At 47.3% G+C, this 57671-nt stretch carries 44 protein-coding genes, 1 pseudogene and 1 riboswitch (2 of these 46 cut by a window edge); of the genes and pseudogenes, 7 read left to right on the top strand and 38 right to left on the bottom strand.

Translation table 11 applies throughout. The annotated features are described in order from the left end of the window. A protein-coding gene (locus QP794_RS26525; RefSeq protein ID WP_285079739.1) for a hypothetical protein crosses the window boundary here: on the bottom strand, positions 1 to 364 show its 5' portion. The gene continues 77 nt to the left of window position 1, outside the view; the window shows 364 of its 441 coding nt (coding positions 1-364); it begins with the start codon at positions 362 to 364; its stop codon lies beyond the left edge, outside the window. Positions 365 to 589: 225 nt separating this feature from the next. On the opposite strand from QP794_RS26525, the gene QP794_RS26520 reads away from it, so the two are divergent. From QP794_RS26520 to QP794_RS26510, 3 genes are all read left to right on the top strand, one after another. Next, complete coding sequence (locus QP794_RS26520) at positions 590 to 1732, top strand: virulence factor (protein ID WP_285079738.1); 1143 nt, start codon at positions 590 to 592, stop codon at positions 1730 to 1732. A gap of 142 nt (positions 1733 to 1874) precedes the next feature. Next, positions 1875 to 2091: riboswitch (Lysine riboswitch) on the top strand. A 115-nt stretch (positions 2092 to 2206) separates the two neighbouring features. Beyond that, a complete protein-coding gene (locus QP794_RS26515) occupies positions 2207 to 3673 on the top strand; it encodes an amino acid permease (protein ID WP_285079736.1) in 1467 nt (488 codons plus the stop codon). A gap of 178 nt (positions 3674 to 3851) precedes the next feature. Then, positions 3852 to 4496 carry a class D sortase gene (locus QP794_RS26510; protein ID WP_285079735.1) on the top strand — a complete coding sequence of 215 codons (645 nt, stop codon included), beginning with the start codon at positions 3852 to 3854 and terminating at the stop codon, positions 4494 to 4496. A gap of 128 nt (positions 4497 to 4624) precedes the next feature. On the opposite strand, the gene QP794_RS26505 is transcribed toward QP794_RS26510, so the two are convergent. The 11 genes and pseudogenes from QP794_RS26505 to xylA all read right to left on the bottom strand — a co-directional run bounded on the left by QP794_RS26505 (position 4625) and on the right by xylA (position 21621). Beyond that, positions 4625 to 9184 (bottom strand): collagen binding domain-containing protein, encoded by a 4560-nt coding sequence (locus QP794_RS26505; RefSeq protein WP_285079734.1) that lies wholly within the window; start codon positions 9182 to 9184, stop codon positions 4625 to 4627. A gap of 177 nt (positions 9185 to 9361) precedes the next feature. Then, complete coding sequence (locus QP794_RS26500) at positions 9362 to 10489, bottom strand: transglutaminase domain-containing protein (RefSeq protein WP_285079733.1); 1128 nt, start codon at positions 10487 to 10489, stop codon at positions 9362 to 9364. A gap of 204 nt (positions 10490 to 10693) precedes the next feature. Next, positions 10694 to 13090, bottom strand: a complete 2397-nt coding sequence (locus QP794_RS26495; protein ID WP_285079732.1) for a YcdB/YcdC domain-containing protein — start codon at positions 13088 to 13090, stop codon at positions 10694 to 10696. 203 nt (positions 13091 to 13293) lie between these two features. Next, positions 13294 to 14244 carry an alpha/beta hydrolase gene (locus tag QP794_RS26490; protein WP_256984725.1) on the bottom strand — a complete coding sequence of 317 codons (951 nt, stop codon included), beginning with the start codon at positions 14242 to 14244 and terminating at the stop codon, positions 13294 to 13296. 161 nt (positions 14245 to 14405) lie between these two features. Then, the gene (locus QP794_RS26485) at positions 14406 to 15038 is read right to left on the bottom strand and encodes a bifunctional 4-hydroxy-2-oxoglutarate aldolase/2-dehydro-3-deoxy-phosphogluconate aldolase (protein ID WP_285079731.1); all 633 of its coding nucleotides are present in this window, start codon (positions 15036 to 15038) and stop codon (positions 14406 to 14408) included. Positions 15039 to 15327: 289 nt separating this feature from the next. After that, a complete protein-coding gene (locus QP794_RS33385; RefSeq protein WP_483311959.1) occupies positions 15328 to 16398 on the bottom strand; it encodes a glycosyltransferase in 1071 nt (356 codons plus the stop codon). Between the two features lie 423 nt (positions 16399 to 16821). Continuing rightward, positions 16822 to 17361, bottom strand: a pseudogene (locus tag QP794_RS33380) (hypothetical protein); the annotation flags it as partial. Then, positions 17312 to 18028, bottom strand: a complete 717-nt coding sequence (locus QP794_RS26475; protein ID WP_285079729.1) for a glycosyltransferase family 2 protein — start codon at positions 18026 to 18028, stop codon at positions 17312 to 17314. The pseudogene QP794_RS33380 and the gene QP794_RS26475, both read right to left, overlap by 50 nt. 294 nt (positions 18029 to 18322) lie before the next feature. After that, entirely contained in the window at positions 18323 to 19816 is a 1494-nt protein-coding gene (gene xylB / locus QP794_RS26470) for a xylulokinase (protein ID WP_285079728.1), read from the bottom strand. A gap of 51 nt (positions 19817 to 19867) precedes the next feature. Then, on the bottom strand, positions 19868 to 20017 hold the full coding sequence (locus QP794_RS26465; RefSeq protein ID WP_285079727.1) for a hypothetical protein: 150 nt from the start codon (positions 20015 to 20017) through the stop codon (positions 19868 to 19870). 287 nt (positions 20018 to 20304) lie between these two features. Beyond that, positions 20305 to 21621, bottom strand: coding sequence for a xylose isomerase (xylA, locus tag QP794_RS26460; protein WP_024631388.1), 1317 nt, complete (start codon positions 21619 to 21621; stop codon positions 20305 to 20307). Positions 21622 to 21821: 200 nt separating this feature from the next. Here xylA and QP794_RS26455 point away from each other — a divergent pair, with 200 nt between their 5' ends. Together QP794_RS26455 and QP794_RS26450 are read left to right on the top strand one after the other, a co-directional pair. Further along, positions 21822 to 22988 carry an ROK family protein gene (locus QP794_RS26455; RefSeq protein ID WP_285079726.1) on the top strand — a complete coding sequence of 389 codons (1167 nt, stop codon included), beginning with the start codon at positions 21822 to 21824 and terminating at the stop codon, positions 22986 to 22988. 145 nt (positions 22989 to 23133) lie between these two features. Then, the gene (locus QP794_RS26450; protein ID WP_053779005.1) at positions 23134 to 23331 is read left to right on the top strand and encodes a hypothetical protein; all 198 of its coding nucleotides are present in this window, start codon (positions 23134 to 23136) and stop codon (positions 23329 to 23331) included. A gap of 268 nt (positions 23332 to 23599) precedes the next feature. Here QP794_RS26450 and QP794_RS26445 read toward each other — a convergent pair whose 3' ends face one another. Together QP794_RS26445 and trxB are read right to left on the bottom strand one after the other, a co-directional pair. Further along, positions 23600 to 23830: a glutaredoxin family protein gene (locus tag QP794_RS26445; RefSeq protein ID WP_024631391.1), complete on the bottom strand. Its 231-nt coding sequence runs from the start codon at positions 23828 to 23830 to the stop codon at positions 23600 to 23602. Positions 23831 to 23888: 58 nt separating this feature from the next. Beyond that, the gene (trxB, locus tag QP794_RS26440; RefSeq protein WP_024631392.1) at positions 23889 to 24830 is read right to left on the bottom strand and encodes a thioredoxin-disulfide reductase; all 942 of its coding nucleotides are present in this window, start codon (positions 24828 to 24830) and stop codon (positions 23889 to 23891) included. A 252-nt stretch (positions 24831 to 25082) separates the two neighbouring features. Here trxB and QP794_RS26435 point away from each other — a divergent pair, with 252 nt between their 5' ends. After that, positions 25083 to 25814 carry a ZIP family metal transporter gene (locus tag QP794_RS26435; RefSeq protein ID WP_053779008.1) on the top strand — a complete coding sequence of 244 codons (732 nt, stop codon included), beginning with the start codon at positions 25083 to 25085 and terminating at the stop codon, positions 25812 to 25814. 147 nt (positions 25815 to 25961) lie between these two features. Here QP794_RS26435 and QP794_RS26430 read toward each other — a convergent pair whose 3' ends face one another. Further along, positions 25962 to 26777 (bottom strand): alpha/beta fold hydrolase, encoded by an 816-nt coding sequence (locus QP794_RS26430; protein ID WP_285079725.1) that lies wholly within the window; start codon positions 26775 to 26777, stop codon positions 25962 to 25964. A 242-nt stretch (positions 26778 to 27019) separates the two neighbouring features. Further along, a complete protein-coding gene (locus tag QP794_RS26425; protein ID WP_285079724.1) occupies positions 27020 to 29032 on the bottom strand; it encodes a heavy metal translocating P-type ATPase in 2013 nt (670 codons plus the stop codon). Between the two features lie 110 nt (positions 29033 to 29142). Here QP794_RS26425 and QP794_RS26420 point away from each other — a divergent pair, with 110 nt between their 5' ends. Next, positions 29143 to 29277 carry a hypothetical protein gene (locus QP794_RS26420; protein ID WP_285079723.1) on the top strand — a complete coding sequence of 45 codons (135 nt, stop codon included), beginning with the start codon at positions 29143 to 29145 and terminating at the stop codon, positions 29275 to 29277. A gap of 93 nt (positions 29278 to 29370) precedes the next feature. Here the strand turns inward: QP794_RS26420 and QP794_RS26415 are convergent, their stop codons facing one another. From QP794_RS26415 to QP794_RS26310, 22 genes are all read right to left on the bottom strand, one after another. Beyond that, positions 29371 to 30678: a homocysteine synthase gene (locus QP794_RS26415; RefSeq protein ID WP_285079722.1), complete on the bottom strand. Its 1308-nt coding sequence runs from the start codon at positions 30676 to 30678 to the stop codon at positions 29371 to 29373. A 249-nt stretch (positions 30679 to 30927) separates the two neighbouring features. Then, entirely contained in the window at positions 30928 to 31773 is an 846-nt protein-coding gene (locus QP794_RS26410; protein ID WP_285079721.1) for a sugar phosphate isomerase/epimerase family protein, read from the bottom strand. A gap of 35 nt (positions 31774 to 31808) precedes the next feature. Further along, on the bottom strand, positions 31809 to 32561 hold the full coding sequence (gene kduD / locus QP794_RS26405) for a 2-dehydro-3-deoxy-D-gluconate 5-dehydrogenase KduD (protein WP_053779016.1): 753 nt from the start codon (positions 32559 to 32561) through the stop codon (positions 31809 to 31811). An 83-nt stretch (positions 32562 to 32644) separates the two neighbouring features. After that, a complete protein-coding gene (locus tag QP794_RS26400; protein WP_285079720.1) occupies positions 32645 to 33403 on the bottom strand; it encodes a DeoR/GlpR family DNA-binding transcription regulator in 759 nt (252 codons plus the stop codon). 263 nt (positions 33404 to 33666) lie between these two features. Next, a complete protein-coding gene (gene kduI / locus QP794_RS26395) occupies positions 33667 to 34503 on the bottom strand; it encodes a 5-dehydro-4-deoxy-D-glucuronate isomerase (RefSeq protein WP_285079782.1) in 837 nt (278 codons plus the stop codon). Positions 34504 to 34674: 171 nt separating this feature from the next. After that, complete coding sequence (locus QP794_RS26390; protein ID WP_285079719.1) at positions 34675 to 35658, bottom strand: zinc-dependent alcohol dehydrogenase family protein; 984 nt, start codon at positions 35656 to 35658, stop codon at positions 34675 to 34677. 366 nt (positions 35659 to 36024) lie between these two features. Beyond that, positions 36025 to 37668: a glycoside hydrolase family 13 protein gene (locus QP794_RS26385; protein WP_285079718.1), complete on the bottom strand. Its 1644-nt coding sequence runs from the start codon at positions 37666 to 37668 to the stop codon at positions 36025 to 36027. A gap of 35 nt (positions 37669 to 37703) precedes the next feature. Continuing rightward, on the bottom strand, positions 37704 to 38402 hold the full coding sequence (gene pgmB, locus QP794_RS26380) for a beta-phosphoglucomutase (protein WP_285079717.1): 699 nt from the start codon (positions 38400 to 38402) through the stop codon (positions 37704 to 37706). A gap of 214 nt (positions 38403 to 38616) precedes the next feature. Beyond that, positions 38617 to 40812, bottom strand: a complete 2196-nt coding sequence (locus QP794_RS26375) for an alpha-L-rhamnosidase-related protein (RefSeq protein ID WP_285079716.1) — start codon at positions 40810 to 40812, stop codon at positions 38617 to 38619. Positions 40813 to 40867: 55 nt separating this feature from the next. After that, positions 40868 to 41710, bottom strand: coding sequence for a carbohydrate ABC transporter permease (locus QP794_RS26370; RefSeq protein ID WP_076291229.1), 843 nt, complete (start codon positions 41708 to 41710; stop codon positions 40868 to 40870). A gap of 14 nt (positions 41711 to 41724) precedes the next feature. Beyond that, entirely contained in the window at positions 41725 to 42621 is an 897-nt protein-coding gene (locus tag QP794_RS26365; protein ID WP_024631406.1) for a carbohydrate ABC transporter permease, read from the bottom strand. Positions 42622 to 42680: 59 nt separating this feature from the next. Beyond that, the gene (locus tag QP794_RS26360) at positions 42681 to 43967 is read right to left on the bottom strand and encodes an ABC transporter substrate-binding protein (RefSeq protein ID WP_024631407.1); all 1287 of its coding nucleotides are present in this window, start codon (positions 43965 to 43967) and stop codon (positions 42681 to 42683) included. 27 nt (positions 43968 to 43994) lie between these two features. Beyond that, the gene (locus tag QP794_RS26355) at positions 43995 to 46325 is read right to left on the bottom strand and encodes a glycoside hydrolase family 65 protein (protein WP_285079715.1); all 2331 of its coding nucleotides are present in this window, start codon (positions 46323 to 46325) and stop codon (positions 43995 to 43997) included. Positions 46326 to 46481: 156 nt separating this feature from the next. Next, entirely contained in the window at positions 46482 to 47498 is a 1017-nt protein-coding gene (locus QP794_RS26350; protein ID WP_285079714.1) for a LacI family DNA-binding transcriptional regulator, read from the bottom strand. A gap of 244 nt (positions 47499 to 47742) precedes the next feature. After that, positions 47743 to 48072: a cytochrome o ubiquinol oxidase subunit IV gene (gene cyoD, locus QP794_RS26345; RefSeq protein ID WP_064640613.1), complete on the bottom strand. Its 330-nt coding sequence runs from the start codon at positions 48070 to 48072 to the stop codon at positions 47743 to 47745. Then, positions 48073 to 48693, bottom strand: a complete 621-nt coding sequence (cyoC, locus tag QP794_RS26340) for a cytochrome o ubiquinol oxidase subunit III (RefSeq protein ID WP_079350094.1) — start codon at positions 48691 to 48693, stop codon at positions 48073 to 48075. Further along, a complete protein-coding gene (locus tag QP794_RS26335) occupies positions 48694 to 50664 on the bottom strand; it encodes a cbb3-type cytochrome c oxidase subunit I (protein ID WP_024631412.1) in 1971 nt (656 codons plus the stop codon). It abuts the gene before it with no gap. A 21-nt stretch (positions 50665 to 50685) separates the two neighbouring features. Then, the gene (gene cyoA, locus QP794_RS26330; RefSeq protein ID WP_285079713.1) at positions 50686 to 51651 is read right to left on the bottom strand and encodes a ubiquinol oxidase subunit II; all 966 of its coding nucleotides are present in this window, start codon (positions 51649 to 51651) and stop codon (positions 50686 to 50688) included. Positions 51652 to 51968: 317 nt separating this feature from the next. Further along, positions 51969 to 52232, bottom strand: a complete 264-nt coding sequence (locus QP794_RS26325; RefSeq protein ID WP_024631414.1) for a hypothetical protein — start codon at positions 52230 to 52232, stop codon at positions 51969 to 51971. A 347-nt stretch (positions 52233 to 52579) separates the two neighbouring features. Next, entirely contained in the window at positions 52580 to 53929 is a 1350-nt protein-coding gene (locus QP794_RS26320; RefSeq protein ID WP_285079712.1) for a GH1 family beta-glucosidase, read from the bottom strand. 16 nt (positions 53930 to 53945) lie between these two features. Further along, positions 53946 to 56327 (bottom strand): glycoside hydrolase family 95 protein, encoded by a 2382-nt coding sequence (locus tag QP794_RS26315; protein WP_285079711.1) that lies wholly within the window; start codon positions 56325 to 56327, stop codon positions 53946 to 53948. A gap of 269 nt (positions 56328 to 56596) precedes the next feature. After that, on the bottom strand, positions 56597 to 57671 hold the 3' portion of the coding sequence (locus QP794_RS26310; protein WP_483311955.1) for an ABC transporter substrate-binding protein. 623 nt of this gene lie beyond the right edge of the window; 1075 of the gene's 1698 nt are visible here — the last part of the coding sequence; its start codon lies beyond the right edge, outside the window; it ends in the stop codon at positions 56597 to 56599.

Raw genomic sequence — 57671 nt, 5'->3', positions numbered from 1 at the left:
CCATGATCAGTCCTTCGGGTTCTTTCTCTTGCCAGAGAATCAACTTCATCAGACCGGTGCCCGTGATAAGCTGCAAATGGCGCTTGCGAATCAGGGATTGGAAATCTGTAATCACCAGTAAAGGAATCTGAGGCACAAATGCCCGGATGGCATTCGCTGCTGAAACGGCTTGCCCGGCATCCTGATAATCCACAATACAATAACGGGCTGTTCCCCATTTCGACCCGACCATGCTTTCCACATTTTTTTCTGTCTTAATTGCTGACTCCCTCTTCTCGTCTGTTATCCATTCATTCAACAATTCAATAATATGATCATAATCAATACCACGACTTCCGTCCGAAAGTACGGTAATGGGTTCCATAGCGATTACCTCCAGTTCATTCTCTTGTCTTATTGTGCCAATCTTCATTTAAAAATGTTCGTGTTCGCACATAAAAGAAGTGTTAACTATCTTCGTACATTTTCACAAACGCCGTAAGGTTCATTACCCATTTCGCAGTTTGCAGCAATTCATGTAAAATAGGGATATGCCCGTGCCCATTGCGGGAAATTTAAGTATGAATCCGGTACAGGAGGTTATGAACCGATGAATATTGTTTCCATTGAACCAACACCCAGTCCCAATACAATGATGCTGCATCTGGATGAACGTCTGGAGGACGGGATTCGCAGAACATATACACTGGATAACGAACGGTCTGCTCCGGCGTTTATTCGCCAGATGCTACATATTCCCGGAGTAAAAAGTGTATTCCATACGACTGACTTCGTAGCGCTCGACCGCAAGGGAAATGCGGACTGGTCCGTCATTCTTGGCGAAGTTCAAAGTCGTCTGGGGCAGCAGGGAATTGATCTGGATTGGATTGAATCTGAAGATGCCTCTGGTGAGCACTTCGGTGAAGCACAGGTATTCGTTCAATTCTTCAGAGGCGTGCCGATGCAAATTCGGGTCAAAGCCGGCGCGAAGGAAGAGCGGATCTCGCTCTCGGATCGGTTCGTCAAAGCGGTTACTGAAGTCGCCAGTGCAACGCTGATCAAGGAACGGAAACTGAGTGATTATGGCGTTCGCTACGGGGAATTGCCTGAAATTGCAAGAGAAGTTGAACAGGAGCTGGAAGCAGCATATCCGCCAGAACGTCTGGAACGAGTGATCCAGCAAGCCATTGAACACGGCACCAATGCGGAAGAGTTCGTGGAACGTCGCCGCCAGCTGGATGGTGCCGAACTTGAAGAGGCTTTAAATAGTGAGGACTGGAATGTACGTTATGCTGCATTTGATGGTATGGAGCCTACAGCAGAACGACTGCCACTTGTAGCCCATGCACTCCATGACAGTAAAATGCAGATACGCCGACTGGCGGTCGTATATCTCGGTGACATCCGTACACCGGAAGCGATGGAACTGCTGTACGAAGCTCTACAGGATAGTTCGCCTGCTGTACGCCGGACTGCCGGAGATACCCTCTCCGACATCGGTGATCCCGCAGCAACGGCAGCCATGACAGCTACGTTATCCGATAAAAGCAAGCTTGTACGCTGGCGTGCAGCCCGCTTCCTGTACGAAGTGGGGACCGAGGAAGCAGAGCAAGCACTGCGGAAGGCAGCAGATGACCCTGAGTTTGAAGTTAGCCTGCAAGCCAAAATGGCACTGGAACGGATCGAATCCGGGGAACAGGCAGCCGGAACGGTATGGCAGCAGATGGCCGGGCGTAACAAAACGTCGGAATAGTCCTTTGGATTCATATCCAACAATTGTTATTGCACTGGAATACCATGGGGGTTATACTAATTGTCTGTTTACCAAACAGAACATGGAGCGTTACGTTCTGTGATTTATAACTTCATAGACAATAGATACACCTCATCCATGATGATGAGGTAGAGGTCGCGGGTGCGATCAGTACGCTGAAGGAGGCGCTAAGGAGCCGCTTATGAATTCAGCCGAAAGGTGCACCCGCCGAAGCCCGCAGGACGTTCCTTACGTTGTCCAGCGCGGCTGGGGCTGTTGCCGAAAGGTGCAGAACTGTCACAGATGAATGATACCTTTCTCGGAGGGTATGATTTCTTCTGTGTTGAGCTATCTTAAACATTCGGGACGAGGTGCGGACAATTGATATAAAGACCGCAGGCTAATGCCTGCGGTCTTTTGTGTTATTTGCCATTGTTCTGAACCCATTAGCACGCTGAAAGAAGGAGTGTTTCCATGCAAGATCGCAACAACCAAACCACAACAGGGCCCACCCTGAAAAAAGGACTACGCGCACGGCATATGACCATGATTGCACTCGGTGGCTCCATTGGTACAGGGCTGTTCCTCGCAAGTGGAACAGCCATTTCCAATGCAGGTCCCGGCGGTGCACTGATTGCTTATGCTGCCGTCGGCATCATGGTTTACTTTCTAATGACCAGTCTCGGAGAACTGGCTACCTTCATGCCTGACTCCGGTTCATTCAATACGTATGCGGCCCGCTTTGTCGATCCGGCCCTTGGGTTCGCCATGGGCTGGAACTTCTGGTACAACTGGGCAGTCACCATTGCGGCAGAGCTCGCTGCGGCAACCGTACTCATCAAATACTGGTTCCCTGACAGTTCATCCATGCTGTGGAGTCTGTTGTTTCTCGTATTAATCTTTGCCCTGAATGTGTTGTCCGTCAAAGGATATGGAGAGTCGGAATACTGGTTCGCCATTATCAAAGTCGCTACCGTCATCATCTTCCTTACCGTTGGTGTGCTCATGATCTTCGGCATTATTGGCGGAGAAGCGGTTGGATTCAGCAATTTCACAGTAGGTGACGCACCATTCCATGGCGGATTCTTCGCGGTTCTCGGTGTATTTATGGCCGCCGGGTTCTCTTTCCAGGGAACGGAGCTCATTGGCGTCGCAGCCGGTGAAAGCGAAAATCCGCGTAAAAATGTCCCTCGTGCTATTCGGCAAGTGTTCTGGCGCATTTTGATCTTCTACATTCTGGCGATTACTGTCATCAGTCTGATCATTCCTTACACACATCCGGATCTGCTCAAAGGTGATCTGAACAATATCGGAGTCAGTCCGTTTACCCTTGTCTTTGAAAAGGCAGGTCTGGCCATTGCTGCTTCTGTCATGAATGCCGTTATTCTGACCTCTGTACTGTCAGCCGGGAATTCGGGCATGTATGCTTCAAGTCGTGTCCTGTATGCTCTTGCTCGAGATGGCAAAGCACCTCGCTTTCTCGGTCGGCTGAACAAAAAGGGCATTCCAATGAATGCCCTGCTCTTGACCACAGCAGTGGGTATGCTTGCTTTTCTAGCCTCCCTTTTCGGTGATGGCATTGTATACACCTGGCTGCTTAATGCATCCGGTATGTGTGGCTTTATCACCTGGCTTGGCATTGCCATCAGCCATTATCGCTTCCGCCGTGCTTATGTGGCTCAGGGACGGGATTTGAACGATCTGCCCTACCGTGCACGCTGGTTCCCATTTGGGCCGATCTTTGCTTTTGTATTATGTATCATCGTCATTGTTGGACAGAACTATCAGGCGTTCACGGGCGATCAGATCGATTGGAGCGGAGCCCTCGTCGCTTACTTGAGCGTTCCATTGTTCTTGGTATTATGGCTGGGTTATAAATTTGTTAAGAAAACAAAAGTCGTACCGCTACAGGAATGTGATTTTACTCCATCATCAGAATGATTATACCCAAATAATGATATTAATCAGCATTGGGTTACTCTATTTTTAAATAAACAGGCAGCCTTCCTTCTTTCTACGAAAGAAAAGGCTGCCTGTTTGATTTGTCCAGGTTTTGTATATGTCCCTATGTTTACAATAGAGCAGTTAATCTATTTTTGGACAAAAGGGGTACACGTAAATGAAATTCTTTTTTTCCATGCTTGTTGTTCTGGGGATCTTACTTCTTTTCTTGCCTCTTCTGCAGGAAAAGTATTTTGACTGGCAGCAAGCCAAAGTTATGGATGAGCTGAAACAGCTACAACTCGACCTAACTAAAATCAATGAATCTTTTGAACAAGCCAGACAGGATCCTGCCTCAATCGATGATGATACCGAAGACAAAGAACAGGAAGGTTATCCTCATGCACTTGGGGTTATTACAATTGACGAGATTGATGTGCAGCTGCCCATTCTGGAGGATGCAACCGAAAGCAATATGAAGGTTGCAGCAACGCATCTTGTGGAAACAGCCCGCATCGGGACTGAAGGAAATGCAGCGATAGCCGCCCATCGTGCTCACAAAAAAGGACGCCTGTTCAACCGAATGGGAGAATTGGAGATTGGTGATTGGATTAAAGTCACTCTGGCAGATCAGACCCATATCCAATACAAAGTGGATCAGATATCCGTTGTGGAGCCTACGGACTTGTCCGTACTTGAGGACCCCCATCTGGGACAAGTGCTCACCTTGATTACCTGTGATCCATTAGTAGATCCAACGCATCGGCTGATTATAAGAGCCGTCCAAGTGACTTCAGAGATTGCTCAGCGTGACCTGCCTTAAACATGAACATGCTGTATAAACCAAAAACACCCCTGGCATGCGCGCGGTGATTCTGAATCTCCGAAGCGCTTATGCTGGGGGTATTTTGTTGTAGCTGTTAAGAAATATCCGAGGTTACATGTTCCCGTCTACGGATTCATTTGTTGTCTTCGACGGAGATACAAATATCCCATACTGCCGAAAATAATCATAAGAGTCCCTACAAGAGTGTATCCCCATGTTCTCTCTTCTCCTGTTTTAGGCAGCATGCCTAGGAAAGAACCGTCCTTCCCTTCCTCTGCTCCTGCAACATTCGTATCTGCAGGGGAGGAAGTATGATCCGCTCCTGGGCTGGCAGCATCGCCAGCATTGCCAACAGCTGAAGGATCCTCTTCGTCAACAACAGTCGAATCTCCTGGTTTGGAAGGGGACTCTCCCCTATCCGGATCCGTCCCCTGGTCGGTTCCATCCTCTGGTTCTGAAGTTTCAGGCGTTACCACCGTGCCTGGAACCGTTGTGTCCGGAGTTGATGGATCTGGCGTTGATGGATCTGGCGTTGATGGTTCTGGCGTTGATGTCCCCGGATTCGGTGTTCCTGTACTTGGCGTTCCCGGATTATAAGGCTCACTTGGCCCGCCCGGTACCGGAATGGCGATATTCGTCTTTTCCACCACTACAGTTTCCGTCTGTTTATTCGTAATCTCGAATTCAACCGGTGTTTGGTCCAGTCTATATCCTATTGGTGCTTTTATTTCAACCAGCTGATACTTATTGGGTTCCAAGTCTCTCAGAACAATCTCACCATTGGAATTGGTAGTCAGTTTGGCTTCATCAATGCCTGTAACCACTTTGAATTCCCAAACACCGTTGGCATCCATCAGAGCACTTTGAGCACGTAATTCAAAAACGGCTCCTTGCAGATGTTGCGATTTGCCTGAATTATATTTAATCAATTTAACAGAACGGTCATTTTTTTTATTTTCAATCGTTAATAGAGTTACTGGTTTCGTAATCGTTACAGCCGTTTCAGGTTGTTCAATAACGAAACCTTCTGCCTTGGTCTCTACCAATGTATAGGGGCCATACGGCAAGCTGTCAAACTCAATCACTCCGTTAAGATCCGTCACTTTTTTGTCAATCACATCCGCTTTACTGTCACGCAGTTCAAATTCAATTCCGCTTAATACGGACTGACCCTTGGCATTCACTTTTGTAACGACCAGCTTGCCACCGGAGCCCTGCACATTCGTATGAGATAGGGTGAGTATCCGGGTTTGATTCGCTGCAATTGTAAACGGAACTGGTGTTGCGTCCATTTGATAGTACGCAGGCGCTTCCGTTTCTATCAATTCATAGTCCCCTGGTTCGAGATTTCCTTTGGCGATCCTTCCATCATCACCTGTCGTTAACTCCGCAATTTTATCTCGGGACAGACCATTCTTCAAATACAATTCAAATGTTGCACCTTTCAAAGTCTTCGATGAATCCACAGAGTCCACTTTCGTTAATTCGAAGCCTTGTCGAATTTTTTCATTTTTAATTTCAAAGGGTTGATCCGGGTCTTTGAAATCAATGGTTTTCCCTGTGGAAGCTCCATACTCCGGATCAATCAAATAGCCATTCGGTGCAGATAATTCCTTTAACTTGTATGGCAGACCATTGGTTTGATCGTTAAATCTGTATTTTCTGGAGGTCTCGACCTCTCCATTGACATCTGTTGGTTTCAACGTTTCCAGAAGCGTCGTTCCGGACGCATTATAGATGGCGAATATCGCTCCCTCAAGCGGAAGACCTGTATCATCTACTTTATAGATCTTCATTTTACCGACACCTGTAGATGCTCCACCTCCAGCTCCGGCCATGGAAACTCGAATGCCTGTCTGATGATCTGACCCCGTTACCGACGAAGACTGGCCTGCGAATTCAACTTTATTTCCTATTCTTTCCCCGCTATCGGCATTAATAAAGGATTGATACTCCAATATAAAAGCGGTCTTCATCTCATTCTTAAAGGTAAAAATAAATGTATTGCCTTCCACAATCAGTTCATACTCACCAGCATCAACCAAACCAGCCTTGGTAGACACATTCCCTGAGTTGTTCGCAGGCAGATCGGTCGCATATAACTTTAACGTATCTGCAAGCAAAATCTGATTATCTGATAGCGTATCCGTTAATACGGAACCTGCGGCTATATAAGATTGGCTTGGGTTGATATTTACAGTCCAGGCAGCCTTATCACTTGAACCTAGTTGCTGTCCTGTTTTCTGTACGTAGACGCCACCGTGTTCAGGTGTAACATTCACTGATTTTTCAAAACGTACCTCTCCCCCCTCACCATCCGTCAAGACAGCATGATTGGAATAGGTACCCTCTACTGCAAAATCCCCATCCAAACTGGTTTTATACACAACCCGATAGGCAGCCTTTCCAATGTTTCCGAGGTTTAATGCAAAACCTTTACCATCCGAGTTCAATTGGAATTGCCCAGGTAACAGTGCAACTTCGTCACCAATGGCAATGACGTTATTCGCTCCCGCTAGTGTGAGCTTATTTACTTTCAAAGAGCCATCTACAAAAGATTGATTACCTGTGTACGCATCCTTGAGAATAGCGTTCTGGATATCATATAAATTATAATTCACATCAATCGTCCAGGTAATCGTTTTGTCCTTCGCGCTGTATTCGCCCTTCTTATTGCCGTTCTGTATCGTGTAATCTTGGGGTTTGACTACAGCCGATTTGGTAATCGAAGCTTGTGGTACATTCGACTCCTTCCAATTCAAAGTAGCCTGGTTACGATATTCATTGTTAGTTGGCATACCTGCCGTTGGATCAAAGCTGGTCTTATACGTAATCACATGCTCTTTATTGATCATACCGTCAGTCTTCAATCGGATAGAGAACCCATTTTCAAAGTTTATATCACTTGGATCAGCTACTGGCTCAAGTTCAAACTGATCCTTTTGATCCCCACTAATTTGAAGACTGCCCGGAATGAGCTTTAGCTTCATATGTCTTCCTGCGTAATTGTCCGTAATGACGATGTCCGTCATCTCCTTCAAATCACGGTTCAGAACAATCTTCCACTCGATCTCCTTGGTATTAAAATCTTCGCTTTGAACACTTTTCGCAAAAATAATTTCCTGAATGTCCTTTTTGCCTTCTTTTTCTGTACCGTCATACATATTGACCGTATTCGTTACCGTAGCATCTTTATAGACGCGATCCATCGTTTTGGTTTGATATTCAATTTCATAAGCATTGGTGATGTCATTTTTAAATTGTAATTTAAAGCCATCATCAAAGCCTGTGCTCACTCCTGTGAGTGTATATTCATTGGAATTCACTAAAGTAGTACCCGCTGGCTTGCCATCACCGTCGATGTCTACTTGATGTACTTTTACCGAACCATCAACCAACTCATGTTTCGTTGTGTCAAAACGATCTTCAATCCATGCGTTCGCCTGCGTAATCTCTTGTTGATTGTAATTGTATTGCACTTTCCATGTGATCGTCTGGGTCACTGGATTGTATGCACTCTCTTGTCCGGATTTTTTCAAAGGCTCATTAAAACTCACCCTCACGCTACCGATGTCAGTTTCATCATGTTCGCTCTGATCACCTGTAAGAACCACCTTATTTTCATACAAAACGTTCGTAAAAGATGCAGTTGTTGGTGCTTTGATACTCGTTGTATACTTCACACGGTATGCCTTATCAATATTCCCCAAAGCGATCGGAAACTGAGTTTCTGTTCTAACTGTACTTCCTTCTTTGACAGATCCGTCTAGTTGAATATGCAATTCACTAATCTCAATATTCCCCTTAAGTGGACCTGCCGAGAGCGTGTCATTCAGAACGGCATTGTTAATGCCCTTCTCTCCCTGGTTGAAATCGACAGTCCATTCAATCTCATCCGAGTTGAAATTGTTCTTATTTGCGATCCCCGATTTCGTGAGTTTATCTATGGCTGTATTCTGAAAATGCACATTAATGATGCCTTGTCCAACGGAACTAAAGTCTATTGGCTGTTTCAAGCCGCCATCCATCTTGCTTTCATCGAACTTGATCCAAACGTAGAAATTCCCCTCCAGCTTCTCACCTACGATACGGTCATTAAACGTAAACGTGATCTCTCCATCCGGATTGACGACATATTCCCCAACTCCACCATCCAAATCCCCTTTTAGTTGCGATCCAATTTTGAATTTGTCTGGTAAACGAAAAGTAAAAGTGGAACCATCACTATAAGTATGGGTATCGTTTGGAAGCCCCCATGTGAAGACCACAGCCACCTCATCCTTAACGCTAGGTCGTATATCTTCGATACGCTCCCCTTTTATATTCATATTTCCATTTCCATCGTACTCCGGTATTTGATTATACATTTGAACACTTGTAATTAAATTTTCCTTTATGACTTCCGCAGCATTATTGGCCAGTGCCAGAGTACTCGGATCAACTACAGCTTCTGAATTGAGATCTGATTGTTCTGCAGATTCATTAGACTCGGGAGAATCCATTGACGGACCATTATCATCATTCCCTGAGATAGGTTCAACAGAACCTTCTTCTGACGCTGTATCCATAGTTACAATTGCTGTCATATCATCCTGAGCATGCATGGTTGGTGTAAACATCCATCCTTGCATCATTTGCGTGATCAGCAACAAAGCTATGATCACCATGCTCACTTTTTTGTTCATTTTTTGCAATTCCTCCTCTTGCATAATGTTGGCATACACCAACAAAAAGAATAGCAAAGAGACATATACAAAAAATAGACAACGCCCTAATCGACGTTCTTCTAACACAAAAAAGAACGCTTCTCAACGAAGCGCCCCTGTCTTAAAACACATTTAAATTCATCATTTCAGCTGCTGTCACATGGTCCAGGTAATCTTCACACGCAGATCGACGGTATCCTGCATGTTGGACACGTAATACGATATCGACTTCATGCCAAGTTGATATAAATCCTGCAAATCCTCTACTAGTCCTGTTTCAGTACCCTTGTATCTGAAAGTCAGCGAGGTTCCGCCATCCTTAAGCACACTCTGAACTTTAGTTTTCAACGCGGAATGACCACTAATCGCATCACTTTCGTCGTATAGCGAATATTCCAGCGTATGATACAGCTTCTGATACGCGGTTGCTTTGCTGCCTCCTGCCTTCACCAACGTTTGCAAAGCTTCACGATAGGGGGCAGATGCAGCAGGATACTTGCCTTGAGCCGTCCAGACATGGTCACGTGCCATCTCATTATCACTGAGCAAATAATAACTGTGACTTACCTTCCCTTTGCGATCAGGAGTAGGATCATCCCATGTCGTGTCCATATGGTACCACTTGCCGTCCAGCTTGACGAGATTCCAGGCATGTAATTGATCACCAGCCGTTCCTTCCACAATCCGGTTATCTATACCCACCTGCTCCAGCATGCGATAAGCCAGCAAAGAATACCCTTGGCATACGGTGCTGCCGGTAACAAGTCCATCGTATGCAGTATATTTCTGCAAGGATGTATCGTAGGAAAGGTTAAGCACAATCCAGTCATGAATGGCTTTGACCTTCTCATGATTCGTCATACCCGGCACAATAATTTCTTTCAGCACATTGGTCACCTTGCGGTTCACATAATCGGTCTGTTCTTTGGTTTCCCGATATGCCAGCTTCACATGTACCTCTGCAGATACATTGGAGCCTTTATAGTTAAATGCGTAACTTTTAACGGTATATTGAATATAAGGATCACTGGTCATTGCTTCGTCAATGGAGCTCTGCAACTGTTTCTTGAGGCCTTTCACATTGCCTTTGTATGTAAAAACAAGTTCCTCCGTTCGCTGGGACATCGCGGTAAGCAACGTCTCACGCAGATCCGTATTCGTGGAAATGTCCGATGTTCCCGACGCCGCGTATAGCTGATCCAGATCAACCGCATGTGGCAGTGCCACAGCGACGAGACAGCCAGCCAATAGCAGGGTTATTACTCGTTTTCCGTGCTTGCCCATGAAAGGATACCACCTCTCTTTGCAAAGTTCTCATGCCTCATTGTATCACAAAAGGGATTGACGGCAGGCTTCTAGTTTTGTCGAAAAGCATCAAAAGAGACCCTCCGCAGAAGGTCCCTCTGTCTTCAGCAAAATAAACCTAACCTACCCGTTATTCTCATCATATGACGCTTCCGGGTATTTATGCAATAAAACAAACTCTGCTCAATATAAGCGATTGCCGCTCATAAAGGTATCCGTCTTGCCCTGAAGCTTGGCCAGACGTTCCAATACCTGCGCCGCTTCCGCAACCGTCACTTTACGTGCAGGCATAAAGCGACCTTCAATTGAAGGCAGTAATCCCAGCTTGATGCTAAGGGAGACAGCGCCCTTGTTGTTGACTGCACTGGCATCTGCCAGGTTGGGAAGGTCCGATGGCAATGTGTAGAATCCAGCTAATTTCTCATAGCGCAAAATGCGCACGAGCAATACTGCCAACTCTTCACGAGTCATCTCCTCTTCAGGATTTAGCTTCGTTTCAGGGTCGGCACCCGCTAACCATCGCTGATCGATCAATGTCCGCACAGCTTGGTAATAAGGGCTCTCCGGAGTGATGTCAGCATATAGATTGCCACTCCCGTTACCACTGTAGTACATATCCATATTCGGATTAACTGCTCTTGCCAGATAGGTAAACCAGTCTCCCTTGGTGATGACCCGATCCGGGAATACACGTCCCTGTTCATCTGCAAGAATTACGGCATGTTGGGTCATGTTCCGAAGTGCAGCCTCCGCTACATGACCGGAAATATCACTAGGTTCAACATTCGCTGCGACACTTCCTGTACCGTATAAAAACTTCCATTCTCCAGTGTTAGCATCAAGTACTTCATAGCTGGCAGTAACCGAATTTTCATTTCGTGTAGGCTGGTAAACCAGGTTTACGCCCGAGGGAACGACCTGACCGCTACTCATGGCATAACCACCGTAGCGTGAATAAGCCAGTATCAACTTAAATGCCTCCAGATATGTCGATTTTGCCTTTTCATAACTGATGGCTGGTTTGGTGTCTCTAGGCAATTGTTCAGGCGTTGCAGCAATCCTTGTATAAAATTCGTTAATGGCCCCATCCTTCAGGACCTGTACCTGTACTGTATCATCCATAACCGCAATTCCGTTCATATAGCGCTGGAACATAAATGTACGTGCATCTTCAAATTCAAGCACGCTGGACAACCGGAATTCTTCCGATGCATTGGGAACCAGTGCAATCACCTTATTGATGGCAAGCTTCTCCGCTTGTGTCCGGGTTACGGACTTAGTCTCATTCTCATCCGCTGGTTTCTCCTGCGCAGCACCCGGCTCCACCCGTTGATACAAGCTGTAACTATAAATCTGTCCAGTAAGCGCATCTACCTGTGCTGAAATATCTCGCATGAACATGTAGGATACATTCGCATTTCGATTGCTCCAGCTCAGGCTCCAGACTTGATTGTTTGGACTCCCATACTCGCCTTTGCTTAACTGACTATGCTCCAACTTGTAGCCTTTTGGAATATCGAAATTCTTTTTAATGATGTTCTCGGCCTGTTGTGCGTTTAACTTCTGGCCTTTCGCCGCGACAAAAGGAGCTATACTTCCTTTTAAAGATTTATTCAGTTGTATAGAATCGTCACCGATAGCTTTTCCAGTCATTGCGTTAATCGGCTCCAGAGTATTGGCCTCCAGCGGAACCATGCTGGAATTCTTCGGCATATAACCAAGATAGTACTGTTGTCCTTTAAGCGAAGATAGACGATCATTCGAGATATAAGCAAGCTGTACATCAAACTGCTCCTCAAATCGTTGTCTGGCCTTCTCTTCCGATGCTGCCGACTTCGATGAAGGATATTCAGCTTCAGTTGTACTTCTTGAATAGCCTGTCACTAGGCCACTTTCATCCACACTTATGTAGATCGTCTCTGCCTCAGACAACAACCCTTCGTGCTTAAGTTGGTAACCGTATCGATACTCCGTTCTGCCGAACAAAGATTGCTGTGCAGTGGATTGAAACTGATCTCCAAGAGAAGCATAATCATTTTCTTTCAATCCGGGAATGGCTTTGTACAGTAATGCTTCTGCCTGCTTCTCAGCCTCGTCTTTGGTCAATTTGACTTCAGAATCTGCTGATTGCTTATCCAGTAATTCAGACGGCAAATGTACGCTTAACACTTCCCCTGTGCCCGCATGTACCGTTGCGCTGAATCCCATCGTATGGTTTCCTTCGACAATTTGAAAACCGATATCCCACGCCTTGTAATCCGGCGGTGGGTAAGAGTTCGGTGAATCAAATCTTGCGGATGAGATCGTCGCCTTCTTTAACAATGGAAATAATTTCAGTATATTCTCGCTGGCTTGCTTGGAGGAGATTTTGGCTCCTTCAGGCACCTCGTTGTCTGTTACTCCAAGTTGTTGTTCTGTTTCCCCCGCAGCGGATTCTGTTACCCGTTCCGCTGTCGCTGCCGACGCGCTGCCTGCAAACCCTGGTGTCTGTGATGCCAGAAGCAATGTTGCCATGGCCGCTGTAGCCGCTTTGGCTGTGAACATTTTGAATCGTCCATTAAAATTCCAATCAAAACTCAAATCTGGACCTCTCCCTTCAATTTCATACAAGGATGCATGCAAAATAAACCTCGCATGAATATTGCCAGTCTATTCTATGATACCATAAGCTTCCTTTTTAATCGTCATTTTCCCAACAATTTTACAAATGTGAATTTCTGCATATTGTATAGAAAAAGCAAAAAACGCCAACCAGGTTGGCGTTTCAACGATCAGCCGGAGCATTAAATAGGCTGAATTTTCTCTATATTGACGTTCGGTAGAACCGATTCGTTGGACTGAGCCTGCACCTGTACATGATTTTTCAAAAACGGAATCACCGTATTCCAGAACGCAGGATCTTCTTCTGAACAGCTGTGCCCTCCGCTATTGACCCATAGATGCTCTACGGGCGGATCCGCTTTGGACATAAAATATTCAAGTTCGCTTGGTGGAATAAAGTTATCACCTTTGGAATGTACCATAAGCATCGGCAGCTGCATTCCCTTGCGCCGTTCATTCAGCAGCATCACGGGATCGCGCTGGCGATACGTTTTTAGAGATTCACCAAGCCGCCAGAACCAGATTCGCGGAATCAGCTGGGCCAGCGGAAACAGAGGCAGGCGTCGCCGTCTCAGCTCCGCACTGACGATAACCTCGAATTGGGATGGCATGGAGTCTGTAATCACCGCGGATACAGGAATGCCCTCCGTCACAGCAAGGATCGTCCCTAGACCGCCCAAGGAGTGTCCAAGCACACCGATCGCCGCAGAATCAATTTCCGGCCGTGACGATGTATATCGCAAGGCTGACAGAAGATCGTCGCGGAACAGGTAGGCTGAAGCCGCTTTAACCGGATCGCTGGCTCCATGGCTTCGAACATCGTACATAAAGAGAGCATAACCTGCTTCCCAAATGGGACGTGCATAACGGAGGACACGTGATCGGTTGGAGCCCCAACCATGTGCAATAATAACCAACGGCCAAGGCTTCGGGACATGAGCTCCGGCCGGAATGAACCAGCCATGAACTCTCCCGCCTCCGCTCTCGAAGGTTATATCCTCAAATGGCATGGGCGGTGTGAGCGTAATCGGAATCTTTTTGGGGGTCTGGCTATTTACGGCTGCCTTCCATAAACCACCCGCAGTTACCGCGGCAACAGCAATCATCCCGCCAATCATCGTTTTAGCTTTCACTGATGTCACTCCTCTCCGTTTTCTGGCTAACTCCATCATACGGCATCAAGATCAACAGGACGTTAATCCACATCACTTCTTATATTATCTATGGATACAGAATCTCTCCTTACATATATCCCGATGTGTCTGGTCCACTTCCGTTCGGTTGGTATTCTGTTTCAATCTTCGATTTTCGCTATGTCCACAAATGCACGTGTGCAAGCAGCAATCTGCTCATCATTCCCTGCTGCAAGAGCTTCTCGTGGCAGAAGTGCACTTCCAAGGCCCACTGCTGCGGCACCCGCAGCATAATAATCTGCAATGTTATCCAGAGTGGCTCCTCCTGTTGCAAGCAGCGGAATATGATTCAGTGGAGCCTTGATTTCACGTAGATATGGAATGCCCAGACTGGCCATTGGGAACAGCTTCACCACTTTGGCTCCTGCTTCATATGCAGCAACAATCTCCGTTGGCGTCATTGCCCCGGGCCAGATCTCCACTCCATGTTCTACAGCATATTCAATAACAGACAGATCGACATTCGGAGACACGAGAAATTGGGCACCCGCTGCAACGGCTTCTTTCGCCATCTGCACATTCATTACCGTACCTGCTCCAATATAAGCCTTACCCTCATGTCGTACGCGCCAGTCTGCAATAATATCGTGTGCACCGGCTGTGTTTAGCGTCACTTCCATCAGACGGATTCCCCCATCTGTCATCCCCTGCCCTGCTGCCTGAGCAGATTCCCTGCTAATACCACGAACAATGGCTACCAGTCTCGATTCTAATAATACTTCCGTCAGATTCATGCCAACTTCCCCTTGTTTCATAGATTCGGCAGCCGAAGACAAGTATTCGTTATCACCGCTTTTCCGTTAGTTACTATTGTAAAGCATATCGTCCCCTGGATGTAATCATTTGATCCAATTTCTTGTGAGAGAGAGTGTATCAAAAGCTCCGGTTTTACAGTGAAAAGAAAACGCAAAAACCTCTCCAAGGAACAGGGTGTAAACCACACCATCCATTCCGTTAGAGAGGTTCTATGTTCTACATATCCATTAGATCATTTTCAACTAACCTTGAATTTACATATATGCCCTAAGCCTTTTCCAGCACACTATCCTTCTCCAGATCCTTGAAATACTTATCATTGTACAACATGCTGGGATGTGTTGGATGGTACATCAAAGCAATATCATTATGCTCTTTCGCTTTTGCCCGATTGCCCATCCGGTCATAACATACACACAATTGTAGATGCGGCATCCATGTCCAAGCAGCTTCGTTCAATACGACCATCGGATCCGTCGGGCGTATGGCGCGGGTAGCCTGTTCATACCAGAATATCGCTTTGCGATAATCTTCACGGTCGGCAAAATATCCACCCAATCGGCAGCAAATCTCTGCCCTCGGTAAATCAAAGGCAAAGGATCTCAGCAATGCCGAAACTTCCTTTTCCGAATGTTCAAGTGCTGCCTCGCAATCCGCTATCTTCTGGCATGCTGCAATCTGATCCTCCACCCATCCCAACCCGGTGTCCAGGAATTTCCCGTAGTAGTTCACTGCATCCTCAAAATGCCCGTGGTCTTTCAGTTCATTGCCAAAATAATATAAGTCACGCGGGGAGAATTCCTCCCCTGCTTGTTCGCGTTTGCGATAAATCTTTAGATTGCGATCCGTGTATTCCTTATCCTTCTTATGCGTGACTGCCACATCACTATGCAGCAGATGACCGGCCACTTCCAGATATTCATGTACTGCACCAATCCAGCGATAATTCCGATCCCGGCGCACCAGTCGGTTCCGCCGCAGACTGTATGCCACCTTACCCTCCGCCGTAAAGGACAGATGATAATCCATTGTGACACTGTCCACAGCAGGGTCCAGGGAACGCTTCAGTTCAATAAGCTTCACCCGGTCGTCCGGTTCAAACACATCATCTGCATCCAGCCATAATATATATTCACTTGTTGCCTGTTCAAAGGCAAAGTTCCTTGCTGCCGCAAAATCATCCACCCATTCAAAATCGATGATACGTTCCGTATAACGAGCTGCAATCTGGCGTGTCTGGTCCGTGGAACCTGTATCCACGATCACAATCTCGTCAGCGATTCCGTTAACCGAGTCCAAACATCTGGCGAGGGAAGCCTCTTCATTTTTGACAATCATACACAGCGAAATACTGATCGATTCCTCTCCGCGTATAGCTCTGCGATTAAAAGCAGCTACTCCCTGCAATTCCGACAGTCGGTAGATGTGGTAGGCCGGAAAATGGGTATCCACGTATAATCGAAAGCCCAGTGCCTGAGCACGAATGCAAAAATGGCGATCTTCCCCCCAGAAAGATACGTTGGGAATCTTGTCATAGGTAACCCCGGCCTCCAGAACGTTCCTGCGAATAAGGGTACACGCGCCAAGTCCCCCCACTTCATAACAACCCGGTGTACGTAATTGCCTTAGAAACGTATCCGTTTGTGTACTCTCGTCCTCCGCTTCCGCCCCTGTAACGGGTTTGCCTCTCTTGCGGAATAGCGCGTACTCGTCCTGCAGCCAGACTTGCGGCATTTCCCTTGTGCCCGGCTGCCATCGTGTCCAAAAGATATTGGAGACAATCTCCTTCCCGCTGGATACGAGCTGTTCCAATGCCCGAGGGTGCAGAACAAGATCGGAATCAATCAGAAATACAGCATCATACTGCTGATCACGGGCATAGGCCAATATACGATTTTTCAAACCTGCTACCCGCCAGATCTGTTCGTCCCGCCAATAATGCCCACCCTCGTCCTTGTTGTATATTCCTTTCCCCTGATTGGCATCCGCTTCATTCACATCTGCATCGATAAGGATCCCTTCATGCTGGAGTACAAACTCACGGAGCATATTGGATGCCGCTTCCTCTTCATTGTCGTTCACAAACAGATAGTCTGTCGTTACCGTTGTTCGCTCAAGCGATTCCAGGGACTGAAGAAATTCACGGAGTACCGCAGCCGTCTGCCGAACAGGACTTGCGATAAGAATCTTTTCCTTTGGCTCTTCTTTATCTTTTTCTTTTTCCTTCTTCAAATGGATGGTCCTCCTTCCCTTATTCCGACCATTGCAGGAGTCTTGGCTCTGTATCCAAAATGGATTCATACTGCTCCTTCCAGCCATATCTCGCATCCGGGTCCAATGCCTGATAACGCTCGTATTTACGAATTCGGTCCTCTGCACGTGCCCAGCCATAATGCTTCACCCGAGGGGAGTGGCATCCATAGGCAAAATGCTGAATAGTTAGTGGAAAACGGCCGCAGTGCTGCGGGGTTTCCTTCCATTCATAGCTCCATTCCGGGCGATATCGGACCAGAAACGGCCGATAATACGCATGCGCCTGCCAATATTGGTCATCCCGGTAATGCGTCTCGCTCCACATATCAAACAACCTAAAATAAATGGCGTCCTCCGTCCCACCCAATAGTTGATTCCGAACAATGCCAAAATCGGTCGTCAGAATTTCATCCGCGTCCAGGTTCAAAATCCATTCCGGTCCGGTAGCCACCGTGGTCTCCCACTGCTGCTTGCGTAAACTCACCTCATCTGCAAACAGGGAGGCCGGGTTCACAATCAACGTAAGGGGAATACCCGCTAGCATTTCCTGGCATAAAGCAACGGTATGGTCCGTACTGCCGTCGTCAATAATCACCGCACGATCAATCCACGGCCGGTGAGTCTCTAACGCCTGTCTGAGATACCTGTGTTCCTCATTGCGGACAATCATGGACAAGGTGACATGCGGCCTTGTGGTTCCTTCACAATCTTCCAAATCCCCACCTCCAGGCTGAGTCTGTCACGCGTTATAACTGATGTGATATGGCTGTTTAATTTAGCCGAACCCCTGTTAACCTCAATATCTAATCTATGCGCGTCTGGAAGAGGGTTATGTCTGGCATGGAGACCTTTCATGACGTTTAAGAAACTTGAGCATATGATATGTGCCTCTTTCATGAACAACGACAAAAAAGGCACCTGCTTCGGCAGGTGCCTCCCTAATAAACTATTTCATTGGTTTAATATTTAATGACCTATTGAGATGTCGATCTGGAAAAAGTCTGAATAATCAACGATATGCTGCCAGTCGATCATTCAGGCTGCGTGTTTGCCCATATACATCCTGATACAATGCAAACAGTCCATCATATACGGCAACCGTTTCCGGATTTGGGGCATAGGATTTGGCTGGACGAATGAACGCCGCCGCACATTCCTGCAAGGATGGGAACCAGCCACAGCCATAAGCCGCCAGCATCGCCGCGCCCATCGCAGGACCCTGCTCACTTTCCAATTTCACAATAGTTGCATTGAACACATCGGCCTGCATTTGCAGCCAAGCTTCATTTTTGGCGCCTCCACCAATGGAGATCACTTCATTGACCGTTTTGCCAGCATTACGCAAAATATCGATGGACTCACGCAGCGAGAACGTAATGCCCTCCATCACAGCACGTCCAAAGTGCTCCAGCTTATGTCCGGCATCCATGCCGATAAAGCTGCCGCGAATGTTTGCATCTGGATGCGGCGTACGCTCACCAACGATATAAGGCGTGAACAGCAATCCGTTGCTTCCAGCAGGAATCGCATCAATGCCCTGCAAGAGTACATCAAATGATTTGTCCGCAGCAAATGTATCTTTGAACCAGGACAGGCTGTATCCAGCCGCAAGGGTTACGCCCATAATATAGAAGGCATCTTTCTCGCCGTGGTTAAAAAAGTGCACTTTGCCTTCGAAATCGAGATCCTTGCGCTCTTCATAGGAAAGCACAACCCCGGACGTTCCGATGCTGCACATCGTCTGTCCTTCATTCAGAATGCCTGCGCCAATGGCTCCACATGCATTGTCCGCACCACCTGCAAATACTTTGGTTGCTGCTGCAAGTCCTGTTTGATCCGCAATCTCAGACAGCAATGTGCCCACTTCCTCAAATGACTCTACAAGACGTGGGCACAAGGATACCGGCAGTTCAAAAGCTTCCGCGATCTCTGTGCTCCACTGCTTGCCTGCAACGTCCAGCAGCAATGTGCCCGCTGCATCCGAATAATCCATGGCATAATCACCTGTCAGGCGATATCGCACATAGTCCTTCGGCAGCAGGAACAGGGCCGCTTGTTGCAGCAATTCCGGCTCGTTCTCCTGTACCCAAAGGATTTTCGGCAAGGTGAATCCTTCCAGCGCACGGTTACGAGCGATGCTCAGCAGTTTGCCATCCAGTACTTTCTCGATGCGGCGGCACTGAGCCGTTGTCCGCGTATCGTTCCACAGAATGGCATTGCGCAGCGGTTTGCCCTCGGCATCCACCAGCACCAATCCATGCATCTGCCCGGAGAAGCTCAGTCCTTCGATTTCCGAAGGATGTACACCGGACACTTCCAGCAATTTGCGCAGCGAAACAATCGTCTGCTCTACCCAATCCTCGGGATTTTGTTCACTGTATCCAGCCTTGGGCTGGTACAGCGGATAAGCCTCCGATGCTTCAAACGCTACTTTCCCTTCACGGTTAACCAGCACAGTTTTAACTGCGCTTGTTCCCAGATCGACACCAATTACGTAACTCATGGGTTAACTCCTCTCGTTTGTAACAGGATTGTATAAATGAAACCTTGATGCTCATGTGGCCACTCCGTGATCAGAAAACCCTCGGATCGCCGTTACCCCCGGATTTCCTTTATACCCTTTTCCAAGGGTGAAATCCGGGGATAAATGCGCACGCTCCGCTTCCTCGGGTCCTTTCTGCTCACTCCGTTCTGCATGCAACATCTTAGACAAACATTTATATCAAAGTAAAAACGTACTCGTTCTTATAGCGAAAAGATTGATCCATTGACCTTGATTCGTCATTGGTTATAAATGAAACCTTGATACGAATGTAGGTCACTCGTGTATCAAGGACTCAGGTATCAAAAAACCGCCCCCGCCTTCCCAGGGGAAAGTCGGGAACGGTCTGAATGTCATGCTTGTTCAGGCGTTCCGTGGTACAAGCTTATACTTATACAGGGCAGGCATGGTTACACATCATGTCTGCCTTGCACAGGTGAATTCTGATATTAGTCAGCCAGGATGTATTGGTTGAGTTTCGCTCTCAGCAATTCCTGACGTCCGGATTGGTTTTTGCGTGGGCTTTCGTTGTTCAGCGCGTACTCTGCAAGGGAAGCCAGTGTTGCTTTACCCGCAACCACATCTGCACCGATACCTTCGCTGAAGCTGCTGTAACGTTTTTCGATGAAGTCATCGAACACGCGATCTTCAATCAATTTCGCTGCTACTTTCAGACCTTTAGCATACGTATCCATGCCTGCGATGTGTGCCAGGAACAGATCGTCTGCTTCGAAGGAACCACGACGTACTTTGGCGTCGAAGTTCACACCACCACGGCCGATACCGCCGTTTTTCAATACTTCGTACATCGTCAATGTAGCATCGTACATATCAACCGGGAACTCATCCGTATCCCAACCGATCAGCATGTCGCCTTGGTTGGCATCGAGCGAACCGAGCATGCCGTTTGTACGGGCAACGCGGATCTCGTGATCGAAGGTGTGACCAGCCAGTGTAGCATGGTTAGCTTCCAGGTTCAGTTTGAAATGTTTGTCCAAACCGTATTTTTGCAGGAATGCAATGGAAGTTGCTGCATCATAGTCATATTGGTGCTTGGTTGGCTCTTTCGGTTTAGGCTCGATCAGGAATTGTGCATCAAAGCCAATTTCTTTCGCGTAATCTACTGCCATGTGGAACATGCGGGCAATGTTGTCTTGCTCCAGCTGCATGTCTGTGTTGAGCAATGTGTCATAACCTTCACGACCGCCCCAGAACACATAGTTTTCTGCGCCCAGACGTTTACCCACTTCCAGACCTTTCTTGATTTGCGCTGCAGCATGAGCGTACACGTCTGCGTTGCAAGTGGAAGCTGCACCAAACATAAAGCGCGGGTTGGAGAACATGTTCGCTGTGTTCCAAAGCAGTTTTTTGCCGCTGGATTTCATGTGACCTTCAATCAGGTCTACGATCGTATCGATGTTGCTGTAGAACTCACGCAGGCTGTTGCCTTCTGGTGCGATGTCTACATCGTGGAAACAGAAGAACGGGAGATTCATTTTTTCCAAAAATTCAAATGCCGCTTCCACGCGTACTTTCGCGAGGTCCAGACCGGAGTATTTATCCCAAGAACGAACAGCAGTTTCCGCACCAAACGGGTCACTACCACCCGCTGTTAATGTATGCCAGTAAGCCATGCCGAAACGGAAGTGCTCTTCCATTGATTTCCCAGCGACAACTTCTTCCGGATTATAATGTTTAAAAGCAAATGGATTCGTGGAATCTTTACCTTCAAATGCAATTTTATTAACGGATTCAAAATAGGCCATGTATAATGCCTCCTCAATAGTTTTAAAAGTAATCGTTTACAACGTTATCCTATCACATCGGTTATACTTTGTCTATTGGTTAAACAAAGTAAAAATAAAAATGTTTTTTGCTCGTTTGTTTACGCTATAATAGTCGAATAGCTTGTTTACGGAAAGCGGGTCTGAACCCTTTTATAGAAGAATAGGAGTGCCTAATGGATATGAAAATTACCGGAGACCAGATGCTGGTCAAAAAAATAAACAAGTCGATCGTCCTGGATACGATTCGTCGTTATGCCCCCCTCTCCCGTGCTCGGGTATCCGAGATTACAGGACTGAATAAAGCCACGGTATCCAATCTGGTTGCCGATCTGATCAATGATGAGCTCTTGCAGGAGATTGGGCCTGGGGAATCCAGCGGTGGACGCAAACCTCTGATGCTGCTATTTCGGGGTACAGCGGGATATGCCGTAGGTTTGGAGCTCAGCGTGACCCACTTAAAGGGTGTGCTTACCGATCTGGAAGGTCATATTATGACAGAGTACGCCGTTAAGCTGGAACATCATGATGTGTCCTCTGTATTTGAACAGTTGAAGCTTGCCGCAGAAAATCTGATACATGCGGCCCCTCCCTCCCCTCACGGAGTAATTGGCATTGGTATCGGGGTGCCGGGCATGGTGGACGAGGAAGGAACGGTACTGTTTGCACCCAACCTGGGGTGGGAGAAAGTCCCCCTGCGTGCCATGCTGGAAGAAGCATTCGAGCTGCCAGTAACGATCGATAATGAAGCCAATGCAGGTGCGCATGGAGAATTAAATTTTGGTGCAGGCATCGGAGTACGTCATCTGATCTATATCAGCGCAGGCATCGGGATTGGTTCAGGCATTATGGTGGATGGCGAGTTGTACAAAGGAGCCTGGGGATATGCGGGAGAAACAGGCCATATGTCCATTGAAGCAGAGGGCAGACCTTGCTCCTGTGGCAATCGTGGTTGCTGGGAGTTATATGCTTCGGAGAAAGCTTATGAGCACCCCGATCATCAGTTGATTTTGCCAGCACATACCACACGGGAATTAATTGATTATGCACAGCAAGGCGATGAAGATGTATTGAAGCTGTACCAAGAAATCGGCCGTAAACTAGGCGTGGGCATCACCAATATTGTCAACAGCTTCAACCCGGAGCGTATCATTATCGGTGGCCCTCTTTCTGAAGCAGGACCATGGATTGAAACGACGCTCAAACAAGTGGTGGAGGAGCGCACTTTGCCCTATCATCGCCGCAGTTTGCAGATTGAATGGGCAGCCCTGGGTAGTCGGTCCACACGTGTTGGTGCCGCTTACTCAGCAATTTCCCAATTTTTAGGAAAAATAAGAGTTTCCGTCTAATAATCGATGAAAATTGACATCATTTTGCCCCATTTCCTCCCTTTTTGTTAAAGAAATCCAGAGGTATAATAGGGTTATGTGATTTTTGTCATCGCGGCATGAATGTCGCTGTGTTAATTCCGATAACGAAACGGAGTGAAAATTCGTGACCTACGTGGATACTTCAGATATCTCGGCGCAAATGTTTGTCACCGTACTCCTGTTCCTGATCGTGCTTGCGCCGCTGTTCAGCCTTGGCATACTTCGATTGTTTCAGAGCAAAAAGAAGGCTGGTTTCATGTACATGCTGTCAGGCGTACTGGTGTATGTTGTATTTCAGACCTTTATGAGTATCTTTTTTTAGATAAAATAGGTATGGTTTTAATGTCAAATCCCCTTTTACACCCACAAAAGAGTTCATGAAACATGTGCTCTGTTGTAGCTGTGAAAGGGGATTTTTCATCATGCAGACGGGTTGAATTTCACTAGACCATTCAGTGTGATGAACTACCTAATTCAAATAAAAGAAGCCTTAGTCCAGTTCTGGACCAAGGCTCCCCCAATATATATTCAAACGGCTCGCGCGAACCGGAATAGCTCCATGTGACTTGAACTTACCCTATGAGGGTAAATTAAGCGTCCAGCGCTTTGGCAAATTGGGTTTTGTTCATACCCAGAATGCGGTGTTCACCAATAACAGTCAGAGGCACGGCACGTACGCCCATATCCCATACTTGTTGTGCGAACTCGTCGCTTGTCTCGATATTGCGCTCTTCATAAGAGATGCCTTTGTCAGCCAAGAAGCTTTTTACCGATTTGCAGTTTGGGCAGTTGGTTGATGTGTATACAATTACGTTTTCCATGTTTATTCACCTCATATTTTTTTTATAGACTAATCTATTGATATATACAGCTCTTCCCTTACAGGACTACTGCGCTGTGCTCCAAGCTTTCAATATATTTCTCTGTATCCATCGCAGCCATACATCCACTACCTGCTGCTGTAATCGCTTGTTTGTAACGGGTATCCTGTACGTCACCACAAGCAAATACGCCTGGGATATTCGTCTCGGATGTGCCCGGTGTAGTCAGAATATAACCGTGCTCATCGGTTGTGATCTGTCCGCCCAGGAATCCAGTGTTTGGTGTGTGACCAATCGCTACGAATACACCACTAGCCGGGATGATTTCTTCTACACCTGTTTCGTTGTTCAGTACTTTCAATCCAGTTACGCCGTTGTCGCCAGCCAGCACTTCAAGAGGGGTACGGTTCAATGCCATCTCCACTTTCTCGTTGCTGCGTGCACGATCCTGCATGATTTTGGAACCACGCAATTCTTCACGACGGTGTACCAGGGTTACTTTGGAACCGAAACGGGACAGGAAGCTCGCTTCCTCCAGCGCGGAGTCGCCACCGCCAATAACGATGATTTCTTTGTTGCGGAAGAAGAATCCGTCACATGTCGCACAAGTGCTGACACCACGGCCCACATTCGTTTCTTCGCCAGGAATACCGAGGTATTTAGCAGAAGCGCCTGTAGACAGGATCAAGGTTTCCGATACAAGCTCACCCATGCCTTCTACCTGAACCTTGAATGGACGCTCGCTCATATCGATGTTGTTTACCCAGCCTGTACGGAATTCTGCACCGAAGCGTTCTGCTTGTTTACGCATATTGTCCATCAGTTCAGGACCCATGATGCCGTCAGGGAAACCTGGGAAGTTCTCCACTTCGGTTGTTGTTGTCAGTTGACCACCAGGTTGCGGTCCTTCAATAACGAGTGGATTCAAGTTAGCACGTGCCAGATAGATTGCTGCTGTCAGCCCTGCAGGGCCTGTTCCAATAATAATTGATTTATACATGTATAGTTCCTCCCCCGGGTTCTGCAAAAGGTCAGGCTCTCCGGCATCAAAAGCAATTGCTTTTGCATACACTAGAACAAAAGCCTAGATCATGTCCACTTGACCTGCCTATTATGACAATTAACCTATGCAGAAACGGAATTCTAATTTATAATCATTCTAATCTGTTGTTCATTATGAGCGCTTTTATGTACGGTGTCAATGCTCGGCAGCGATTATGAAGAAGTCTTCATCAGGAGGGAAAATGGAAGCATGAACGATGCACTCATTGGCAGCTTTATCTCAGCCATGTCTACCGGCCTTGGGGCCATACCTATTCTATTTATGCGCAAAGTAACCCACCGTCTGCGTGATATTTTGCTTGCTTACGCAGCAGGCATCATGACCTCTGCCTCGGTGTACAATCTCATTCCGGAAGCGCTCGGGCAATCCAATCTGTTCGTACTAGCCCTCGGTATTATGCTCGGCAGCATGGTCCTGCTTGTGCTTGAGATGAAGATTCCACATGTGGATCTTGAAAATCCCGAGAAGATGCCTTTCAAAATTGAAGCCAAAGCCTTCATGATCATTGCAGCCATCACCATGCATAACCTGCCCGAAGGGCTATCAGTAGGTGTCAGCTACGCGAGCAGTGACGCAGGACTTGGCAATCTGATAGCCTTTTCCATTGGATTGCAGAATGCGCCGGAAGGATTCCTGGTTGCCCTTTTCCTTGTCAATCAGAACATCGGTCGCTTCAAGGCGCTCGGCATCGCCACGCTGACGGGTGCAGTTGAGATTGTTACAGCCATGATTGGTTACACACTCAGTAGTCTGGTATCCGGTCTGGTCCCTTATGGTCTTGCCTTTGCTGCGGGCGCAATGATGTTCATCGTGTACAAGGAGCTGATTCCCGAAAGCCATGGCGATGGCAATGCGCGGGCAGCAACGGTTTCCTTTTTGCTCGGACTGATCACGATGATTGGCCTGACTGAACTTTTCTAATGAAGGAACAGCCCTCACATAAACAAAACGATGGACGGCAAAAAAACCTGAAAGGACAGCGGCTCGCTGAACTTCCAGGTTCTTTTTTTGTTCACAAATGAAGATTGAATGAAATCGTTGGAACGATCTGTAAAGATCGTTTGACCATTACAAGCCGGATTTGATAAATCGAATCAATTCAGCATTGAATTTTTCCAATTCATCATAGAATGCCCCGTGACCACTCTCCTCAAAAGCAATCAATTGAGAACCGGCAATGCCTTTATGCATCTCCTCGGCGAACTCAAACGGACAAATCTCATCCTTTTTCCCGTGCAAAATGGCTGTTGGCACCTGAATCGAACTCAGATCCCCGCGCAAATCCTCATCCCGCAGTGCAATTGCACTGTTAATCGTGCCGTAAGATGAGGCTTCCATGCCCAAAGCATGGAACCAATCCATGAACGGCTGGCTGTGCTGCTTCGCGAAAAACATACCGCCAAACGTCTCCAACAGCTTCGGACGATCTGCGAAGATCGGCTCGATAATCTGCTCGGTCAGCTGCGCCGGAGGCAATCCATACGGATAACCTTCGCGCTGTGTGAACACCGGTGCCGCCGCTGACAATAGCGCCAGCTTGGATACACCATGTCCCGCATGGCGGGCCATATAATGCACGGCAATCGCTCCACCCATGGAGAAGCCTGCAAGTACAGCGTCCGTCAGTTGCAGGTCATCAATCACGGCACGAACATCGTCCGCCATGCGGTCATAATCATACCCTGTCGAAGGTTTATCCGATTTGCCGTAACCTCTGAAATCGATGGCAATCGCACGAATACCCTGATTCGGCAATACATTTAATTGATACTCGAACATTTTATAATTGACGGGCCAGCCGTGCAAAAAGATAACCGGTGTTCCTTCACCAATTTCTTCAACAAATATACTCACATTCGGTTCCACTTGTACGTAACGCCCCATATTGAACAGCTCCCTCATCGTCAAATCGTTACAGCGGCAAACGGCCAGTCTGTGCGATTAAAATTTTATATGGTTAATCTTCAATAGAATAAACGCTCTATAAGTCTGTTCCATTCATAACGCCCATCTAGAATCTTCTCTTTTGAATCATTACCCGTTGACTTGAGATTCAAACGCTGAATTAAGCTTCATTAATTGAGGAAGCACCGTCCTAGACGTAAACTTCTTCTTACCTCTTCTCATTAGCGCAGCAATCTCAACCCGTTCAGAATAACCAGAATTGTGCTGCCTTCATGGCCTACCACACCCAATGGCAATGCAACGTCCTGCAGAAAATTGCCCGCAATCAGCGTAAGAATAACCGTAATGGCAAAAAACATATTCTGCTTCACCGTCCGCTGTGCCCGGCGAGCCTGCCTGATCACCCAGGCGATCTCTTCAATATTGTCATTCATCAGCACCACATCCGCCACTTCCAGTGCTGTACCACTGCCTGATACACCCATGCCCATACCAACCGTTGCCGCCGCAAGTGCAGGCGCATCATTTACGCCATCCCCAACCATCAACACTTGCCCATACTGTTCACGAAGCAAATGCACCTGTTTCACTTTATCTTCGGGCAGCAAACCTGCATATACCAGGCTCACGCCTGTTTCACGGGCGATCACTGCTGCTGATTCAGGGCGGTCGCCTGTCAACATCGCTACTTTCACGCCCATGGCTTCCAGCCTCTTCACCGCGGCGGCCGCTTGTGGCCGAACTGTATCCCTCAACGCAATTAGTCCTGCCAATTCCCCGTTCGCTGTTACAACCGACACCGTTTTGCCTTCTCCCTCCATACGGGAGCGAATATCCTTCCATACAGAAGCGTCTTTCACCGCTTGCTCGCCTAATCCATTCTGATTGTCGTTTCCGTATCTCACATTCTCCGACCCTATTGAATCAATGACGTCCGTTTTGCCAATTTTCCAGAGAACACCGTCTACGTTTCCCTCAATTCCCCAGCCTGTCAGAGCCTGAACCTGTTCGGCAATCGGGAGTACGATGTCCTCCTTGGTCGCTTGTTCCACAATGGCACGAGCCAGCGGATGCATCGAAAGGTTCTCAATGGCGGCTATCGCACCTAGCAGCTGTGCCCGGTCATAGCCTTCTGCGGTTACAATGTCCGTTACCTGTGGTGTGCCCATCGTCAACGTCCCCGTTTTATCAAAAGCAACCACCCGGGTCTGGGCCATGTTCTCCACATGAGCACCACCCTTGAACAGAATACCGCGACGCGCACTGCTGGACATGGCTGATAACATGACCGGCATTATGGAAGAGACCAGTGCACAAGGTGAAGCCACCACCAGAAAGACCATGGCTTTGTAAAATGCGTCATTCCATGTCCAGCCAAGCAATAACGGCATTCCCCCAATGACCAACAACGTTACAGCGACAACAATACGGGCGTATATCCCCTCGAATCGTTCAATAAAGCGTTGGGAATCTGGCACTTCCGTCTGCGCCTCTTCCACCAGTTTAATGATTTTTCCAAACAACGATCCTTCAGCGGATTTAGTTACCTCCACATACAGAGCACCTTCGCCGTTCACAGTACCTGCAAATACTTCGTCACCAGCGGCTTTATCCACCGGTAAGGATTCTCCTGTAATCGAGGCCTGATTGATAAAAGAGCTCCCACGAAACACCACGCCATCTGCCGGAACTAGCTCGCCTGGTTTGACCAATAACAGATCGCCAGGCTGCAAATCTTCGATGGATACTAGATTCATGTTCCCGTCCTCAATCCGCAGCGCCGTTTCCGGTTTGAGCGCCAGCAGCGAAGAAATATCCTTGTGACTGCGCTCCGTTGCATAACTTTCCAGTGCACCACTTAACGCGAAAATAAAGATCAGCATGGCACCTTCATTCCAGTAGCCAATGGCTGCCGCTCCGAGCGATGCTGCAATCATAAGCAGATTGACATCGAGGTCACGATCCTTGACCAATGTTTCTATGCCTTCTTTAGCCTTGGTCCATCCACCTATCGCATAAGCAACAATATATAACACTACAGATACGGGGTCGGACCACGATGCTGTTGCCCACGCGATGAGCATCAAAAGCCCACTGCCCAGAGCAGCTTGCATTTCCTTGTTGCGCAGCATGGCCCGAAAGTCAGGTTTGCGTCCCCGGCCTGGACCGGGTGTATTCGCTGAACGTTGTTCAGCTTTTGCTTTCGTTTGAACGGGTTGGTGTACCGCTTGCATATGAATCACAATCCTTTCTGAATATCGGGTTGTGGACTGCATTTTAATGCAGCCATGTTCCCTGAAATGTTGTCGTATTGAGAATGAGAGCCATTGTTAATGCCCTAAAAATGGCACATGCTGCTGCGGGAATCCCGCAGCAGCATGGCAATCAAATGAGAATGATAATCATTTTTGTACTTATGCAATTATTTTTACCCAATACAACTTTTGCTTTATTATATGCCTGTGCTATGCATTTGTAAATGGGTATTCCCCACCTTCGGTGTAAAATAAAAAAAGCCACTCGTCCATAAGGACAAGCGGCCCGTGTGAATTTAATTTATTAACGTTATGAATTAAACACTAACGCTTGATTGCTGACTTGCTTTAATGGCTTGCTCCAGATCGTAAAGAATATCCTGAACATTCTCTGTACCCACAGATAAACGAATCAGCTCCGGATTAACACCTGCTGCAGTCTGCTCATCTTCTGTCAGCTGTTGGTGCGTCGTACTTGCCGGGTGGATAATCAATGACTTGGAGTCACCCACGTTAGCAAGGTGAGAGAACAGTTTGACACTCTCAATTAATTTGCGACCCGCGTCCACGCCGCCTTTGATACCAAAGGTCAGAATGGCTCCCTGGCCTTTCGGCAAATACTTCTGTGCCAGCTCATAGGAAGGGTGACTCGTGAGACCTGCGTAGCTGACCCATTCCACATCCTCATGCTTCTCCAGATATTGCGCCACAGCCAGCGCGTTGCTGCTATGACGTTCTACACGCAGATGCAGTGTCTCCAGTCCTTGAATGAGCAACCATGAATTGAAAGGTGAGATCGTAGCACCAAAGTCACGCAGCAATTGCACACGAGCTTTGATAATATATGCAATTGGTCCAACCACTTCCGTATACACGACACCATGATAGCTGGAATCCGGCTCCGTCAGTCCCGGGAACTTGCCGCTCGCTTTCCAGTCGAATTTGCCGCTGTCCACAATAACACCACCAATGGATGTACCGTGACCGCCAATAAACTTGGTGGCCGAATGAACGACAATATCAGCTCCATGCTCAATTGGACGAAGCAGATATGGACTTGGGAATGTGTTGTCTACAATCAAAGGAATGCCATGTTCATGAGCAATAGCTGCCACGGCTTCAATGTCCAGTACGTTGCCTTGCGGATTACCGATCGTTTCCGCGTACAATGCTTTGGTCTTATCCGTAATCGCCGCCCGGAAATTTTCCGGATCGCTGGAATCTACAAACTTTACATCCAGGCCAAGTTTCGGTAGTGTGGTTGAGAATAGATTGTACGTTCCACCATACAGACTTGCTGCGGAAACAATCTCATCTCCGGCACCTGCGATATTTAAGAGGGAGAACGTAATCGCTGCCTGACCAGAAGCAGTAGCCAAAGCACCAGCGCCTCCCTCAAGCGCAGCGATACGTTGTTCGAACACATCCGTGGTCGGATTCATCAGACGGGTATAGATGTTGCCAAACTCTTTCAATCCAAACAGATTGGCTGCATGCTCCGTATCACGGAATCCGTAGGATGTTGTTTGGTACAACGGTACAGCACGTGCATGGGTGGTCGGATCAATCTCCTGGCCTGCATGAATTGCCAATGTTTCAAATGAAAGCTCACGTTCGTTTGACATAAATCTGTTTCCTCCCTTAACTTATACGGTTTGGCAAATCCCTAGATGTCATGGCATGGTGGCGTATGTTTTCCATATTCTCTCACAAGATGACGTTTTTGAAAAGAATTATTTCCGATTTTTCCGATGAGAAATGTTAATTATGGATAACCTACGAACGCTATACCAAAAAAACCTTTGCAGGAGCAAAGGTTTTCCTGATTTTTTGCAAACTATCACCTGCTGGACTGATGCCCCACTCATTACCGTTTATACCCGAACCCCACTCCATATCTCACGTAAATGCTTGGCCGCTGGAACAGCTTCTTCCGCCGTTACCCCTTCTAGTGAAATATCGATGTGTGGTTTATAGGTCTTTAACAGTTCAAAAAATAACGGATAATCCAAAATGCCCTCGCCGGGCACAGGATTGAACTTCTCCCCTTGCGCATTGAAAGCCACGTCTTTGGCGTGAATGACAATGATGCGCTGATACAGGGATTCCATCACTTCACGCAGGAATGCAGACTGGTTAGCCACATGCGGCTGTTTGATCAAATTACACGGATCGAACAGCATGCCTAGATTGGATGAAGGAATTTCTTCAAACAGGCGGATCATATGTTCACACGTATGCAGCGTATGGGTTGACACAGGCTCAATCGCCGCATGAACGCCCCACTTTTCTGCCTCTTCCGCCAGTTCCTCTACCGTCTCCCTCAGCACCGACCACGCCTTTTCTTCATATCCATCCGGATGAGTATCGCGATACGTATCCAGGCCGCCGGTCTCCGTTGCCACCATACTGCAACCAAAATCCCTGGCATAGCGCAGATGCTCCTTGAATCGATCAATGTCTGCACGACGGGCCACCGGATCAGGATCAATCGGGTTAATGTAGCAACCTAGTACCGCAATCTTGACCCCGCGCTGTGCGAATTGATCGCCGATCTCATTCGCCAGTCCAGGGCTCAGCTTGCCATTGGCTGAATCCACATCCGACAACGCCTTGGCTAATGCCAGCTGTATCGAATTAAATCCGTTATCCGCGATGGTCTGTGCAAGCTGTGCTGTAGGCTGCTTACCAAACGTATGCGCAAGAATACCAAGTTTCATGTCACTGCCTCCTTTGCAATCGGACGCTCGCAGGTTTAACGAGCCATCCAGCCGCCATCCACATTCAGTACGTGACCATTCAAATAATCCGAAGCCGCCGATGCCAGGAATACCACCGGTCCTTTCAGATCCTCAGGTGTTCCCCAGCGACCAGCCGGAATCCGTGCCGTGATGTCACGGTAACGATTTTCATCGGCGCGAATCTGAGTTGTATTGTCTGTTTCCATATAGCCTGGTGCAATCCCGTTGATCTGAACGCCTTTGCCTGCCCATTCATTCGCGAGTGCTTTCGTTAAACCGGCTACCCCATGTTTACTGGCCGTGTATCCCGGTACGTTAATTCCGCCCTGATAGGACAGCATGGATGCAATGTTGATGATTTTGCCGCTCCCGCGTTCAATCATATGTCTGCCAGCCAATTGGCTCAGGAAAAATACCGTATTCAGGTTAAGACCAATGACATCATGCCAATCCTGTTGTCCGTGGTCAGCTGCAGGCGTGCGACGAATAATTCCCGCATTGTTGACCAGAATATCGATTCTTCCCTGAAAGGCTAATGCCTTCTCAAACACCCCGGTCAGTTCATCCTCACGGCTCAAATCAGCTTCAATCACATAGGCTTTACGTCCGAGAGCTTCAATGGCACGTGCTGTTTCCGATGGATTGGAGTAAGACACCAGCACAACATCTGCCCCGGCTTCAGCAAGGCCAATCGCCATTCCTTGCCCCAGTCCTCCTGATGTACCAGTGACAAGTGCAACTTGTCCGCTTAAATCAAATGGGTTCATGAATGATTCCTCCGCATGCTTAATTGGTATACAAACCCTGTTCTTCAGCTTCGGCAGTCACGTAACCACTGTGGAACTGAAGGTCAGCTCTGATAATCCACTTCGATGCCATTTTGCCTGTATAGGGCTGCTGTTTCCTCATCTAGGCTACTGTCGCTGATGATACAATCCAGCTCCGAACAGTGTGCAAAGGTCCGAAGGGCAAATTGTCCGAATTTATAATGATCCACGACGCCATAGACATGCTGAGAAGCAGAGATCATTGCTTTTTTCAGTGGAACCAGATCACCTGTATATATGGAAAGTCCAAATTCCGGATGAAGTGCCGTCGTTGAGATAAACGCTTTATGAATGTTAAGCCCGGAAATGAAGGCCGCCGTATCGTCTCCCACCAGCATATTGCGCACTCTCGCTCCGCCGGGCACAACCAGCCGCACCTGTTCCTTTTTGGTCAGCTCCGCAATGATGAACAGATCATTGGTAACCACAGTAATCGATTGATTGTCCAGGCGCTTCGCCATCTCCAGTGTGGTGCTTCCGCCGTCCAACGCAACAATATCTCCTGGGCGGATATACGCAAGAGCTCGCTCGGCAATCTCCGTTTTCTCCGAATGATGCTTTTCCGTAGCCCCGCGACTAGTAAGGATGCCATACTGATCGTTCTGAGCCAGCATCGCCCCTCCATGGACACGTACGAGCAATCCCATGCCTTCCAGCTTATCGAGATCCTCCCGTACGGTCTTGCCCGTCACCTGCAGCAGCTCACTCAGATCACTGACGGTGACTTCCTGCCGTTCCAGCAGAGCCTCCATAATTTTTTCATGTCTTTTCAATGGATTCATCACAGATCAACTTCCTATACATCTTTATTAAGGTAACAAGTTTAACACATAACACTTCAGGTACAGAAAACCTTCCGATCGCTCTTATCCCCAGATTTTTTTGATCCCCTTCTTCAAGGGGAAAATCCGGTGATAAAGGCAAGCTTATGCTTCCGAAGCAGCTTTCTTTCCAGAAAGCTTTTAGCTTCGCTTCTTCAGGTCCTTTCTGTCCCCTCCGTTCTCATGTCTTCTTGAGTTCAACTTAAAAAGATATTTGTAATTTATTATTTCAGGTCCTTCATGGCCACGCCGTCCATATCCTCGAACGTCTGGTTTTCACCAGCCATTGCCCAGCAGAAGGTATAGCTGCTCGTACCGACACCACTGTGGATCGACCAGCTTGGGGAAATGATTGCCTGACGGTCACGTACAACCAGATGCCGTGTTTCGTTTGGCTCGCCCATCATGTGGAATACGATGCCATCTTCCGGCAGGTTCCAGTACAAGTATACTTCGGAACGGCGGTTGTGGGTATGTGCAGGCATGGTATTCCACATGTTGCCCTTGTCGAGTTCCGTAATGCCCATCACCAGCTGGCAGCTCTGGATCCCGCCTTCTCCCTGATGGATATAACGATAGATCGTCCGTTCATTGGAGCTTTCGATGCTGCCGAGATGGTTCGGCTGAGCCTGCTCCTGGGTTGCCTTTTGCGTAGGATACGTATGGTGCGCAGGTGTGGATACAAAATAAAACTGGGCCGGCTGTTCGTTGCCGTTCTTAAATACAACTTCTTTTACACCTCTGCCGATGTACAGACACTCTTTCGCACCAATTTCGTATCCTTGGCCGTCAGCTGTCACGGTTCCGTGGCCCCCAACATTAATGATACCGATTTCACGACGCTCCAGGAAAAAGTTCGTTCCGATATCTTTCAGGTTCACTTCAAGTGCAATATCCTTGCTCTGAGGTACAGCCGTTCCTACAATATAACGATCCACATGTGAGTATACCGTCACCAATTCATCTGTTGCAAACAGCTGCTCCATCAAGAATTCCTCGCGCAGACGGGCAGTATCATACGTTTTTACTTCATTCGGGTGTGCAGCATATCGGTTTTGCATCATTTATCCATTCCTTTCGTGAGTCAGATAATGTTCATATAAGTTCATTTTAGTTCATTTTGTATCTTTTGTGTACCTTTTTTTTATAAAAAAAAGGCTAACCAGTATTTATTGGCTAACCTCATAATACGATCAACATCCAATACTTTAGCACTTTAACATTTTATACCATCAACTTAATAGAAGCACCTTTCCCTCGATGCACGATTCGGCGGTTGCAATGGCCTGTTTCACATTTTCCAGCCCATACGTAGCTCCAATGTTTGCCATCATTAATCGCCCTTCCCGAACTAACTCAATCACTTCATTAAATACCTGTTCCCATCGTTCTTGCGAACATCGCTCTACCCAATGCTTTAGCCAAAAGAGTTTAACGTTAACTTGCGTTCCTCGGGTCATTTCATGCCATATAGGCGTGATACCCGAAAGCAATCCGACGCTTATTACCGTGCCATGCGGCCTTAAACAACTCACGAGCTGCTCTCCGTCTGCCCCTCCAATGCAGTCGACGGCCGCATTAGCGCCAAGCCCCTCCGTTAATTCTACAATTCTCTCCTGTAGCAGCTCTTCCATCGTATTCACGACAGAAACTGCACCAAGGCGATATAACTCAGCAGTATGTCGATCATTTCTTGTGAGCGCAATCATACGAAATCCCAGAATCTTCGATAGTTGCGCAAATATTCGCCCGAGCGCGGAACCACCCGCATTGACAATTAAGGTATCCCCATACGTAAGCTGAAGCATATCTGTACAAATCAGCCAAGCTGTTATCGGGTTAATGTAGATCTGACTTGCCGATTGATCAGGAATATCATCAGGCACAATAATCGCATGTCGATCCAAAGTCTTCACTACCTCTTGCCACGTGTTCTCACCTTTCAGTGGCAGGACACGGCGACCCAACATTTGATTGGATACTCCCGGTCCTACTGCCTCCACTACACCCACTCCCTCGAACCCAGGAACAGCTGGCAGCAGAGTCCGATGCGGATATGCTCCTCGAACAGGAATGACATCTGAGGGATTAATCGGCCGAGCGCTCATCCTCACTGCTAATTCACCGGGGCCAGGGGGTACTAACTCCTTCTCCTCTATACACAGCACTTCGTTCGGCTCACCGAAACAATAATAACGTACAACCTTAGTCTTCATTGATGCATCTCCTAAAATCATTTTTCTTAGATAAAAATATAAATATATTATGTAATAAAATAGATAATAAACCAACGTTGTTTACCCCAAAACAGGGATTGATTTGAAAGAGAAATACTTTTCAGTAAAAAAGCTGCCCTAACACAATTTCAAAAGAAGATCTCTCTAGAAAAAGATTACCCTATTTACGAATTTAGTGTAAACGTTATTACTGAGAAAGAAGTCAAGGAAGTTTTACACATAATCGTATACCATACAATGGATTACTCTATAAAATATAACACTATTGTCCCCCATGTTGGAGTTGGGATAAATCAAAGAACCCGACGGGGAAATCCCCGCCAGGCTCAGGTAACTTGCGATGGTTTATAAGGCGTAAATAAGCGCCTCGTAAGGAAGCAAACGAAGGGTGCCAGTACTAACCTCATCCGAGGTTGACCGATCCAGATTGCCAATGATCAAGCGGGCATTCGTGGTTCGATCAGCGAATGAAGCAGGCAGACGATAGGACTGCTCCTGATCCGAATGATTGAGAATGACAAGCCATGTCTCTCCATCCAGACTGCGGCTATAGGCATATACATGCTCTTCCCCTGCCGATTGGTCACGATAATCTCCATAGACCATAACCGCGTGCGTTTTACGCAGGGCGATCAGTTGCTGATAATATGCAAATATGGAGTCCTGCGCGGCTAAATCCCGCTCCACATTAATTTCTTCGTAGTTGGGATTCACCTGCATCCAAGGCTGACCTTCGGTAAACCCGGCGTGCTTGCTGCTGTCCCACTGCATTGGTGTGCGGGAATTATCCCGGCTCAGTGGCTGAAGACTGCGAAGCACTTCATCTGGCGCACGGCCTTTACCGAGTTCTTCCTTATACTTGTTCTTCATGGCAATATCATGATATTCATCAATGGAAGAGAACCGGACACCCGTCATGCCGATCTCCTCTCCCTGGAAAATGTATGGTGTGCCCGGAAGGGTATGAATCATGGTCGCCAATTGTTTGGCGGATTCCACACGGTATTGTCCATCATTGCCGTACCTTGAAACCTGTCGCGTGTGATCGTGATTGTTCAGGAACTGGGAGTTCCATCCATCATTGCGGAACGCTTCGTACCAGCTCTCCTGAATTTCCTTGTACCGTGCCAGATCCCATGTAGGCATGTCATCTGCCACCTGGAAATGGAATAATGTATGCAGCTCTTTCCGGTTATCCCCCACATACAGAAGGCCATCCTCTGGTGTGACAAACGGAATTTCCCCCACAGTCATGATGTCATAATGCTGGAGAACCTCCCGGTTCATTTCCTGCAAATATTCATGAATGCCCGGATTATTGCCCAGATAATCAATATGCTCCGGGTGCTCCGCATCCGGGAAGCCTTCCAGCTTGGCCAGCAAATTAATGACATCCATGCGGAAGCCGTCAATGCCCTGATCCAGCCAGAAACGCATCATCCGATAAATCTCCTGACGCAGTTCAGCATTTTCCCAATTCAGATCAGGCTGCTCCTTGGCAAAGGAATGGAAATAATACTCCCCTGTCCGCTCGTCATAAGTCCATGTCGACGGTTCGAAATAGGAACGCCAGTTGTTCGGCGGGCCATCCGTCTTACCCGGCTTCCAAATATACCAGTCCCGTTTCGGATGATCGACGGATGAACGCGATTCCTCAAACCATGCATGCTGCTCTGATGTATGATTAACCACCAAATCCATAATGAGCTTCATGCCCAGTTCATGGACCTTGTCCAGTAACTGCTTAAACTGCTCCATCGTTCCGGCTTTCGCCATAATGCGGTAATAATCAGCGATATCGTACCCGTTGTCTTTATCCGGCGATTCATAAATGGGATTAAGCCAGATGACATCAATACCTAGACTTTTGATATAGTCGAGCTTGAGCATCAACCCTTGCAAATCCCCGATGCCATCCCCATTCGCATCCAGGAAGCTCCGCCAGTAAACCTGGTACACAACCGCTTCTTTCCACCATGCCCGGTTCATGCTGCATCTCCCCTTTCTCGTATTACTTTACTTCATTAAACTTCTTTCAGCGAGTTCTCTCTCAAAGTGCTTTCCAGAAACGACAGCGTTAGCTGTGTTGTATCCTTCAACACCACGTCCGCTCCGGAACCTTTGAGCACAGCTTCTTCGCCAATACCCACGGCGATCATGCCTGCGGCTTTGATGGCCTCAACGCCCGCCTGCGCATCCTCGATGCCGATGCAGGCCTTCACGTCAGCACCCACTTCTTCCGATCCACGCAGGAACAGATCAGGAGCAGGCTTACCGTGCGGTACCGAATCCGGATGTACCACATACCGGAACAGCGAATCCAGCTCCAGCGCCTTCAAAATTTGGGGTGCGTTTTTGCTCGCAGAGGCGATAACTGCCGGAATGCCGGAGGCTTGCAGTTCAAGCAGCAATTCCCGAATTCCAGGGTAGGTGTGCTCCGGTGTCAGCGAGTCCAGCAGCGATACGTAATGTTTATTTTTACGGCTTGCGAATTCTTCCTTTTCCTCTGCCGAATACGTATTTTCTTTACCACCCAGACGCAAAATGCGCTCCAGTGATTCCCCGCGGCTAATGCCCTTTAACTGCTCGTTGAACTCGCGGTCAAACCGAATGTCCAGCTCTTCGCCAAGCTGCTTCCATGCAACATAATGGTACTCTGCCGTATCGGTGATGACACCATCCAAATCAAAAATAACGGCTTGAAGTGCTCCGTTCCCTTTCATCTTTCCGTTCCTCCCATGTCATTGCTCTAGTTGAGTTCAACTAAAAGTTATTTACACTGGCCACTACGATGACAGAACAACCTTTCGATCGCTGTTATCCCCAGATTTTTTCGATATCCTTCTCAGAAGTGAAAATCCGAAGATAAAGGCGAACGCGCCGCTTCTTCAGGTTATTTCTGCCCTCTCCGTTATCGTGTAAATGTTTAGTTGAACATTATAGTTGCCATTCAATTCGTTTCTCGTTGCTTTCCCGTCTCTCACCCTTCCAGTCCAGAACGACCGTCCAGCCCGATTCGTTGGAAATGCTCGCAACCCGTTTGCCCTCACGGGATTCAAAATGAATATCGAACTCCGCATCGCCTACCATCAGATGCTCCAAACTGCACTTCTTGTCAGCCCACGCCTGTGGCAATACAGGTGATATCGTCACCTGGCGCTTTTGTGCTTCCGGCTGAACTCCGAAGAAATGCCGTACTACAGGCACAGCAAATGCATAGATCGTCCATGCCTGCACTACACAGCCGTAGTCCGGGGACATCTCCGAGAACGAACCCGGCAGTACACGTGAGAAGCTTTTCCCCATCCGGCGCAGCAAATCCAGCGCGTGATCCGGATGCCCGTAAGCCGCTTCGGCAACGGCATGCGCTCCGGTAGAGATTGTCATCGTACCCTGTTGATACATGGCAGCAAGATAAGTACCGTATTCACCGATGAAGTCCCGGTTTCGCATCGCTTCCAGAGCACGCTGTGCTTTATCCTGATCGGCAATTCCCGCTTCCATCGGCGTAACAATAACCCAGTTTTTGTTCAGCAGCCAGCCACGATCATTCTGATCGTCTCCCGCATCAGCCAACAATTCTTCCACGTACTCCCGGTAGTCTGTGATCCCCTGCTTTTCAGCGAGAGAAACCATGTAATTCACCTTGGGCACAATATCGGAAATAGGTGCAACCGCATCCGCATAGAGGCTATCTTTTTCAGACCAATACACATCATTCACCGCGCGTACCGCTTGTTCCGCCAGTTTTTGATAGATCTGGTGCCGCTTCGTTTCACCCAAATAGAGACTCATGTGCTCCAGCGCCTGCAGAGCCTTCGCTGTATATACGGCACTATCAATCAGCTCCATATTCAAGCCGGCAATTTCGATGATACCGTAACCGGAAGGGAACAGATCTCCGTCCGGGTCCATCTCGTCCAGCAGCCAGTCGATGCCCTGAATACAGTAGTCATAATGCTCGCGCAGCAGTGCATCATCCCCGGTCCACAGGAACATTTCCCATACAAAGGCGATATAGTGTGCCGTCTCCTGCGTGTTTCCGCGATTAGATACGGCTCCGATCGTAGTCACTTCATGCACAAAACGTCCATTACCATTTGCTTCTTTCGATTTCTCCAACAACAAATTCAGCGTATCCCGTACCAATTGATGGTCTCCCGTAGCAAGCACACCCTGAAGCGCATACGTACTATCACAGCCGAACCACCACGGATACGTGGGCCCGCCGGCCGTCAATCCGCGACCGATTCCGTCCACTTGCTGTACCAGCCACTGATTATTGCGCTTCACCCAGGCAAATTGCTCGTTCAGCTCATCTTCACCTTCAACGGTAAGCACTGAGCGCTGATCCAGCTTGTCGTAGAACTGCTGCTTCTGCTCTTTCAAACGAACGTGGTCACGTTCAATGACTGCATAAGTCTGCTCACAAGCTTCACGGGACGACTCCGACCCGGCGACAAATAACCGGAAGCGGAACACATCCTTCTCCTCCAGCGAGCACTCTGTTACAAAAGAAATCCCTGTGCCTTTGCCTGCCGTCAACTCTGGCCCGTACAACTCAGGTCCAACCGACATATCCGTTCCCGGCAGGTCACTTCCAATCATGGCATACCAGTCTTGGGCGTCATCTTTTACGATGACCTTGCGTGAAGAAATGGCTTCTGCCGTTTCACCCGCTCCTGGGATAATTCCGATCTCATCGGAATACCAGACCGGACGTAGATCGGTACGTGACAGCAGTTCCAGCTTGAGTCGGGTTGTTCCTTTGCCGTAAGCGCTGATCTCATACTCTGTGACCATGCCTTTTTCATAATCAGGGGCAAATTGACTGCGTTCAATGGTTACCGGAATGTGACTCAAACCATGATCATAATCGAAACGGCTTCCACCCCAAGACTCGCTTGTGAATCCGTCTGCCCTTGCCCACACGGCAATGTTGCGATCCAGATCGGTTACCTTCAGCCAGAAACCGTCCAGCAGCTTGATTGGATGAAGCCATACACCGCCCATTTCGTTAGCCATATGATGCCCAAAATCAGGAAAGTATCCGTCCTGGGTACCGCAAATTTTTACGTATTCCCCTGCGTTATAATACAAATTAAATGGATGTCTGCTTGTTAATGTGGCCATGGTTGTCCTCCTCTGCGGTTTGGCTCACCGCTTATCTCTTCCGTAATATGGACGATTAGCCCTTGATTGCAGATGAGATGGAAATGCCTTCAATAAAGTATTTTTGTGCAACAAAGAATACAAGAAGTGGTGGAAGCATAATCAGCATCGTCGCAGCCATCAGCATATTCCATTCCACGTTATAAAGCCCTTTGAACATGGACAATCCGAGAGCCAGCGTATATTTCTCACTGGAGTTCAGATAAATGAGCGGTCCCTGGAAGTCATTCCATACGCCCATAAAGGTGAAGATAGAAACAGCAATCAGCGGCGGCATAGACAACGGCAGCATGATTTTGGTGAAAATCTGCATTTTGTTGGCTCCGTCCACAAAAGCGGACTCATCGAGATCCCGCGGAATACCGCGCATGAATTGACGGATCAGGAAGATGTTGAACGCCCCGCCCCCGAAGAATGCAGGAATAATGAGTGGTAAAAATGTATCAACCCAGCCGATTTCCTTGAACATGATGAACATCGGAATCATCGTTACCTGCGAAGGCAGCATCATCGTCGCCAGCAGCACCAGGAACAGCGTGCGTTTGCCGCGGAAATTAAACCGGGCAAAACCATACGCACATAGGGCAGACGAGAATACGGTACCGACTAATACCGGAATCAGAATAATCAGCGTATTTTTCAAAAATGTAAAAAACGGGATGGCCAAGACGGCATTTTTATAGTTAGACCACATCCATACAGCCGGGAAAAAATCATCTTTGAACACCTCGGCAGGTGTTTTAAGAGACGTTGCAAATGTCCATAACAGCGGGATCAGCACGACGGCCGCACCAGCGAGAAGCATGAGCATAGAGAATAGTTTCGAGTAGACCGGTTTCCGTGTCGTTGCTTGATTCATCATTTGTCCTCCTCTCAATCCTTTTCGTTATCGCCCTGGTAATAGACCCACATCGAAGAACTGCGGATGACCAGCAACGTAAACGCCAGAATGATGATGAACAATACCCAGGAGAGTGCCGAAGCATAACCCATTTCAAAATCGGTAAAAGCTTTATTGTACAGGTACAAGTTGTAGAACAGGGTCGAGTTAAGCGGTCCCCCGTTGGTCATAACAAATGCTTGTGTGAAATACTGGAATCCGCCGATGATACCCATAATAACGTTGAAGAACACCGTTGGAGAAATCATAGGCAATGTGATGTTGAAGAACCGTTGAAATGGTCCCGCCCCATCCAGATTGGCAGCTTCATACAGCTCTTCGGGAACTCCCTGCAAGCCGGACAAATAAATGATGATCGTGTTGCCGACACCCCACAACCCCATGACAATCAGTGCGCCCAGTGCATAGCTCGGGTCTTGAAGCCAAGCCGGCCCCTGTACGCCGAAGAATCCAAGCGCACGGTTCAGAATCCCATATTCCGGATTGAAAATCATAATCCACATCATGGATGCCGCTACAGCCGGAATAACAGATGGCATGAAATAAATCAATCGGAAAAATTTCATGCCTCTGTTCCGCATATTCAGCAGCAAGGCGATTAGCAGAGAAGCTACTTGATACAGCGGTACGGATACCAACGCGAAAATAAAGGTAACTTTCAACGATTGGTAGAACAGCTCATCATGGAACATCGTTTTGAAGTTATCCAGACCGACCCATTCGATCGACTTTACGCCGGTAATAATATCCCATTTGCTAAAAGCCAGCAGCAGGGAAAACAACATTGGACCAATGGTAAAGAGCAACAAGCCTATAAGCCAAGGTAAAATGAACCAATACCCGGCACGCTCGGATTTAGAATTACGCATAGCTGCCTCCTTGATGAAGAGGGTGAATCAGCATGGCCGCCGACTCACCCGCATGGTTTTTACTTGATTTTGCTGTCAACATTCTTCGCAGCTTCATCTAGAGCGCCTTTGACATCCTGTTTGCCAAGCAGCACTTTTTCCAGCGCCTTGGTGAATTCTTCAACAAACACAGGTCCGTTTGTAGAACGCATGGTTACTGGTTTTTTAGCATAATCCATCATTTCGATGACCGGTTTGTCTGCTACTTCTTTGGCTTTGACTTCGTCCAGCTCTTTCACAGTCGCTGGCAATACTTTACCGTTTGCAGAGCGAAGCTTCTGTGCATCTGTACCCGAGAGCCATTTCACCAGTTCGTATGCAGCTTCTTTATTTTTACCAGCTGCGTTGATCGCCCAACCCGCACTAGCGATGATGCTTGAACGAGTACCGTCCGTATTTTGTGGAATCAGTGCAGAACCATATTGAACATCGGATTTGTCGAGATCACCCTTGATCCAACGACCTGTAATCATCATAGCGAGCTTGTCTGTCATGAACATCGATGAATCTCCGCCAAGTGTTTCGGAATCCAGTGGTGTCGGGGATACACGGCTATCTCCTTGAGACCAGGAAACGTATTGATCCATTGCCGCAATCGTTTTGTCACTGTTCATGTAACCTTCAGCAGCCGTTCCATCCTCATTCGCGATGTCTGTACCGTAATCCCAAAGGTACGTATAGATCGGATATTCCCATTTACCAGCATTGAATCCGAATTGCGTATATTTATTACCATCTTTTTTGGTCAGTTTTTGTGCAGTTGCGATCATGTCATCCCATGTCCACTCATCTGTTGGATAAGGGATTCCTGCTTCGTCAAACATGCGTTTGTTGTACCACAGGGCAAGTGGGTTGAAATCTTTAGGCAAATAGTATTGTTTGCCTTCGATTTTCATATTTTCAATCAGATCCTTTTGGAAAATATCCAGATTAAAGGACGTATCTTTGCTCAGATAATCATCAAGTGGTTCAATTACACCTTTATCAACGTATTTGTAGTAGTCGCCTTCACCAACCAGAAATACGTCTGGTGCTTGACCAGCTGCCAGGGATGTAGTGAGCTTCGTTCCATAACCTTCACTTGGAATTGGCTCAAACTTCACTTCGATATCCGGATGTGCCGCATTAAACTCTTCAGCGAGCTTTACTTCATCCGCACCGGAGTTGACATCTCCCCAAACCGAGAAGGTAAGCTTCACCTTTTCTGCTTTACCTCCCTCCGCACTGTTGCTTCCACCTGAAGAGCAAGCAGACAATACCAAAACCAAAACAAGCATCATGACCAAACTTGCGGACCCTTTTTTCATTTGAATGACCTCCCACATGGATTTATATTAAACCAAGGTTTGAAACCGTTTGCTGAAAGTAACTTGCTGACCGGACAGAAGGAGAGAAATTTCTTCCTCTGCATCACTTTCGATTAGAATACCCTCGGGCGTGATTGTGATATGCAACAACTGGTTTTGCCAGTAGAGCGGGAATTTCAGACTGCTCCAGGACTCAGGCAGCTTTGGATCGAGGTGAAGCTGACCATCCAACATACGAACTCCGGCAAATCCCATCACAACACATTCCCATATTCCGCCCAGAGAAGCGGAGTGGATGCCTGCATCTGAAGAGTGCATATGCGGTCCCAAATCAATCTCGGACGCCCGACGGAACAGATCGTAAGCGAGCGGACGGTTACCGAAGTCACTGGCAAGGATGCTGTGCGTCGACAGGGACAATGAGGAATCATGCAACGTTTTTTCCTCGTAGTAATCGTAGTTGGCACGTTTGATATCCGGTTCGAATTTATTCTCAAGCAGGAAGAACAGCATCATGATGTCAGCCTGCTTCGAAATTTGCATTTCACCAACCTGATCCAGGTTGTAGTCATTGAAGATACTGGCGACTTTAGTCTGATTTTTATAAGGGGTAAGATCAATGACTTTCTTCTGCAAGTAAGTATCATCTTGTGGAATAAGTCCTTGCTCATTTGGCCCTGGCAGATACATCTGGTCCAGCTTGTTCCATGCTTCCCGAGCAGATGTCAGATCAAGCTTCGCCGACAATGCCTTGAGCAACTCTGGTTTCTCCTGTTGAAGCTTCTCAAAATATTGAATGGCCATCTCCATATTAAAGTGAGCCATATGGTTAGTGAATGCATTGTTGTCCACATGTTCCTTATATTCATCCGGTCCAACAACCTCATTGATGTGATAGCGGCCCTTGGCCTCATCCCACTCCAGACGGCTGGCCCAGAACGTTGCTGTGTCAAAAATGATCTCGTAACCATACTGATCCATAAACGCTTCATCCCCGGTAGATTGCACATAATGCCAAACGGCATAAGCAATATCGGAGGTGATGTGCTGTTCAATGAAGCCCGACCAGATTTTCGTCTGTTCGCCGGTTACGATATCTACATCTCCCCATACCGGTGTAACTTCGCCATCTCCGATCCAGGCAGCTTCCCATGGGTACATGGCTCCTTCGAATCCGTTCTCCTTGGCTTTGCTTCTGGCTCCATCCAACCCCTGATATCGATATTCCAGCAAGGATCTTGCGATCTTGGGGTTGCTGTAGATGAAGAATGGAAGGATGAAGATTTCCGTATCCCAAAAGGAATGTCCCTTGTACCCTTCGCCACTTAACCCTTTGGCGCCGATTCCCATGCGATTATCATGAGCAGGTGTCATAATGACGAGGTGATAGATGGCAAAACGAATGGCAAGCTGGTCATATCCGCTTGTGCTGTCCACCTCAATGTTGTACGTGGACCAGGTATCCGCCCAGGCGTTAGCGCTTTCACGAAATAGCTGATCATACCCTTTTTGTGATTCCTGCTTCAGCTCTGTCAGCGCTGATTCACGCATCTGCTCCAGTGAATATCCACCGTCTCTGTAAACCAGATCCCGACTGGTATGCACATTCGAGATTTTCTCCAGTGTCACCGATTGTCCGGCTTCCACGGTCAATGTGCCTTCAATGCCTACCTTGCGGCGTCCCATCGTTTGACGCAATTCCGGTTCAACCTTTTCACCATTCAGCTGCCAGTGGTGCACCGTATTGGTTACAAAATCAACTGCCGATTGTGTCGTCGTTGACGTCATTTGAATATAAGTCTTTTCAAATATCCGTTTCTCGCCTTCCGTGAAATGCTGCGCACCCGAGTTCGTCCATTGTCCATTAATACCGGACGTAATGTGAACACGCGCTTGTCCATCCAGTGGCTTGATGCTTACGGATGAACCAACCAGATGACGGTTGCTCAAGGAAACAAAGCGGCGGAATTGAAGATCAAAGCTTTCTCCTGTCGGGCTCTGCCAGACTACATTACGGGTCAGCTCACCGTTCTTGAGATTCAGTTGACGACTGTAGCTAATTGTTCTTCCTTTTTCCAAGCTGAAGGTTTCCCCATTAAGAGTGATTGAAAGCTCCGTCACATCTGCAGCATTGGGGAGTTCTGTTACCTCATGCTCGTCAAATTTATTGAACGTTCCAGCCACGAACCAGTTCCGTACCTGTCCAACATAATTCTCGTCCGTTGCGGAGCGAAGCCCCATGTAGCCGTTTCCAAGTGAAAGCACAGCCTCGCCTTTCCCTTGATGAGCCGGATCAAACCCCGTTTCAGTTACCAGCCAGTTACTCCATTCTCCTTGTCCTGCATCGTATTTCAGCAATTTGTATTCCCCCTATGTCTATCTTATGTTGTATCCGAAACGTTTTGGATTTGAGTGAAAATAATACCGAAACGTTTCGGATATAATAAAACATTTCGGTGCTCTTCTCATCTCGTTTCATTTTGCAATACCTCGCGAACGTATTCTCAGCTAAACTCAGCGACCTGGTTTGGCTGTCGAGGATCTCAAAACCAATTCATTTTGCAAAATATTAAATTTGGGGCTATCTTCCGATTTCAGCATGCCCATCAGCAGGTTTGCAGCCTCATGTCCCAACTGATACATATTCTGTCCGATGGTCGTGAGTGGTGGTTGAAAATAGGCGGCTGTTGGAATGTCGTCAAATCCAACTATAGACAATTCATCCGGTATAGAGATGCCTAGTTCATTCGCAGCCTTCATTACACCCAGAGCCATCATGTCGCTTGCACAAAAGATTGCGGTAATTTCCGGATAAGCCTTTAACAATTCAGAAGCTTCTTGCTGTGCTTCCTCTTCCGTAAAATTCCCGTTTACAATCCATTCAGGCTTCAGGATCAATTCTGCATTGCGCATTGCATCGGAATATCCTTCATAACGCTCCTTGGATACAAAAGCCTCGGGGTAACCGTTCACCATGGCAATCTGCCGATGACCCAAACCAATAAGGTGCTCTACAGCAGCCTGTGCACTTTGTTTATGATTCGTTGATACAAAACCGACATACTCACTATGAATGGGTATATCAATCAATACACAAGGAATGTCACTGTCCAATACTTCCTGCAAATACGGATCATCCGTTTTCACACCCTGAAGAATGACGCCATCCACTTTTCGTTCCCTGCACAGCTGTGTGTACGTTTTCATCTTTTGCTTCGCTGTATTCGTGCTAAACAAGATCAGATCATAATCTGAGTTGGCAGCGCTGTCATTAATACCGCAAAGCACTTCGAAAACAAAGTTGTTATCGATGTTTTTGTACGTCATGCCTGATACGAGCAACCCCAGCGTTTTGGTTTCCTTCATGACCAGGCCTCTCGCTAGACCATTTGGACTATAGTTCAGGGTTTCGGCGGCTTCCTTAATCAGTTTGCGCGTACTATCGCTGACGTCCGAGTACCCATTCAATGCTCTGGATACAGTCGTAATCGAAAATCCCGTCATTTGTGATATGTCTTTAATTGTAGCCAATTGCTTTCCTCCAAAACGTTTCGGATTACTTATATTTCTGAGTATACGGATTCAAGAAAAAAAATCAAGAACTATTTTCGACAATATTCTCATCTTTTATAGACGCTGAAGTCTCCTTCCTTAATCTACCCGCATTCAGTATAAACAAATGGGTAAAAAAAATCTCCCGACCTTTTAACTAAAGTCGGGAGATCCGTTAATCTATTGCAAAATCAAAATCATTTCGATAAAGATTCAATACAACTTAATGTGCAACTGTATTGTTCAACATGATCCAGATGGAACCAATAACGATGGTCAACATGATCAACAGACCAAAGATCAAAGCCATTACATTCCAACGCGGCTTCTCCGATTCACGGATATGCATGAAGAAGAAGAGTTGAACCACAAACTGAAGTCCTGCTGTTACCAGAACGACACTCAGCGTTGCTGTTCTGCCCATCATGTCATTCAGTACCACTACCAAAGGGATAATGGTCAGAACAACGGACAGAATGAAGCCGATGACATAGGACTTGAGTGAACCATGCTGTTCGTGGCCATGGGACTCATGTGAGTTATGCTCTGCCATCTACATCACCCCCATCAGATAGACGATCGACAGGAGGAAAATCCAGACGACGTCCAAGAAGTGCCAGTACAAGCTGATTACGTTGATTTTACCGCGAGTTACATCGGTAATTCCACGTTTTTTCAGTTGCAGCATCAATCCGATCATCCAGATCAGACCGAGCGATACGTGAAGTCCGTGAGTACCCACCAGGGTGAAGAACGCACCAGAAGATGCACTCGTTGTATAACTGAACCCTTCATGAATCAACTCAACAAACTCCATTACTTCCAGGGCGATAAAGCTCGCACCCAGAACAGCTGTAACCGCCAGCCAGCTGATTAATTGCTTCACCTTGCCTTGGTTCATGGCAAGAACCGCAAGTCCACTTGTAAATGAACTTGTGAGCAAGATAAATGTCTCGGCAATAACGCCAGGCATTTTGATCAATTCAGACAACACCGGTCCGCCCGCCGAATTGTCACGCAACACAATAAAGGTTGCGAACAATACGGAGAACAGGATAACGTCGGAAATCAGGAAGAACCAGAATCCGAGTATTTTTAATTCTTGCGGGTCATGGTGACCATGGTCATGATCATGTGTATGGTCATGACCGTGCTTTGCGGCTGCTTGAGCCATTTATACCGACCCCCTTAACGACGCTTCGGTACGCTTAATTTCGTCAACCGGAATATAATAATCCGTATCGTATGAGAATGAACGAGCGATCATGCAGATCCCTACGCCAGCGAGTCCAAGAATTGCCATCCACAGCCATCCGAATACAAAGCCGAAACCGGCGATGAACCAGAATATAGACATGATGAACGGAATCGCGGAATTTTTAGGCATATGAATCGGCTCAAGCGGCTGTTCAGGTGGATAGATGCCTTTAGCACGACGTTCTTTCTCTTCCCACCACTCATCAATATCATCTCCGCGCGGTGTAATGGCGAAGTTATATTCAGGAGCAGGTGAAGGAATTGACCACTCGAGCGTACGACCACCCCATGGATCGCCGGATGCTTTGAGTGATTTGTATTTCCGAACGCCGTCTGCGATTTGTGCAACCTGGAACAAGAATCCGACACCCATCAGGAATGCCCCGATTGTGGATACAAAGTTCAGTTCCCACCAGCCGGTATCCCAGCCATAGGTGCTCAGACGACGTGTCATCCCCATCAAACCGACAGCGTACTGCGGCATGAAGCAGACATAGAAACCGATATTCCAAGTCCAGAAAGCCCATTTGCCCAGTTTTTCCGGGAGTTGGAATCCGAACATTTTAGGCCACCAGTAGTACAGACCTGCAAAGTATCCGAATACTACGCCACCAATCAATACTTGGTGGAAGTGGGCAATCAGGAAGTAACTGTTGTGGAACTGGAAGTCAGCAGGTGCAACGGACAACATAACCCCCGTCATACCACCGACGATGAAGCATGGTATAAATGCCAATGTCCATAACATCGGGGTATCCATGCGTATCCTACCCCTGAACATCGTAAACAGCCAGTTAAATATTTTAACCCCTGTTGGTATGGCAATCAACATCGTTGTTATGGCGAAGAATGCATTGACGTCCGCTCCCGAACCCATCGTGAAGAAGTGATGCGCCCATGTAAAGAAGGACAGGAAGCTAATGATCAGCATCGCAAATACCATCGATTTGTAGCCAAACAATTTTTTCTTCGAGAATGTACTTACAATCTCGGAGAACACACCGAATGCCGGCAAGACCACGATATATACCTCAGGGTGACCCCACATCCAGATCAAGTTGATATACATCATCGGATTACCGCCCAAATCAAGTGTGAAGAAATGCGCCCCCGCAAACCTGTCGAGGAAGAGCAAAGCAAGTGTCACGGTCAAGATTGGGAATGCAAACAGAATGATAATACAAGTGGAGAATACCGACCATGTAAACATCGGCATTTTCATCCATTTCATGCCTGGCGCACGCATTTTAATGATGGTAACCAGGAAGTTGATACCGGTAGCCAGGGAACCGATACCCGAAATCTGAATACCCCATATATAGAAGTTCTGTCCCACCCCCGGGCTATGCGATAGCTCCGATAAAGGCGGATAACTGAGCCAGCCTGCGTCCGGTGAGCCACCGATAACGAAGGACAGGTTGAACAGCATTGCTCCCAGGAAGAATAACCAGAAGCTCAATGCATTCAGGAACGGGAACGCAACGTCCCTTGCCCCGATTTGAAGCGGTACAATAACATTAAATAAACCGAACATAAACGGCATCGCCATGAACAGGATCATGATCGTACCGTGAGTCGTAAAGACCTGATTATAATGCTCGGGATGTAAGAAATCCATGTTAGGCATAGCTAGCTGAAGACGCATCATCAGTGCATCCACACCACCACGGAAAAGCATGATAATGGAAGCAATAATATACATAATACCGATCTTTTTGTGATCGACGGTAGTTAACCAGTTACGCCAGAGCCAGCCCCATTTTTTGAAATAAGTCAGCACCGCTACGATGGTAATCATCGTAATTCCGATCGCCACGTCCGCACCATAAATCAGCGGATCACCGGTAACGAAAAACTCCGATGCAAACTCCTTAAGTCTCTCTAACATTGGGGGCCTCCTTTCGAATCTTTAGTTAGCACTCTTGTCCACGCCGTTCGTAGTAATTTCTTTGGTACCTGAAGCTTCATCCGAACTTCCACCATGTTTGCTGTGGGCACTTTGACCATCAACAACATACTTGGTCACGATGTCCTGGAACAGCCCTTCTGGGAAGGAAGAATAATAAGCTACATTGCTTGTTCCCGGTTCCGCCAGAGTTTTATATGTCTCTTGCGTCAGCGGTTGAGATTGCTGCTTCACTTCTTTCACCCATTTGTCGAAGTCTTCTTCCGAAGTAGCATTGACATCAAAGCGCATTTGGGCAAAGTGTTCCCCGGTAAAGTTGGCACCTGAACCCCAATATTGACCTTCATGATCAGCTTGCAAGTACAAGGTCATCGCCATACCCGACATCGTATAAATCTGTCCACCAAGCTGCGGGATCCAGAACGAGTTCATCGGTGAATCCGCGGTGAGCTCAAATTTTACGGGCCGGTCTGCCGGGATATTCAACGTGTTGACCGTTGCAATACCTTGCTCCGGATACATAAACAGCCATTTCCAGTCCAGTGAAGAAACTTGAATGGTAACCGGTGCTTTCTCGGAAGCCAATGGCTTCGAAGGTTCCAGATCATAGGTGTAGCGAATCGTTACAACCGCCAGCAATCCAATAATAACAATCGGAACGGTCCACCAAATTGCCTCCGCTTTTGTGCTATGAGACCAGTTAGGCTCATATGCAGATTTATTGTCCGGTTTGTCGCGGTAACGCCATACAATTACTGCAGACAAAATCAATACAGGCACAATAACGACTGCACACAGAATTGTCGAAATGACAATCAAATCTCTCTGCGAAGCGCCAACAGGCCCTTTCGGATCCAGAACAACGTACTGCCCGCCTGCCAGCATTGGCCAGACAATCAATGCAATTGTAACCAACGTCAGGACAACCGGAATGATTATCCGAATTAGCGACCTAGGTTTCTTGTTCATCTTGATCCCCTCTCCTTAAATTCGCTCATACTGAAAAAACAGTATACTACTCTCTTCCTTCTAAAGATATCAGAAATGAGCAACTTTTTTGTTCATGTTAACAAATTTGTCGATTTTACACCTAAAATGTGTGAATTTTTTCTCACAAATCACTTGCATACTTGATATTTCCTCATTGTAATCTTTACACTTCAAGTCACAAAATAAAACCCTTTGCAGTCCCGTTGAACATGATCAACGAATCCGCAAAGGGCTTTATTGACTGGGATTCCGGGTGCTCATCCAGTCTTATTATGAACGAATTAACGCAGGATTATTTAATCGGCGCCTTCGTCTTCCCGGCGTGTATGAACAAGTCCAATCGATTTGGCAATAACATAAATAAATACACTGCCAACCAAGAAACCGATACCGACCATTAATCCGAGGTTACGATCATTAAAATCATTCAGGTTGATCAGGCACATAACTACTCCCGTAATAAGAGCAATCCAAGCCAGAACTGTCATCGTTAACACCGCACGCCGCATATTTTTATCTTTGCGCTCCAATTGGCTTACCATTGCTGTCTTCGATGCCATAGTAAACACTTCCTTTTCCCTTTTTGTAAGTGCTTTCCTTATACCAATATACCACATCAGTATGATTTTTAGTCAACAAATGTTCAAATTTATTTCGCAATTTGGACACTTTATTTGTATTTTGACTGTTGACAAGGATCAGATCACTTCTACTTACTTCTTATAACCCAAAATCGCTCGTCTCATAACATGAAACAGTCCAGACCTTATGAAACCTTTATGAACATTAAGGGTCTTTGCTGAAATAAAATAAAAAAAGGACGGTGCATCGGATTTCCGAAGCCACCGTCTTTTTTTTGGGTAAACATAAATATCCTGCATCTAACAATTAACCAAATGTTATTATTTCATTTAATTCGAGTTTCCAACCAATTATTTTTGATGACGTTTTGATACCAATAGAAGCTTTCTTTGGGTGTTCTGACCAAGGAACGGTAATCCACATGCACAAGACCAAAGCGCATCCGGTATCCTTCCGCCCACTCAAAGTTATCCATCAAAGACCAAGCCATGTAGCCTTTCAGGTTGATCCCGTCGTTGATAATCCGATGAATTTGCGCCAAATGCTGCTCATAATATGCAATTCGGCGATCATCATTTATTTTACCGTTCTCCAAATCATCATTGATGCATGCACCATTTTCTGTGATGTAAACATCCACATTTCCGTATTTTTGCAAATAGTGCATGAACTCATACAATCCGCGTGATTCCACAGGCCAACCAATATCGGTCTTGGTAAGTCCCATATCGACCTCTTCGGATTGCAATGCACCCGCCTCAGGATTGAAACGATTGATTCCCATGGTGTAGTAGTTAATTCCTAGAAGATCAATAGGCTGCGAGATAATTTCCATATCGCCTTCCTGAATCGGGACAGTCGCACCAGCCTTTTCAAACCAGTCAACCATAAATTGTGGATAAGCTCCTTTGTAGATCGGATCCAGGAACCAATCTGTATTCAGTGCAATTGCCCGATCACATGCTGCCTGATCTTCCGGAGATTTGCTGTAAGGCTCAGCCCAGCATACATTGGGAGCAATACCAATCTGTCCTGTTGTTCCCAAGCGACGGAACGATTGAACGGCTTTACCATGGGCAACCAACAGTCCGTGCGCAACATTAATTGATGTTTGCAGGTCCTTGTTGCCAGGAGCATGAATACCGAGCAGGTTGGACAGAAACGCAATACACCAGGGTTCGTTGAAGGTTAGCCAAAAATTGATTTTCCCGGAAAACTCCTTGAAGATGACTTCAGCATATTTGACAAACGCATCCACCGTCCTGCGGTTGCCCCAGCCTCCGATATCCTCCAGCGTCTGAGGCAGGTCCCAATGATACAGCGTACAGAAAGGTTCGATTCCCGCTTCAAGCAGTTTATCCACGAATCGATGATAGAAGTCCAGACCTTCCCTATTGATCTCACCGTCTCCATCCGGAATAATACGCGGCCAGGCGATGGAGAACCGATAGGTATTGATCCCAAGCTTTTTCATCAGCTCGATATCTTCCTCATAGCGATGGTAGCTATCACAAGCCACATCACCGTTGTCTCCATTAAACACTTTGCCAGGCGTACGAGCAAACGTATCCCAGATGGATATCCCGCGCCCGCCTTCCTGCGCAGCACCCTCTATTTGATAAGAAGCTGTTGCTGTTCCCCAGCGGAAATCTTGTGGAAATTGAAAAATTGTCATCGTTTACTCCTCCGTCTCATGATGACACGCGGATCATCTGCCCTGCGGTCATGGTTAAAATAACTACATAATCACCTTGAGGTGTAAGCTGCGCCTTGGCCTTGTCGTTTCCTTCCACATGCAGTGGAAATGCGCTTCGAATGGTTACCGAACCACCGTAATCACCCTTAATTTCGGCGCTTGAGAGTCTGCCATCTGTCCACTCGATTGCCACTGTGTAAGAACCACGTGCTCGAAGCCCCTTCACACTGCCACTGACCCAGTTCTCAGGCAGTGCTGGCAGCAGATGTAATTCTCTCAAGTGGCTTTGTAACAGCATCTCGGAAATACCGGCAGTACCACCAAAGTTGCCATCAATCTGGAACGGTGGATGATCATCGAACAGATTGGGATGCGTGGATCGGGCCAGCAGCGTACGGACAAACTGATGCGCCAGCTTGCTATCCAGCAGCCTCGCATACAGATTGATCAACCAGGCACAGCTCCAACCCGTATGCCCGCCACCTCTTGCGATGCGACGTTCAAGTGACACTCGTGCTGCTTCCACCAGTTCCGGTGTATCCAGTCGATTGATCTGCTCCCCCGGATACAGACCATACAGATGGGAGACGTGACGATGCCCAGGTTCGGATTCAGCAAAATCCTTAAACCACTCCTGCAGCTGCCCCTCGCTTCCGATACGGAATGGATAGAGCTTGCTGCGTGCCTCGCTCCACTCATTCGCCAGTTGATGATCCACTTCGAGCAGTTGAGCTGCCTCAATGCATCGATCGAACAACTCACGAATTAAAGTCATATCCATCGTCGAAGCCATGGAGATGCTGCGAGCTACACCATCCTCGGTGAGGAACTTGTTCTCTGGAGAGGTAGATGGAGCTGTAACCAGATATCCGTCCGGTCCCTCTACCAGCCAGTCCAGACAGAAGAGTGCCGCTTCTCTCAGGATTGGATACGCACGTTCTGCGAGGAATTGCTGATCACGAGTAAATAGATAATGCTCCCATAAATGTGAAGTCAGCCAAACACCGCCCATCGGCCAGAACGCCCAACTTGCGTCCCCGCCTGTAGGCGTGGATGTCCTCCAAATATCCACATTATGATGGGCTGTCCAGCCACGCGCCCCGTACAAGATGCGTGCTGTTCTTCTCCCCGTATCACTTAGATCCTCCAACAAGCCAAACAGTGGCTCATGGCATTCGCTCAGGTTGCATACTTCTGCCGGCCAGTAATTCATCTCGGTATTGATGTTAATCGTGTAATCACTGTGCCAGGGTGGCTCCACCTGTTGGTTCCAGATTCCCTGCAGATTGGCAGGCTGGCTTCCTTCACGTGAACTACCCATTAACAGATATCTGCCGTATTGAAAATAAAGTGCCTCCAGACCGGGATCATTGGCACCAGCCTGATAAGCTCGCAACCGCTCATCTGTAGGTAATTCTTCATTCGCTGATGCGCCGAGATCAATAGATACTCTTGAAAATAAAGCACTATGATCCATCACATGTCGCTCTCGAAGTGCTTTCATGCCATGAGTCATCGCTTTGCTGATTACCTCTTTGCATTCCTGTTCCAGCAGCACGTCATCCTTCACAGGCGCCACATCGTAGCGTTCAAAGGAGGTCACCGCTGCCAGGTAAAAAATAATCTGGTCGGCTCCCTGAATATGAAGTCTCCCGTCCTTAACCGAAACTTCGGCGTTCTTGCCCGTCGCAGTCGCGGCCAATTGCACAGCATAAGCCGTTCCCCGATCTTCTTCGTAGATGACAGACTCTGGATGATCCCTGAAATAATTCGATTCAACATGACTCGGACAGCGACTAAACAGTGTAAGTGCATTGCCCGAAGTTTGCACGTTATACGGATGTGGACTGTCCAGCGTAACGCTGACATTAACAGCTCCCTCACGATCGGCAGTGATGGTACAGACCATGAGGTCATCCGGTGCACTGGCATATACCTCACGTACATAACGAATCCCTTTATACGAATATTTCGTCGTTGTAATCCCGGTGTGGAGACTAAGCTCCCGCTCAAATTCATCGTATGGGATCTCATCCAGTTCAGCGTGCTGCAGCTTAAAGTGACCCATCGGCTGATACGCTTCCACATCTCGTCCAAGCATTTCGCGGTTCAGCAATTCTTCAGCTTCGCTATATTGCCCGGACATGATTAGTTCACGGGTCTGTTTCAGGTAACGCTGACTGCTGTACTGAATGGTGTCACGTGGAAATCCGGACCACAATGTATCTTCATTAAGCTGGATTTGTTCATCTGCTGCTCCGCCATAAACCATACCTCCGAGGCGACCATTCCCGATAGGCAGTGCCTCTTCCCAGCGAGTGGCCGGCTGACGATACCACAGACGGTTTTCTTTTGTTCTCTCATTGAATGGGGACATAGATAACTCCTGTTCATGAATCAGCTATTTTTTGTTTGTTAACTAAAACGTTTTCGTTACAAGCAATAAAACACATATTTTCCGATAAAAATTGGCCTGAACCTGTGTTACAGACATGACCCAAGTGTCGATTAACTGAAAGTGCTTACAGTAAGAAAATTATATTGGATTTCGAATTTTGCGTCAATGTTAAACATCACATGAACAGCAAAAAAAGACCCTTGGTCAGGGCCTTATTTTGTATATCAATCTGGTTACTTAAACTTCTGTTAGTTTACGTCTTTTCCTGTCCACAGGGACACACGATCCTTAACCCAAACGGTGTACTGTTTCTCCATTTCGACTGCACCTGCTTTTTCCAGTTCAGTCAGGAAACCATCATATACTTTATCGAAGTCTTCTGGCTTGGAAAGAACAGCTTCAGGAATACGTTTGCGCACGATATCCTGTGTTTTTCGGAACGTTACCTCATATTCTGTGCCTGAAGGTACAGGCATGTTGTATGCTGCGCCCCAGTCTTTCAGTTGCAGATCATCCTCAGAAGGATAGAATTCTTTCCATGTTGTAATGCCATATGCTTTCAACGTTTCTTTCTCTGCCGCAGTATATCCAGCCTGGATCTGCTCAGGGAAGTTCGTTGTGTAATAGTTATCCGTTGAATCTTTCACGCCATCACCATATCTCGCACTAAACACGCTATACATTCCGATTCCTGTTTCTTTGGTGAAGTTAGAGTTGTCATTGGTTTTACGATCCTGGATGTCTTGAGGAATGACCCGTTGGCCGTTTTCTACATTGTAGTGCTCGCCTTCAATACCCCAGTTTCTCAACACCTGACCTTCGTCCGAAGCGAGCCAGTCCATAAATTTGATAATGCGAACCGGATCTTTAGCAGAAGTTGTGATGCCGATGCCATATCCGTCAAATCCGGTTGGCTGGAACGTATGGTCCACAATATCCTTGTTCAGGGATACAGAGAAGTGAGCATATGTGCTGTCATCTTTGCCTGCTGATTTGAGTGCATTTTCAGCCTCTTGGTAGTTCCACTCTTGGTCAATCAGACCGAGTACACGGCCACTTGCAATTTTGGATTTATATTGGTCATCCTTTTGAACAAATGTATCTTTGTCCAGCAGACCTTCATTGTACATATGGTTCAACCAGCGGAAATATTCTTTCTCCTCAGGACGTTTGTAATGGAGCGTAGCTTCATACGTCTCAGGATCAATGTAATATTCTCCATCATCCGGTGCTCCTGTTGCTTGGAAGGCCGGGTTCGTTACCGTAATCATAATCTTCCAATCATCTGCATTCAGCGTCAATGGAATGGTCGGCTGTCCGTCA

It is taken from the genome of Paenibacillus sp. UMB7766-LJ446 (genome assembly GCF_030226665.1).
Taxonomy (GTDB): domain Bacteria; phylum Bacillota; class Bacilli; order Paenibacillales; family Paenibacillaceae; genus Paenibacillus; species Paenibacillus vandeheii.
The sequence above is the reverse complement of the archived record's forward strand: the minus strand, read 5'-3'. Positions and strand labels throughout refer to the sequence as shown.

Bases quoted from the DNA above. Each gene is read 5' to 3' on its own strand.
- kduD (WP_053779016.1), bottom strand. From the start codon at position 32,561: ATGAACCCATTTGATTTAAGCGGACAAGTTGCACTTGTCACTGGTACA.
- QP794_RS26435 (WP_053779008.1), top strand. From the start codon at position 25,083: ATGAACGATGCACTCATTGGCAGCTTTATCTCAGCCATGTCTACCGGC.
- xylB (WP_285079728.1), bottom strand. From the start codon at position 19,816: ATGAGTTACGTAATTGGTGTCGATCTGGGAACAAGCGCAGTTAAAACT.
- QP794_RS26420 (WP_285079723.1), top strand. From the start codon at position 29,143: ATGGCACATGCTGCTGCGGGAATCCCGCAGCAGCATGGCAATCAAATG.
- QP794_RS26360 (WP_024631407.1), bottom strand. From the start codon at position 43,967: ATGAAAAAAGGGTCCGCAAGTTTGGTCATGATGCTTGTTTTGGTTTTG.
- QP794_RS26505 (WP_285079734.1), bottom strand. From the start codon at position 9,184: ATGAACAAAAAAGTGAGCATGGTGATCATAGCTTTGTTGCTGATCACG.
- QP794_RS26365 (WP_024631406.1), bottom strand. From the start codon at position 42,621: ATGCGTAATTCTAAATCCGAGCGTGCCGGGTATTGGTTCATTTTACCT.
- trxB (WP_024631392.1), bottom strand. From the start codon at position 24,830: ATGTATAAATCAATTATTATTGGAACAGGCCCTGCAGGGCTGACAGCA.
- QP794_RS26455 (WP_285079726.1), top strand. From the start codon at position 21,822: ATGAAAATTACCGGAGACCAGATGCTGGTCAAAAAAATAAACAAGTCG.
- QP794_RS26415 (WP_285079722.1), bottom strand. From the start codon at position 30,678: ATGTCAAACGAACGTGAGCTTTCATTTGAAACATTGGCAATTCATGCA.
- QP794_RS26445 (WP_024631391.1), bottom strand. From the start codon at position 23,830: ATGGAAAACGTAATTGTATACACATCAACCAACTGCCCAAACTGCAAA.
- cyoA (WP_285079713.1), bottom strand. From the start codon at position 51,651: ATGAACAAGAAACCTAGGTCGCTAATTCGGATAATCATTCCGGTTGTC.
- QP794_RS26500 (WP_285079733.1), bottom strand. From the start codon at position 10,489: ATGGGCAAGCACGGAAAACGAGTAATAACCCTGCTATTGGCTGGCTGT.
- QP794_RS26320 (WP_285079712.1), bottom strand. From the start codon at position 53,929: ATGACAATTTTTCAATTTCCACAAGATTTCCGCTGGGGAACAGCAACA.
- QP794_RS26430 (WP_285079725.1), bottom strand. From the start codon at position 26,777: ATGGGGCGTTACGTACAAGTGGAACCGAATGTGAGTATATTTGTTGAA.
- QP794_RS26515 (WP_285079736.1), top strand. From the start codon at position 2,207: ATGCAAGATCGCAACAACCAAACCACAACAGGGCCCACCCTGAAAAAA.
- QP794_RS26465 (WP_285079727.1), bottom strand. From the start codon at position 20,017: ATGTTGCATGCAGAACGGAGTGAGCAGAAAGGACCCGAGGAAGCGGAG.
- pgmB (WP_285079717.1), bottom strand. From the start codon at position 38,402: ATGAAAGGGAACGGAGCACTTCAAGCCGTTATTTTTGATTTGGATGGT.
- xylA (WP_024631388.1), bottom strand. From the start codon at position 21,621: ATGGCCTATTTTGAATCCGTTAATAAAATTGCATTTGAAGGTAAAGAT.
- cyoC (WP_079350094.1), bottom strand. From the start codon at position 48,693: ATGGCTCAAGCAGCCGCAAAGCACGGTCATGACCATACACATGATCAT.
- QP794_RS26370 (WP_076291229.1), bottom strand. From the start codon at position 41,710: ATGAATCAAGCAACGACACGGAAACCGGTCTACTCGAAACTATTCTCT.
- QP794_RS26410 (WP_285079721.1), bottom strand. From the start codon at position 31,773: ATGAAACTTGGTATTCTTGCGCATACGTTTGGTAAGCAGCCTACAGCA.
- QP794_RS26325 (WP_024631414.1), bottom strand. From the start codon at position 52,232: ATGGCATCGAAGACAGCAATGGTAAGCCAATTGGAGCGCAAAGATAAA.
- QP794_RS26335 (WP_024631412.1), bottom strand. From the start codon at position 50,664: ATGTTAGAGAGACTTAAGGAGTTTGCATCGGAGTTTTTCGTTACCGGT.
- QP794_RS26400 (WP_285079720.1), bottom strand. From the start codon at position 33,403: ATGAATCCATTGAAAAGACATGAAAAAATTATGGAGGCTCTGCTGGAA.
- QP794_RS26375 (WP_285079716.1), bottom strand. From the start codon at position 40,812: ATGGCCACATTAACAAGCAGACATCCATTTAATTTGTATTATAACGCA.
- QP794_RS33385 (WP_483311959.1), bottom strand. From the start codon at position 16,398: ATGATTGTCAAAAATGAAGAGGCTTCCCTCGCCAGATGTTTGGACTCG.
- QP794_RS26510 (WP_285079735.1), top strand. From the start codon at position 3,852: ATGAAATTCTTTTTTTCCATGCTTGTTGTTCTGGGGATCTTACTTCTT.
- QP794_RS26425 (WP_285079724.1), bottom strand. From the start codon at position 29,032: ATGCAAGCGGTACACCAACCCGTTCAAACGAAAGCAAAAGCTGAACAA.
- cyoD (WP_064640613.1), bottom strand. From the start codon at position 48,072: ATGGCAGAGCATAACTCACATGAGTCCCATGGCCACGAACAGCATGGT.
- QP794_RS26390 (WP_285079719.1), bottom strand. From the start codon at position 35,658: ATGAAGACTAAGGTTGTACGTTATTATTGTTTCGGTGAGCCGAACGAA.
- QP794_RS26485 (WP_285079731.1), bottom strand. From the start codon at position 15,038: ATGAATCTGACGGAAGTATTATTAGAATCGAGACTGGTAGCCATTGTT.
- QP794_RS26315 (WP_285079711.1), bottom strand. From the start codon at position 56,327: ATGTCCCCATTCAATGAGAGAACAAAAGAAAACCGTCTGTGGTATCGT.
- QP794_RS26385 (WP_285079718.1), bottom strand. From the start codon at position 37,668: ATGAACCGGGCATGGTGGAAAGAAGCGGTTGTGTACCAGGTTTACTGG.
- kduI (WP_285079782.1), bottom strand. From the start codon at position 34,503: ATGCAAAACCGATATGCTGCACACCCGAATGAAGTAAAAACGTATGAT.
- QP794_RS26520 (WP_285079738.1), top strand. From the start codon at position 590: ATGAATATTGTTTCCATTGAACCAACACCCAGTCCCAATACAATGATG.